Genomic DNA, 57,671 nt, shown 5'->3' with positions numbered 1-57,671 from the left:
TTCTCATTTGTTTTCCTCCTTTAAATACTTCCACTTTACAGCATATACACTCAATCTGGTGTATGACTGTCAACCTGCTGTTCCTACCAAATAAAATGATATGTAACCCATATAGCAGCAGAGGAATCCCCCTGCTACATATAATTAAATAGACAATTGATTAGATAATTTATACATGTTCATATTGATGGAGTGTTTCATATTTAATACCTCTGAAATGTCGTGGTCCACCACTACATTATTTTGAATGCCGACCATTCGTCCGCCTGCTCCCTCAATCAATAAATCAACTGCTCTGGCACCTAAACGACTGGCTAATACACGATCATATCCTGATGGAGAACCACCGCGTTGAATATGGCCAAGTACAGTAACACGTGTATCTCTCTTTGTTTCTTCCTCAATACGTTTACCGTACGCAACACCGCTGTCTACCCCTTCGGCTAGAATAATAATACTATGTTTCTTTCCTCGCTCTTGCCCCCGTTTTAATTTGGCTACCACACTTTCAAAACTCTCACGTTGTTCTGGAATAATAACTGTTTCTGCTCCATTTGCCAAACCTGCCCATAACGCAAGGTCGCCAGCGTCTCTCCCCATTACCTCAATCACATATGTACGCTCATGGGAAGTGGCGGTATCACGAATCTTGTCTACTGCATTTACAATCGTGTTTAATGCGGTATCGAACCCAATGGTATAATCAGTTCCCGCGATATCATTATCAATCGTTCCAGGCACTCCTATACACGGAAAGCCTTTTTGCGTTAATTTTTCTGCACCACGGAAGGAACCATCTCCACCGATAACGATTAATCCTTCTAGCCCGACTTTACGCATTTGTTCAATAGCACGTTGCTGGCCTTCATCGGTTTTGAACTCTTCTGATCTAGCAGAATATAATATCGTTCCACCTCGCTGAATGATATCTCCTACTGATCCAAGTTCCATTTGCTTAATGTTCCCTTCCATTAAGCCTTCATAACCATTGTATATCCCATACACTTCTAATTCATGGAAAATGGCTGCACGTACAACTGCTCGGATGGCTGCATTCATGCCTGGTGCATCGCCACCACTAGTTAGAACACCAATTTTTTTCAAAACAATCACCTCTTTAGTAATAGAAAACCTGTGTTACATTCATAACAAAGGAGGAAGGCCAAATTTTGCAGAATTTTTACCTCCGGTATCCTTTGCCTCCAGCAAAATAATGATGTCACATATTACACAGATATTAACAGTATAAACAAGTTCCACTAAGCTAATGCATCATCGATGAGTATGCTGACCTTAAGAGTCATTTTCTATGCTGCATATATATGATCATTTATTTTACTTCTGACTATTGCCATTATACATGAAAAAACAAGGAATCTCATCCCTCTACCACTTAATTTTAGCCTATTTGCCTCTACTTTAAAAGTTTTTTCCTACATAAATCTACATTATCTGTCGAATCGGTCAATGATCCCAACACCGGTGAAAACCCTATCAATATATATCTAGCAACGCTTAAAGGCCTGTCTTTTAAATGCATAGAAAGTATAATAGCAATACTATATCTACTCTCTGATCTGACGTAATATCGAGCAATAAAACAGGAGACCGATCCATTGATGGATCAGTCCCCCATTCTTTTTTTGATTTGTCCAATACTTTTATCTCAACCACTAGCTCATTATTATTTTACTGACTGTACATCTCCAATTTTCAGATACTTTTCCCAGCGCTTTTCTAGTAATGTCTCTGACGATTCTTTGTCTAATTCTTGCAAGGATTGATCCAATACTTTACTAATATTTAGCGCTTGGGTAACAACATCGCGATGTGCCCCACCTAATGGTTCCGGGATAACTTCATCGATGATTCCTAATTCTTTCAGATCAGGCGCGGTGATTTTTAAGGATGCGGCTGCGCGTTCTGATTGTCCAGCATCTTTCCATAAAATCGAAGCTGCCCCTTCTGGAGAGATAACCGAATAAGTCGAGTTCTCGAGCATATGAATGCGGTCTGTTACACCAATTCCGAGAGCACCGCCACTGCCGCCTTCACCAATGACAATCGAAATAGTCGGTACTTCCAGTCCAGACATCTCCATCAGGTTTCTTGCGATGGCCTCACTCTGTCCACGTTCTTCGGCTGCCTTTCCAGGATAAGCCCCCTTGGTATCAATAAAAGTAATGATCGGACGGTTAAATTTCTCTGCCTGTTTCATATGGCGAAGTGCCTTGCGATATCCTTCAGGGTGCGGACTGCCGAAATTACGTCTGATATTGTCCTTTGTATTCTTCCCTCTTTGCTGTCCAATAACTGTTACTGGCTGACCGCGATACTTGGCGATACCAGTGACTATCGCCTCGTCATCAGCAAATAGACGATCCCCATGGAATTCAATAAAATCAGTAAATAATTGCTCTATATAATCTAAAGAAGTAGGGCGATCGGCATAACGCGCGATTTGGACACGATCCCATGGTTTTAAGTTCCCATAGATATCATTTTCCAGTTTGGACAAACGTTGTTCCATTTTCTCAATTTCATCTGATAAATCAATATCAGTACCTTCTGTCATTGCTTTTAATTCTTCAATCTTTTCACGTAACTCAACTACTGGCTTCTCAAATTCAAGAGCCTGCTTCATCTGATTCACCCCCGAAGCCATGAATATCTAGAACAGTACTAAGCGTATCACGCATGTCTAATCTTGAAATAACTTTATCAACTTGTCCATGCTCTAATTGAAATTCTGCTGTTTGAAAATCTTTGGGCAATTTCTCACGAATGGTCTGTTCAATAATTCGACGGCCAGCAAAACCAATTAATGCACCAGGTTCTGCAAAATTGTAGTCCCCGATGGATGCAAAACTCGCAGACACACCGCCTGTAGTTGGATTGGTCATAACGGAGATTAATAGACCGCCATCTTTATTTAATCGTTGAATGGCCATCGATGTTTTGGCCATCTGCATCAGGCTGAGCACACCCTCCTGCATTCGTGCTCCACCTGAGGCAGCATAGATAATCATTGGCAGCTTTTCTTCACGGGCACGTTCTATCGCCCTGGCAATCTTTTCACCGACAACCGAACCCATACTGCCCATCCTGAATCCTGCATCCATCACCGCAATGGCTGCCTTACTTCGATGGATAATACCACTGCCAGTGACAACCGCCTCATTCAGGCCTGTTTTTCGTTTGTCACTTTCTAATTTTTCTGGATATTGCGGAAAATTTAATGGGTCTCCTGAGATTAAATCTTGGTCCCATTCTTCAAAGGTTCCCTCATTAAACAACGCGTTAATGCGTTCATGAGCAGATATCTGATGGTGATGTCCACAAGCAGGACATACATATAAATTTTTTTGAAATTCTTTTTGATAAATTATTTTTTTACAGCCAGCACATTTTTGCAAAAGTCCTTCTGGCACATCTTTTTTCGCTTGTTCCCCTGGTATGGAGGCTTGTTTCTTCCTGTTCCCAAACAAATCCTTTAACAATGGAGATTCCTCCTTCATCAATCACATCAATATATTAATATTATTCAGCTGACTGGTTGAACATTAGAAAAACAGAAAATCCACTTATTGCTGTTTCTCCTTTCCCATCTGATTCTCCGCTGGCAGTGATGTTAACCCTCGGTTCTTGTCTTATCGAAAAAGAAGAGACATATGTGTGTTTATTGTCAGAATAGCTGTCTTTCCAAACCAATCATCATAAACACCGAGCATATTACTAAGGCGGTGATTACTAGATCAAGCTTATTTCTTGCGTGCCTATTTACTATCACTGGAAGCTTATATTAATATGTATCCGCTCCATAAAAAGCAACCTTTCGTTTCTACTTAAAGGCGTGTGAATCCTGAGATTCACACGCTTGAACCACATATAAGCTTTGCATAAGATGCCCTATTAAATCTTTCATTCTGCTTATCAAAAGCCAGACCATATAACTATTACATTATATCAGATCAGCAAATGATGTAAAGAGAGATTCTAAGAGGAAGGGGATTTCACTACGACATTGTTTTCGCCAAAATACTGCTTCAACTGTTTAACCACCTGCCAACTACTATCAATATTATAGCTGTCTGCCAGTTTGTACAGCTGGCGTTCCTTCTCACGATAAAGATAAATAGCGGCTGCACCAGGAAACTGTTCTGCCAGTTGGTCTAGCTTATCTATCATCTCTTCTTTATTTTCTGTCACCTTAATATAAACCTGTTGCTGTTGAAATGGAGTATCTTCAAGGTGATACGGCTCGATCGAATCAATAATAAGCTGTTGCTTATCATTACGCTGTTCGGTTCTTCCTTCTACCAAAACAAAGCAGTCTTGTTCCAGCCAATCATTAACTTGACGAAATGTCGCTGGGAATAAGACGGCGTCCATCTCTGATAGTTCATCCGCTAACGTGGCAAAAGCCATAGACTCCCCTTTCTTCGTGCGAATCACTTTTAACCCTTGTACAACTGCAGCCAGTCTTACTTTCTTGTAACGATGTTGCAGCACACGTTGAATGTCAACATAACCGTAACTTCTCAGTGTTTGACGAGCCTCTGCCAATGGATGACGGGAAATAAAAAAGCCGAGTACTTCTTTTTCTGCCATCAATTTTTGCATAATTGGCATTTCGTCCAGTTCGACATACGCTACATCCAGCGCTACACCTAAGCCTGTCCCATCGCTGAATTCTTTAAATAATTCGCCCTGCTCCATCGCCTCATCTATACTTGCGATTAGGCTGGCACGATTGTTATGCAGTTCATCAAAAGCACCAGCCAGGATCAGGGTATAAATCATCGAGCGATTCACCTGTTTTAACGGAACTCGCAAACAGAAATCAAATAAGCTGGTAAAGGGTTTATCTTTTCGAGCCTCCAGCATGGCCTGTACAGCTTGATATCCAATCCCTTTCACCAGTGTTAACCCTAGGCGGATCGCTCCCTTTTCCAACTTTGTTCTGCCAATACTGTGATTGATGGATGGAGCCAGAATCGACAATCCCTTTTGACGTGCTTCACGCAAATAGACATACAGCTTGTCACTATTACCGTTATGAATATGAAGCATCTCATTGTAAAAGACCAATGGATAATTCGCCTTAAAATATGCCAATTGATACGTAATCATACTATAGGCCACAGCATGGCTGCGGTTAAAGCCATAATCAGAAAACCGCACAATCCAAGCGAATACTTCTTCTGCAACCGATTCAGTGTAGCCTTTCGCACGTGATCCGTTCAAAAATGCCTGCTTATTGCTCATTAATAGTTCTTTATCCTTTTTACTAACAGCCCTTCTTAACATATCTGCCTGACCATAAGTGAAACCAGCCATTTGGTGAACGATTTGAATAATTTGCTCTTGATAAACCAAAACACCATATGTCTTGGAAAGAATAGGCTTTAAATTGTCATGTAAATACGTAACCTTTTCTTGCTTATGCTTGCGTGCCACATAAGTAGGAATAAACGCCATTGGACCAGGGCGATACAAAGCATTTACCGCCACAATATCTTCAAATTCGGTTGGACGCAACTCCTTTAATACTTGTTGCATACCTTGTGACTCCAATTGAAAGATACCATTGGTTTCTCCTCTTTGCAGCAATTGAAACGTGTCTGGGTCATCTAAAGCTAATTCTTCTGTAATGATTTTCCGCTTATAAATCCTGGCTATTTGTTTGGTCATCCGTTCAATAATGGTTAAGTTTCGCAAGCCTAGAAAATCGAACTTTAACAACCCTACACGTTCTAACTCATTCATCGCAAATTGTGTCAATGTAATATCATGTTGTGACGGCATAGTAGCCGTATGTTTGGTCAGTTCGTCATCACTAATCACCACACCGGCGGCATGTGTAGAAAGATGCCTTGGCAGTCCCTCCAAGCAGTTGCATACCCGAAATAATTGCCGTAGTTTCTCTGAATTTGTGACATAATCCATTAATTCTTTGGATTGCTTGAGCATGGCTGCGATCGGCATGGTGCTGTCTTTCGGCAATAGACGTAAGATATAAACTTGGTCATTTTCCTCTATCGACAGCACTTTAAACAACTCTCGCAGTAGGGAGCGGGCGGCAAATGTTCCAAACGTGACAATTTGCGCCACATGCTGAGCTCCATATTTATCTGCCACGTAGCGAATCACGGTATCCCGTTTCTCATCTGAAAAGTCAATATCAATATCGGGCAGAGTAACACGTTCCGGATTCAAAAAACGTTCAAATAACAGACCGTATTGGATTGGATCTACCGTAGTAATCCCTAACAAATAAGCAACAATAGAACCAGCAGCTGATCCCCTTCCCGGGCCTACTAATATTTCCTGTTCTTTGGCATATTTGACAAAATCCCAAACAATTAAAAAATAATCGCTAAATCCCATTGACTGGATCACGGCTAATTCATGATTCAGTCTATTTGTTATTTCTTCTGTTACTGTTGTATATTTGCTGGATAAAGCCGATTGACAAATAGCTTTTAAATAGTTATCTGCTTGTTCATCATTTGGGAGCGGATATTTAGGGAGATACTTCTTGCCCAGCGGTAATTCCAATTGGCATTCCTGCGCAAGCCGGTTGGTAGTCTCTATAATTTCCGGCCATTGCTGGAAGACTGTCGTAAATTCCTCAGTACTAGGCAAAAATGTTCCGGTTGTCCCTTCCAGCAGCTCTCGGTTCCATTTGGCACCTTGTGACATAGCCTGTAAGCAGCTGTATGCAAATCGATCATGTTTATGCAGATAGCGCACATCTGCAAGTGCTACTTTTTGTATCTCTAATGCTTCTAACACCGCTTGTTCTGTAAGCAGAGAAGCAGAAATTCCTAAATAAACATGTTCCAGCACTTGCAGCCGCTCACTGTAATCCTGCCATTCTGAACTGGTAAACTGGTCAGCAGGGACGATCGTGATCAGTCCGTTAAGATAGGTTTGATAGGTTTCAAAATCAATCATTTGGCCGTGCTGGATATCTGAACTTAATTGGAGTAATTGTTGGTAACCTTCGTTATTCGCTGCCAATGAAATAATACGGACTGGCTGGCCCTCTATTTGTATGGTTGAAGTCATACCCAAAATCGGCTGTATCTGTTCACGCAGACAAGTCTGATAAAAAGAAATCAAACCATGTACGGTGTCTTCATCAGTAATAGCCAAATGAGTATAACCTTTTTGCTTTGCTTCCTTCACTAATGAAGGGATCTGTATCGTACTTTTCATTAAACTATAACCGGTAGTAATTTGTAATTGTGCCTGAAAAGCCATCCCTTCATCCCTCCATATTATCCAATCAAACGTTTTGGAACAACCTCTATGTATTGCGTGCAAAAAGTTTGATAAAAAGGACCATCATCGGTTAAGTTCGCAACATCGATACTAACACATCGTGTGCGTCGAAAGTTCAAGGCGGCGCAGCCTTTGAGCAAACGATCTTGCACGCAAAAAAGCACCTTTTTTTCAAGGAAATGGGCTTACACGTAGAAAAAGTGATTTTCTTTTTCAAGGGGACGACCTTGCACGCCGGAAAAGTGACCTTCCTTTCCAAGGAATGAATCGTATGCTTTTAATACGTGAATAACGGACTTGACAGGAAGTGTTGACTTCTGCTTTGTCCACATGATGTGGACGGTTTTGGTAGAAGTTCCCCTATTGCCAACGCAGAAATTCACCGTGTCATTTTTATTGGGCTTTTTGAACACCCTCTATTATAACAAACATTGGACATTCTGTAATTGGTTAAACATATCCCTTGCCAAGCTTTCATATAATAAGACAATAACAGTTCATAGTTGGAGGGGCTTGAATGGAAGAACGATTTATGGCAACCATAGTTCAATGCTACTTCATTGCATTCGGTGTGATCATAGGCGGTTCATTAATAGGAAGTATCGGGGCTTTTATTACCGGTGAAGCACCATTTGTACATATTATCCGCATTGCCAAAAGTCTGAGGATTTGGGCGATTGTCGCAGCTATAGGTGGTACCTTTGATGCGATCACTAATTTTGAAAGGGGTCTCTTTGATGGGTCCACGATTGACTTAGTCAAACAAGTTCTGTTAATAATTACAGCAATGGGTGGGGCACATACAGCGCTCTTAATTATCGAATGGCTAATCCAAGAGGAAATTGACTAATGCATATTCCTCCCTATTACAAACGCCCGGGCTGGCAGCGCTTTTTGGCAGGTATAGCATGTGGAACGATCATTGGTTACTTTATTTTTCTCTATATGTTTGGATCTTTTCAAGAACGCTGGATTGAAGAAAACCTGACACTGCGGACAAGGTATCAGGAGTTAAATCAGAATTATAAGACATTATTAGAAAACCACCGCGCCTTAGACCAACAAACCAAGGAAGGTGTCGGGATTAAAGAAATAAAGATTGATTTCCTTAATTTAGAACAATTAAGGATGGAGAATGACCGCCTGATGATTCATCAATTAGAAGAAGCGATAACGCTGGAAGCTGGACAAGCGATTGGCAAGAAAGTGCAAGATATGGACGAATCGATTGATTTCTTGATCGCTACGATTGAAAATAAAACTTTTCGCATCGATGATTTTCAATTCCAAGCAGAGATTTCCCGGATTATTATCAGCGAGACTTTATATTTATCGATTGAACTATCTATTGCTAATTAAGCAGAAAGCTCGTTGACATTAGACACAACGAGCTTTTGAAATAAGCGCTCGTATTCCCTGCTCTCCGTTTAGCAGGAACCGCTATGCTCACAGGGAAAACCGGGCGTCATCTGTCTTTATGACAATTGGCACACTTTCTCTAAGTCGGCTACCACTGCTTCTACCTCATTCCATTCATGGATCTTAGCACCAGCAGCAAGCGGATGCCCCCCACCTTCATACAAGGCAGCTACTTGATTAATAATCGGTCCTTTGGAACGAAGGCGGACACGAATAACATGTTCTTCTTCCACAAAGATCGCCCACGCCTTAATCCCATCAATATCACCTAATATACCGACAATGGAACTGGTCTCAGAAGGCATTACCTCAAACTTATCTAAGATTTCTTTTGTTAATTGAATGTAACTGACACCGACATCAGAAATCGTAATGTTTTGCAAAATATAGCCCTTTAGACGTGCAATATTGGCAGATGTCTTGTACATCTCTTCATAGATATAGGAACGATCAAAATCATAACCTACTAATTCTGAGGCATATTGAAAAGTACGCTCCGTTGTACTTGGAAAAAGGAACCTTCCAGTATCACCAACAATACCACAATAAATAAGAGAAGCCGCCTTATCCGTCATATGTATACCCTCGTCTTGCAACTCTTTGAAGAAATGATAAATCATTTCGCTGGTTGAGCTAGCTTGAACATCTACCCATTGAATATCACCATAAGCATCGACAACTGGATGGTGGTCAATTTTGATTAATTCCTTGCCTTTGTTATAGCGTTGATCAGAAATACGCTCTTGGTTCGCTGTATCACAGACAATAACTAACGCTTCTGTAAAGTCCTCATCTGCTATTTGCTCCATTTTAGCCAAAAAGGTTAATGACGCTTCCTCTTCGCCTACTACTAATACTTCTTTATCTGGATAGCTTGCTTTAATAATTTCAGCTAAACCATTTTGTGAACCATATGCATCAGGATCTGGACGAATATGACGATGAATAATGATGCGTGAATAAGTTTTTATTTTTTGGTGAATCTCTTGAACAATGGACATAGAAAAACTCCTTTATAAAAAATAAATTGGTTATGCTGGTAATTTTACAATATAAACGATAAAATGGTATAGGATTTTTATCATACGTTAGCATGATTGGAGGTTTAATTGGTATGATCGCATTTCCTATTGTCATTATACTATCAATTCTGTTGTATATTTATTATAAATTTTCAAATCTGCGTCAGCCAGATCCGCTAATACAAGAAATAAGCAACGCAAAGGCACGTATTGCCCTAGGTATCTTCATGATTGCCTTTGGTATCAATCAATACATATTCTATCAAACACAACTTGCCTTGTTTGTGACCATTGCTTTTCTTGCGATTGGAATCTTACAAGGATATGGCGGGGTGAAACGCTATCTCCATTATAAGGGGGAGCTTCACAAAAGGAAATAATTCTTTGGCAAGGAATTACATAAGCGCGAGGAAATTCTATCGTCACTTCAATATAGAGATTTTTGCGGACAATAACCACCATGTCCGCAAAAATCTATCGATCAATCAGCTGTGCCACAAGCATTGCCTTCCCTACTACTTTCTTCTCATGATAAGCTTCTACATCTACTTTCACAGATTTGCGGCCAATATCAACTATTGTTGGCAGGAAAGTTACCATGGTTTCCAACTGGATCGGCTTAATAAAATAAACATTGATATGCTCTAGCACCAAATCACCTTTTTTCATTTGGCGCAACATACGCCTGGCAGCCTCAATGACATAGGAAACAAATACTCCATATGATAATGTTCCAAATTGATTGGTCATTTGCGGTGTAATTTCTGCCCGGTACATCGTATGCTGTGATTCAGATGGCAGCTGTTCAAAATAATTAGAGATAATATCATCAATAGTTTCGCCAACCTGTGGCTGTTTCTGAACATGCTGCAATCCTTTCAACACATCTTGACGTGAAATTAATCCTAGTAATTGATGATGCTGATCAACGACTGGCATAATTTCAATACCTTCCCAAACCATCATATGGGCAGCATAAGCTAATGAGGTTTCCTTCATAACCGTTAACGGATTTTTCGTCATTACCTTATCAATAGGCATATCTCTGCTTTTTCCGATTACATCTTTAGATGTTACAATACCTACAACCTTATTATTGTCATCGAGAACAGGATAGCGGCTATGTGTAGTTTTTTGTTCCCACTGATGCCATTTCTCAACAAAATCCTTTGTTCTCAAGAAATAGGTTTCATCAACATTGGTGTAGATATCTCCCACCAGGATGATTTCTTTCTTAATCAACTGATCATAAATAGCGCGGTTAATCATCGCTGCCACGGTAAAGGTATCATAACTTGTCGAGATAATTGGCAGTTGTTTCTCATCTGCAAGCTGTTTCGTATAATCATCCGTATCAAAGCCACCTGTAATAAGCACTGCTGCTCCTTCTTTTAAAGCAAGCTGATGTGCTTCTGGGCGGTTTCCGACGATAAGCAGGGAGTCTTTCTCCGTATAACGCATCATGGCATCAAGCTCCATGGCACCGATGACAAATTTATTAAGTGTCTTATATAAGCCATCTCTGCCTCCCAGCACTTGCCCATCGACAATACTAACAATTTCAGCAAACGTTAGATTCTCAAAATTCTCTTTTTGCTTGCGTTCAATACGAATGGTTCCTACTCGCTCTATAGTGCTTACCAGCCCTTTATTTTCTGCTTCTTTGATGGCACGATAGGCTGTTCCTTCACTTACATTTAATTCCTTTGCAATTTGCCTCACTGATATCTTATTTCCTACAGAAAGAGACTCTATATAGGATAAAATTTGTTCGTGTTTTGTAGCCAATTGCCATTCACCAATCTTTCATCTGTACTAATATTTTTTTACCTAATTCTATTATACAGTTGTAGTAGTTATTATTCAATTTAATATTGTAATATTAATAAATACTCTATTTGAGAAGTTACCGATTAGAATCTGTTTTATTTTTTGATATAAAACTGTATTACTTTTTTACTGCTTGTTTATGAGAGGAATTGACTAAAAGTGGAATGGCTAAAGGGAAATTTCTAAAAAAAATGACTTCTGTTTCCTCAAAAATTACTACATCTGGTACACTTGGTTATTACTGTTTAACTAAATGCGACATCTATTTTTGAAGTAACTTCACCCTTCTATATCTTTTTTTAAAAACTGGAATATGTCTAGGTGTAACATATTCCAGTAATATACTGTTGCTCTATCTAATTATAATTCGATGCTTTCTCCAGGCTGCAGATGAACCCCTTTGCCTGTTTTAACCTGCTGGCTAAATGCAGCACCATCTTGTTCGATAAGCGGAAAAGTATTATAATGCATTGGAACCACCTGCTTCGCTTGGATCCAATCAGCTGCAAGGAGGGCATCTTCTGGTCCCATCGTAAAATTATCGCCAATTGGGAGGAAGGCCAAATCAATTTCATTTCTATCACCAATTAATTTGAGATCAGAAAATAAGCCCGTATCCCCTGCATGGTAAATGGTCTTATCTTCTGCATAAATTAATAACCCAGCTGGCATTCCACCATATACGTGTGTGCCATCCTCATCAACAAATAAGGAACCGTGGAAGGCCGGTGTTAGCTTCACTTTTCCAAAATCAAAGGTATGTGCCCCGCCAATATGCATAGGATGTGTTTTTAATCCTCTTGATTCTAAATACACAGCCAGCTCATTAGGAGCAACCACTAAACAACCGGTGCGCTTCGCAATACTGACGGTATCTCCGACATGATCATTATGACCATGTGTAAGCAGAATCACATCAGGATTCTGTTGATCAGCTTGTAGATCACTAGTTGAATTCCCTGTAATAAACGGGTCAATCAAGAGCGTATGGTTCACAGTTTCGATTTTGACACAAGATTGTCCATGAAAGGATACTTTCACTATCACTCACTCCTCTTATCGTTTTAATTTAAAATTGCCTTATCCTTTATGAATGGTCAACTAAGCTGTCACTGCAGCTATAAAAAACTCACTAGTGTCATTCCCTGATGGCATGTAAATAAAACATCTAATAAGGCACGTTATCATTGATTAAGACTCTTATGGTTTGGTTAGCAGATGATTAATAGTATTCCCATTCCTTTTCATAAAGTTGAATCAGAATTGGATTAATCAGCGTATTCTCTTCTAATTCTTCAGGGGGATCCCCTTCATCTTTACCAAACTGGGTTAAACTCTCCAAAACTCCTGCTGTAAGATACTCAGTCTCTACTTCGATGGCTGGCAGGTTGATCTCCTCTCTGCTGGCAAGGATAAATCCCCAATTACCAAAGCTTGGAATATCCACATGTAAATTCTCTACTTTCATCCCGGTAGAGGCGACCGTATGCGAAATGGTCCAGTACGCTTGTCTGGCAAAGAGCGGACTGGTCGCCTGAATCGAAACCGCACCACCAGGATTCAAGTGATTACGAACGAGCGAATAAAATTCTTTCGTATACAATTTATTGAGACTTTCATTATTTGGATCAGGTAAATCAATGATAATTACATCAAACCAATCGGCACCATCCTCCAAGTATTGAAAAGCATCTTGATGGACAATCTGCACGCGTTCATCCTGCAAAGAACCTTTATTAAGTTCCAATAAATACGGGTTCTGGTTGGCTAATTCAACGACTGCCGGATCTAAATCAACTAATGTGATCTGTTCGACTTGGTCATATTTCAATAACTCCCGGACGGCTAATCCGTCTCCTCCGCCCAGCACTAACACATTTCTCGGATTTGTTGCTATCCCCATCGCAGGATGAATGAGCACCTCATGGTAGCGATGTTCATCAATCGAGCTGAATTGCAAACCGCCATCTAAATAGAGACGCACATCTTCATTTTGTCGCGTGACAATAATTTTCTGATACTGACTTTCTTCGGAATGAATGATGGGGTCAGTATAAATCCGCTGTTCAAAATTTAATGCAATCGACTCGCCAAATAACAAGCCGACTACAAGTACAGAGCCAATCACACTGCCGACAACTCCATGAAGCCATTTTCTTTTGATTTCTTTGCGAAATAAATATAAAACAACAACCGCCACACACAAGTTTATTATTCCTACCAGAAAAGCTGTCTTCACCATGCCTAACTGCGGCCGTAATAAGAATACAAACAGCAGGCCGCCGATCAAACCACCCGCATAGTCAGAAAAAAGCACCCTTGCGGTACTTCGTTGCAAAGTCACACCGACCTCATTTGCCTTGCGAATTAATATCGGTAATTCCACCCCTGTTAGAGCACCAACAATCAATGTAATGGAATAGAGGAACAGCGCGTCTATGCCACTGCCAAAAAAAGCCGTCGCCGCAAACATCAAAAAGCTGGACATCCCGCCGATTAAGGCCACAAAGTATTCAATATAAATAAACGATAAAATTAATTTTTTAGTTACTTTTTCACTTAAACTAGCTCCAATCCCCATCCCTGTTAAAAACAAGGAAATTGTCAAAGTATATTGTTTGACGCCATCTCCAAGAATATAGGAACCAAGTGCACCAAAAAGGACCTCAAAGATAATACCGCAAATAGAGACAATCCCTGATGCCCAATAAATAAAGTTGCTTTGTTTCTGTTTAGATTCCATATTTGTTTCCTTCCCTGCTTGAATAACTAAAACAAAGACCATCCGCCAAGCCTTGTCAGCGAATAAGTCTTTGTTTTATGCCACATCTCTTATCTTCCTCTGTTATGTAATAGAGGAGCCAATCACAAATGCCAGTCCTACCGACACACCAAAAGAGATAATACCAACGGCTACGTTGTTCTCTTTTAATTGTTCTTCTACAGAGAATTTGCGGGTAACCCCTTCGAAAATCAGGTAGGCAACCATTTGCAGCACCACACCATAGGCCCCCCAGATCAATGTTTCCCAGATGCTGATACTATGATAGATAGCAAATGAAAGAATCACACAAATCCCTATAATCTTACCTGAAATAGATAGGGCAACGGCATGGTTAGCCTGTTTAATCTCTTCCCAATCCTTATACTGCCTTGTTAACCATTCAAAAATCGCTAATCCAATAATGACAATAACTATTGCTGCAATAAAGTAAATAAATGTTAGAATAAATGGCTCCATACTGACAATCTCCTTTTTTTGTTATTTTCCAGTTCCTGGACCACCACCGCGAAACGAGTTAATGCCGCGTTTCTTCGATGAATTGTCGTTTTGATAACTATTGGTGGTAGAGTAACCACCATAACAATCATTATTTCTGCAATAATTCTGTCTGTTATTCACCCAATTGTAACCAAACAAACTATCTAACATTCGGATAGTAAAATAAGTGGTAAGAAAATTAGGTGAGTAATTGTTTTTGACAAATTGTTCACTAGCTACCTCAATCAATATCGCCTCTGGAAGTTCTTCACTTTCTTTCAGGATCACAAACTGATCCTGATAGATCAAAATTTGTTGACCGTCCTTGAAATCACTTACCTCTGTTGCCGGTTTGACCTCGTCTAACAAAGCCGCTAGCTCTTCTACTTCAAATTGTAAAGTTCCATAAACATTGGCAACAGCTTCTTCTCCTGTTACCGTATCAACAAATGGAAAGTTATTGGAGATTAAGGCAGCAATATCTGCATCTCCCTCTGTATGTAATTGATCGATGATATCCTGTTTGGATTCTCGTACTTCTAATTCTGATTCTAACAGTGATTCTGATTCATCAAACAACGGCGCACCAAAAGAATTACCGGACTGACACCCCGCTAAAAGTATCACGAAGAAAAAGAATAAACCCATCGTTAGTTTTTTATACAAAAACAACTCACCTCCCAGTCTAAAGCCTATATATTTGCATGTTCAAAAAGCTCGATAAAAAGGACCCTTATCGGTTAAGTTCGCAACATTGTGTTGCAACACCGATACTAGCACATCCTTTACGTCGGCAGGCTAAAACCGTGACGTCCTGTACGTCGAAAGTTCAAGGCGGTGCAGTCTTTAGTAACGGACTTGCACAGGATGTGTTGACTTCTGCATTGTCCGCACGATGTGGACGATCTTAGTAGAAGCTCCTCTTCCTTTTAATACGTGAGTAACGGAAAAAGCAAGCCAACGCAGAAATTCACCGTGTCATTTTTATTGGACTTTTTGAACAACCTATATAACAGGTATTATGCAAGTTTATGTTTGCCTAACAAGGAGAAAGAACCTAATCAGGTTTAGGTTCTTTCTCATAAGCTGCTTGTATTACTCTTTGCCTAACTTTCTTTTTAATTCGGCTAATTCATCATCTACACCGTTCTTCTCCAAGACAGCGAACTCATCATCAAGTGTCTTGCTGGCTTGTGATAAATCTTCACTCGTATCTGCCTCTGCTTCATATTGCAGCACTTTTTCCTCCATACGCTCAAACCCACGTTTAGAGTCATCATTTCCAATCGAAGACATCGTACGGTTCATTTTGGTACGTGTTTTCGCAGTTTCCGCTCTTGCTTTCAAGCCGTCTTTCTTCAATTGCATTTGCTGATATTCTTTCTTCATTTCATCAAGTTTCTCACGAAGTTGATCTGCATCTTGTTTCGCACGCTCCCAAGATTCGCGAAGTGTATCGGCTTGATTAGCTTGCTCATTCTTGTCTTGTAAAGCTCTTCTGGCTAGATCGTCATTTCCTGCTTCAATAGCTTGTTCTGCTTGCTGCTGACGTTTTTCTACTAAAGCCTGCGCATCATCTGATTTGCGTTTGAGCATTTTCTCATTCGCGATTTGCTTCGCTACAGCTTGTTCTACCTCACGAATATCTGCTTCCATATCACGCATAAACTGATCCAGCATTTTAACGGGATCTTCGGCACGATCGATCATTGAGTTTAACTCCGAACTTACTACTGTTTTGATTCGTCTGAAAAATTGAAACATATTTCATTCCTCCTAATATTTTTATTTAAAGTGAACCTGCAATAATCTTAATCTCGTATGGCTGGATAGTGTACCCTATGCTAACTTCTACTTCGCTACCCCAATCCTCCACACTGATATTTGAGGTTTCACCTTGGTTACTATACTCTGCATAACGCATTTGCTGTCCGGTAAGCGGACTGCTCCTTCCCTCACCAGTTACTTGAGCCTGACCTTGCTCTTCTAGAAAATAGGCAGTTTGCTTATATTCCAGCTTTGGCGGAATTTGACTTGCCTCAGGAAGCTGGATCTTCTCATAAATCCCGAGCTCCAGCTCATCATCCATTTCCGCAGACAACCAAACTGACTTATTTTCGCCAAGCAGCTGGTAACTGTACCACTTATACTTACCTTCCCTATAAGTGATCTTCCCCACTACCTCATAATCAACAAGATCATATTCGAGAATATCACCAATTTGAATCGATAAGACATCTCGTTTTTTAATTTCTTTGGTTTGGTTGCTTTTTGAAAATAATCTGGACAAGAAACCCAAATGGTGCACCTCATTTCCTTTGTTAATAAGTAATACGAGCATAGATTTGAAAGGTTTCGTTTTTTGAAAAATTTTTTTATTTATTTTTTAGGGGCACGGAAATCAGTACACAGCTAAGCATTGGTTTATCGATTTTGATGAATGACGTCTAATCCCCCTGTCACTTCCACCACTGTACCGGTTACCATATCAGCTGCTTCTTCACAGAAGAACATCACCATTCTGGCAATATCTTCACCTGTTCCTGAACGGCCAATCGGTGTCTCTTTATTTGGCTGTGTTCTGCTGTCTGCAATAGTAGCTTCCTTCATTGCTCCGACAATATCTCCCGGACATACCATATTAGCCGTAATACCATGTTCAGCTTCTTCATAGGCAATTGATTTCGTTAAAGAAGCCAATCCTACCTTAGCAGCCGCAAAGGCAGTACGGTCAATCCAGCCTGCCCCTGTATTTGCACCTTGAAAGCCATAGTTAACAATTCTGCCAAACTGCTGCTTTCGCATAGCAGGAATGGTCAATTTCAATAGGTGAAAAACAGCATCCAAATTCCCTTTGATAATATAATCCCATTCTTGCTCAGTATAATCAACTAATTTCTTTCGTTCAAAAATAAATGGGCCAGCATTATTTATTAAATAATCAATAGTGCCAAAAGCGTTTACCGCCCTGTCTATAGCCGATTTTAACTCATTCTTTTTTGTTACATCTAATTGGATGATGTTTATTGCTGCCTCAGGATAATTTTCTAATAGTTCGTTGGCTTTCTCTTCATCTGAGAAATAAGTAACGGAAACGGCGTGACCTTTCTCAATAAACGCCTCAGTTACTTTTAATCCTAAACCTTTTGTTCCCGCTGTTATAAAGGCATGGCCCATGACTGCTCCTCCTTTAAGCTACTTTTGAATATAACAGGATGAAAAAACCACACTATCCTTCACTTCTTATGTTACATGACTGGTCGATTTTTTTCTATTAATGTGTGGCAAGAAATGTTTCTAAAAAATAAATTGGTGGTATAAATAAATATAGAGATAAAAAATCTCTATACTGTAAACGGATACATGTTATAATAAGTATATATGGTAAAGGGGGGATAAATGATGGCTTTTGAATATGATAGAGTGTTAGTGGCCGTAGACGGTTCGGAAGCTTCTGAGTTGGCCTTTAATAAAGCTGTAGATGTTGTATTAAGAAATAATGCCAAGTTATTTTTGGCTCATGTAATTGATACAAGAACAATTACTACCATTGCTCCAGAGGTATATGATCAAAGTTTGGCTTCACGATCTGAGAATTATGCCAAAACCTTACTAGAAGAATATAAAGAAAAAGCCTATAAACGAGGGGTACAGGATGTCACCACTCATGTTGAAATAGGCTCTCCAAAAATAAAAATACCGAAAGACCTCGCCAAGAAGTTTGAAGCAGACCTTATTATTTGCGGGGCAACCGGGATGAATGCTGTCGAACGTTTTCTGATCGGCAGTGTCTCTGAAAGCATTACCAGATATGCCAAATGTGATGTGCTTGTGATAAGAAGCTAACCATCCCCAGAAAGCAGGACTCACCATAGCTGTTAATATCCGTTATCCCTGTTTAGACTTATTTAGAATCTCTTTAAGTCTGAAAATAGCGGGTGACAAACGATTAACTCAGGATAAAAAAATAAAGAGCTGTCTAACAGCAGCTCTTTATTTTTTTATGTCACAATCAACTCACATAAAGGCGGTTTGTAAGAGGAAAAAAGTTTGTAAGAGGGAAAAAGGTGACAAATGAAGTCAATAATTTTATCCGGAAACAATAAGCGGATGTAAAACAAGCAATAGGAGCAATTAGCTTAATAGCAAATCCCAATGGTGTAGAAGCCTCCTTTTTTATTTATCAATTCAGAAACTAATTTTACTTCGTTTCAAAAGACACCGAAACAGCTATGGAAGAGGACTTGAAGCCACTTAGAAATTTTTCGAGTTATGATCAACCTCCTGATACAGGAGGTTGGCAAAAGAAAATTATTTTTACTGGTACAGAGATAGATCCGCAATTTGGCGGCCATCTGGAAGGGACACTTCGGTCAGCTGAACATGCAGTTTTAGATGAATCCATTCTAAAATACATGTAAATAACACGAAAAGATAGTTATAAGCTGAGGTTCCAAAAAGTCTAACTAACTGGTCGATAATTAATGCTATCAAATCATCTTCTTCCATTTCTCGACGGATTTTTGCTGGTATTCCGAGAAAGCCAAATAATGCACCACCAGCTGTTTGTGGAGAAGCATCATGGATTTCCTGCAGGAGGCCGGCCCAGCTTGTTACAAATCCAGAAAGCCCTAATTCTCTCCAAAATGGTCGATCATACATGACAACTATTTTAGCCTGTCCAGCCATCCAAGTAGGTTTGTTTAAAAGAGCTGTGACAAGATTCGTGGGAAGAGCAGGAGAAAATTCCATATGACGCGCTATAATTCGAGGCGGCAAGGCCAATATCACATTACGTGCAGAAACTTTTGTTCTCGTCCCATCAGCCAAACCTGTTTCCAATCTGACCATGCCACCTTTATCCTGTGTATGGCTCTTACCCGTGTTTTTAGTTTTTAATTCAATTGCCCCAAAAGGAATAGTTTCTGCTATGGCATCAATAAGAGATTGAACACCTCCAGCAAATCGCATTGACATAGCCCCAGCATTTTCAGGAAGTTACATAGCGTTCTGGTGTTTCGTTTTGGGAGCGTTCGATAAGCATCGCCCCTAGTCGTGTACTGGACAAATGATTCCACATTCAATTCATTAATAAGCTTGGCAATAGTCCCGTCATGTTGTGGCCAAAACCATGTTGGACCAAGATCAAAATTGCCACAATTAGGTCTGTTAGGATCAGACATGCTCAGGACTCTGCCGCCAATCCTGTCTCTAACCTCTAAAATTTACATTCTATTGCCTGTTACTCGATCGCATTCTCGTCATAAACCTTCTGGATCAATGAATGGATCAGTTGAGATACCAGCTCTTCCAGATGCTGCTTCTTTTTTTCTGCAGATAGATTACTCATTAGATATAGAGAAAGACACCCGATCAGAAAAACAGCGACAATCGTTCCTATTGCAGTTAGTTTCTCGCTAGTGCCATCTAAATGTTCCTCCATTCCAACGCTGTGCAAGTCTATCATACTCGTCTAATGTGAAAATTTGATAAAAGTGGGAAAGAGAGAGGATTTTTTGATTTAACTTCGTAAAAAACACGTGGTGGAGTTGCATTAATAATGGCTCCTGGAAATCAGCTAGTTCTGTTCTAACCTGTTGCGGCTTCAACACAAAAAGGCCTTTTCCCATGTGAAATTCACATAGAAAAAGGGCCAAACAGTAAGTCTTGCTGCGAGTACATCATCAAACAGGCGCTATTTTAAATCAATAGTTCGTTAATTTAAACGCATAACATCCCTGGCAATCATTACCTCTTCATTAGTTGGGATAATAATTACTTTAACTGGTGAGTGAGGATAGTTAACAAACGCTTCTTTTCCTCGAACATTGTTAAGGGTCTTGTCCCAATAAACGCCCATAAATTCCAAACCTTCTAAGACACGCTCACGAATGTTCACACTGTTCTCGCCCACACCTGCTGTAAAGATAATGGCATCCAGTCCATGCATACGAGCGGCATAAGAACCTAAATACTTGTGGATTCTTTCGGCAAATACTTGTAAAGCTAACTCTGCTCGGTCATCCCCTGCTTCGGCTTTTTCTTGAATATCACGCAAATCGCTGGAGAAACCAGAAAGTGCCAGCATACCGCTTTTCTTATTTAAGACACTCATTACCTCTTGCGCAGATTTACCAGTCTTGTCCATGATATAAGGAATCAAGGCAGGGTCGATATTACCTGATCTTGTCCCCATTGTTACACCAGCTAGCGGTGTAAAGCCCATTGATGTATCAATGGATTTCCCTTTTTCAATTGCGGCAATACTGGCGCCATTTCCCAAATGACAAGAAATAAGACGCAGATTCTCTAAAGGAACCCCCATCAATTCGGAAGCCCGTTGGGAAACATATTTGTGTGAAGTCCCATGAAATCCATATTTACGGATACCATATTTTTTATAGTATTCATAAGGTAAGCTGTATAAGAAGGATTGCTCTGGCATAGTTTGGTGGAACGCTGTATCAAACACAGCAACCTCTGGCACATTTGGAAGGGCCTTGCGGAATGCTCGAATACCTGTTAAATTTGCTGGGTTATGCAATGGAGCTAGTTCAGAAATATCTTCAATCCCTTGAATCACGTCATCTGTTATTAATACAGAATCATTGAATTTCTCACCGCCATGAACCACACGGTGTCCGACACCATCAATTTCATCCAAGCTTTTAATTACTCCTATTTCTGTCAGTTTGCCTAATAATAATTGTACGGCGACTGCATGGTCAGGAATATCAAGTGTTTCTTTTTGTTCATTTTCTCCATATTCTATTGTAAAAACAGAGTTATTGATCCCAATCCTCTCAATAAGCCCTTTTGCTAAAACCTTTTCTTCCGGCATTTCAATCAATTGAAATTTTAATGAAGAACTTCCTGCATTCACAGCTACAATTTTACGCAATATATTCAGTCCTTTCATGATCTTATCCTGCTATTTAAAAACATCTATATATCCATTTAAACACCGTCAGAATAAGTTTGCAACTGGAATATATCGTGGTAACGTTTGCTTGATTAAAATTGTAATATTCTGATTATTTGCTTATTTCCTTTTCGAACCAAGCGTCAATTTTTTCCAGGATGTTTTGTGTTTTACGAACCTCTTTGAAGGATGGAAGCTGAGCCATTAATGTTTGCTTTGGCGGCTTTGTACCTTCTCCTTGTTTCTGTAATACAAGGATACTCTTTGCTTGCTGTTCCGATGAAAACATGGATAATGGCAATTGCAGCAAAGCAAGAATATGGGCATGATCACGCAAAAATTTCTGTAACGGCTCACTTTGATCACTAGTAAATAAGAAATTCGGGATCAAAAAGATTAAATAACCTGTTTCTTTAGTATAAGTCATGCTTTGTTCAATAAACAAATGATGAGCATAAGAATGACCAGTTTCTGCCTGTAACACAAACTGACTGGCTTGTTGATCATTAGGATAATAACCGACTGGCAAATCAGACACCACTGCATCGACAGGTGCTAACAGCAAAGATGTTAAGCTGTCTTGATGAAAGAGTTCCAGCCCTATTCTTTGGACATTGGCGCTTTCCGTAGCAATCTGGATCAAAGTTGGATCAATTTCTGCCCCATATGCTATGGTAGCTGGCTCAATTTGATTAATTACAGCCGTTAGTAAGTTAGCCGCGCCCACTGCAGGGTCAAATAAACGGAACTGTTCTTTCTCTCCTAGCAGTTTTTCTAACAAATAACCAATAAACAGTGCCACAGAATCCGGTGTAGTTACATGTTGCTGCTGTGTCGAACCTTTCATTCCCTTTATAAGTGCCAGTTGAATTACCTTACGGATCGATTCTGCCTCTGCCTGTTGCTGCAGGAATGTTTCTTTCAATTGACGCAATGTTTCTTCTGTCTCAGGATTGGGCAATTCCAATTCTTCTTCTGTTTGAATTGCCCGTAATGCATAAATAATACTATCTAAATAGGTTTCACCCTCTGTTGACTCAATGGTAGTTATTAATTGGTCAAATTGTGAAAAAGTTTTCTCGATATCAAACGACATAGTTTCTCCCCCGCTCCTGTACTAATTGGAATAACTGTTCATATTATGCAGGCTAGTTATTCCCTTTGTCTACTAAGAAGCATTGTTTATCCCTTTTCTTTACGATCTTTTAACAGCTCTACCACCTGCTGAATCAAATCGGGATTTTTCTCTGCTTGTTTCGTGTGATGAATAGTATTATTTCCTTGTAAGGTTAAAAGTTCCACCTTTTCTTTACTGATAAGTAAAAAAGCAGTTGGTGTTACCGAAACACTTCCCCCTCCACCACCGCCAAATGGAATAATCGACTCTTGCTGATTATTTTGACTCTTTGGCAGAAATTCACTTCCTCCTGTCGCAAAACCATATTTAACGTGTGATAATGGAATTAAGGTTTTATCATTGGGCAATTCAATCGGTTTTCCAACCGCTGTATCTACTTCCATAAGTCCTTTTAAATGATCTGTAGTTAATGACATAAATCCTTCTAATGGATGTTGACTTTCATTTTGATTTTGATTATTGTCTCCCATTGGAAAACTCCTTTCGCCATTTATTTAGTTCCTTAATATTTTGCCTCAAACTCAACGATATCATGCATTCTCCTTCTGTTTGAAAAGCAGTCTGTTCAAAATCGGCCGCTACTTTATTGTCTGCTTGGTGCAGTGACCTTAGCCATTCAGTAACAACCTTCAAAAAGACATATAGATAAGCAGTTACAGCTGGGTCAGATGTCGATACCACCGTTTCCGACTGCACTTGTATATGTTTGGCATGCTGCCGGACATATTGGATCATTTGCAAAATCTTTCTGGCATGAATGGTGACATCACTTGGCAAACCATGAAAATCAACCCTTTTTGAATACAAAGGAATACGCATAGTATGACAACTAAGGTGCAAATATTGTTCCTCTTCCTGCCAGCACCAATAGACGTGAATTGACACAGCCAGTGTAAAATAAAGACAAAGTAAAATAATAAAAATGATTAAGAAAATGATTAAGCCAATCACCATGATGTTCACCTCTATCAATTATTATTTACGAAATAGGTAACTTCATTCTTTTATCCGTTAAAAAGAGATGGTTTCGATGGGATAGTCTGTGAAACCATGATAGAATAAGGGGAAGTGGTATTTTAACCAAGGAGGTAAGTTTATGGATAGCCGATCAAACATTTACTTTTTCCACAAAAATAATCAAGAAACATTAGACAAGCTAACACCTCTTGTTGAAGATCTAAAAAAACACGGATTCAATATTGTAGAAAAGGCTGACCAAGCGAACATTGTGATCAGCTTTGGCGGCGACGGGGAATTCCTTCAAGCAGTAAGAAAATCCGGATTCCGCCAAAATTGCGTCTACTTAGGCATAACCCATTCAGACGAATCTGGATTGTATTGTGATTTCGACATTGATAATTATGACCGCATGGTAAATTCAATGATGACAGATAATATTGAGGTCCGAGAATTCCCAATCATTGATGTTACCATTAACGACCAGACCTCTTTTCAATGTCTGAATGATGTCACTATTCGTTCTACCATTATAAAAACGATTGAGATCGATGTATTGATAGATGATCAGTATTTCGAGAGTTTCCGAGGTGATGGTTTAGTCGTTTCAACGCCTACAGGCAGTACAGGGTATAGTAAATCCACCGATGGAGCGGTAATCGATCCTAAAATTCCTTGTTTCCAAGTTAGTGAAGTAGCCTCACTGAACAATAATCGCTATCGTACATTGGGATCTTCTTTTATATTAAATGAAGATCGAAAATTGCGTCTAGAGGTTATTCAGGATGGAAATGATTACCCAATTGTCGGTTTAGATAATGAAGCCCATCCTATCCAGAATATTCATTCTGTTTCCGTTGAATTGAGTGATAAGCGGATTAAAACGGTAAAATTAAAAGATAATTCCTTCTGGGATCGTGTACAACGTACATTCTTATAAACACACAGAAGCATATCATATCATGGTTAAACCTACATGCAAATACCTAGTAACAAGTGAATTGTTAAATCTAAAGGCAATACTCATTTACTGGAGAAGAATAGGGGCTGTTGCAAAATGTAATATTTACATTTTGCAACAGCCCCTTCTTTTGTCGGTTGGAGTGTAACAGGGAATACTTTGCTTACTTGCTGCAACATCTCAGCCTCAAGTTATAAACAGTTAAAGCGAGATTGTTATCAATGGGAGCGTATGAACAGATAAAACCTTGTTTTTTATAGCGTTTAGAAAGTGAGCATTCTATTGTTACGCTCATTTTGCTTCTGACTATTTTTGATACATAACTTCCCCATCAACAATAGTTGCCTTCACTGCTATTTCATGAAAACGATCTGGCTCATGTGAAAATAAATCGTGTTCTAATACTGTGAAATCAGCGGTATAGCCTGATTTGATCATTCCCCGGTTTTCCTCGTGACTAATAACAAAGGCGCTTCCTTTCGTATATAAAGAGATTGCATCAAAGACCGAAAGCTGTTGATCTTTGCCATATATCTGTTGATCAATACGTGAGCGCCTTGTAACAGCCGCTTGAATACCTAACAGCGGATTTACCTCTTCAATGGGAGCATCTGAACCGCCGGCACATGCAATCCCTTGTGTAGTATAGGTTTGCCATGGGTAAGAATTCATTGCCCGTTCTGTTCCAAGGCGCTTGATAACCCATGGGAAATCGGAAACAACAAAAGATGGCTGAATATCCAGTACAACCGCCGTTTCCTTCAAACGTTCAATCAACTGGTTGTCCACCACTTGAGCATGGATAATACGATCTCTTAAGCCATTGGCAAGTGGATATTTAGCGATCAATTTCACAATCTCTTCGACGGCTTGATCACCAATGGCATGAACAGCAACTGGATGCTGATAGCTTCTTGCCTTTTGAAACAACTGCTCCAAATCAGCAGAAGTATGGATTGGAATTCCTACATTATCTGGATCATCTGCATACGGCTCCTTCAGCCACGCCGTTCTCCCACCCAAGGCGCCATCAGAAAAGAACTTCATCGCTCCTAATGTAGTAAACTCACCGCCATCTCCATATCGGTACCCCTTCTGAACCATCTCATCAAATACTTGGTGGTGTACCAATAAATGGGCTCTGAATTTATACTTGGTTGGTAAAATGGCTTGATACGCCTCTAACGTACGTTTAAATCCGCCATAATAAAACAAATCCTCACTGTGTCCTCCAACCAAACCGAGACGTAATAAATCTTCAATCGCTACTTGAATCGTTTGTTTTAGTCTTTTTTCTGATTCTTCAGGCACAGTTTCTTTTACCAATTCTTGTGCCTGATCTAACAAATAGCCTGTAGGGTCACCTTGTTTATCACAGACGATTTTTCCGCCCTGGGGATCTGGGGTTCTTTTCGTAATCCCAGCAAGTTCCAATGCCTTAGAATTCACAATAATAGCATGGCGGCACACACGTGTTAACATCATAGGGTGTTCCGCTGAAATGGCGTCTAACTCGTTTTTATCAATAATTCGGCTCTCTTCCCATTGATTTTCGTTCCAGCCTTCGGCAATCAGCCATTCCCCCGGATCTAGTGTAGTAATTTTCTGTTTAATGGCTTCTAACACAGCTTCAGCCGATAACATCTGAGATAGATCCAGGTGCAGTAATTTCTCACCATGCCCCATAATATGTAAATGACTGTCTACAAAACCAGGATACATCACGGCTCCCTCTAAGTCAAAGACCTCTGTAATCTGTTCTTGGTATGCAGTCTTTAAGCCTGCTTCTGTTCCTGTCTCGACAATATATCCGGCTTCTGTATATACTGCCTCCACTTTTGTATCTGCTGTCTCCATTGTATAGATTGTGCCACCTACAAATAGCGTTCCCATTCTATCACCCAATCTGTCTTCATATTATATTTAAAGATAGCAAAAAGCTCAACAGAATAAAAGTACAAGATATCAAAAGAACAATGATTCAGTAGAAATTTGTCGAAAGATGATGCAGTAGACAAATAAAAAAGGATAGTGCCACGAACACTATCCTGCGTACTATTATTTTGGTTGTCCACCTAATTGTTGTTCAGCCATTTGCACAAGGCGTTTTGTGATTTCTCCACCTACTGAACCATTTGCACGAGAAGTTGTATCAGCACCTAAATTAACACCGAATTCTTGTGCAATTTCATATTTCATTTGATCAAGTGCTTGACTTACACCAGGTACTACTAAGTTATTAGAGTTGTTGTTTGCCATTGTCTTTCACCTCCTCTTGACTACACTACTATCATGCGCGGATTGAGGTGAAAACATACAACTTTTTTATTGGTAGTTATTGGTGACAAATCCATTCCCTAGAACAGATCATCCAACTCTTGCTGCTGCTCATTTTTCGCTTCTATTGTAACGGTCTCTATCAATGGTAATATCGTTTCTAGTTCTTTTTCTACATTTATTTTCACTTCAAATTGTTCTACTTTTTCTAATCTTGGTTTTGTTTTTGGTTGTTTTGGTACAAATACCGTACAGCAATCCTCATAAGGTCGAATCGAAATGTTATACATGTCCACTTGTTCTGAAATAGCGATAATTTCTTTTTTATCCATTGTAACTAAGGGACGGACTACTGGATAATTGGTCACTGCATTAATGGCATGCATACTCTCCATTGTCTGACTGGCGACTTGCCCTAAGCTTTCTCCCGTTACAATCGATAAGATACCGCGCCGTTTTGCCACCGCTTCTGCAATTCGCATCATCATCCGACGCATCACTGTCATCGAATATCCATGAGGGATTTCACGATGAATCGTTTGTTGTAAAACAGTAAATGGCACCAAATGAATACGGATCGGACGCCCATAAAAGGCTAACTTCTCAGCTAAATCTAATACTTTTTCTTTGGCACGCTCACTCGTATAAGGCGGCGAATGGAAATGAATGGCTTCTAACTCTACTCCGCGTTTCATTGCCAAATAACCGGCAACTGGGCTGTCAATCCCACCTGAAAGCAGCAACAAAGACTTACCTGAGGAACCAACCGGCAAACCGCCTGCCCCATCCACTTTTTCTGATGTTAAAAAAGTAGCCTCCTGCCGGATATCAATAGTTATTTCTAAATCTGGCTGATGGACGTCCACCGTGATGCCTTCGGTATTGACTAATAAATGACTACCTAATATTTGATTAAACTGTTGTGAACCAATCGGAAAATCTTTATTGGATCGTTTTGTCGTTACCTTAAATGTCTGTATCTTTTCAGATTCCTTTAATAATTTCAGGGCAGCTTCCTTTATAGCTTCTTCTTCATTGGCTACCTTCAAGGCTACACTCATATTATGAATACCAAAGATGCTTTGACAGCGTTCCATAATAGCCTTCGGATCTTCACCATTTAATACGATATACATTCGGTCTCTCGTCTTATTTAGTTTTATATTGGGAAATGAACGCAATGCCTTGCGCATATTATCAGCTAATTGATTAATAAAATATTTTCGGTTTTGCCCTTTTAAAGTTAGCTCTCCATAACGGATCACAATATGATCATACTGCATCTTTTTCTACCTCATTATCTGTTGTAAATTTGTAATTACTGCGTCTAATTGTTCACAAAAAGTCGCTATATCTGCTGTTGTCGTATCATAAGACATACTTACACGCAGTCCTGCCGCAGAAATTCCCGGTTCTTTGCCGCAAGCAGCTAATACGGCACTCTCATCCGCACTTTTGGAGGAACAGGCCGATTTGGTAGAAATCATAATCCCTTGTTCTTCTAAAGCATGGATGACTACTTCCGGTTTCAGACCGGGCACAGAGAAATTAACGATATGTGGCGCCCGATGCTGATCAGGAGTATTAACAACTACAGCAGGGTTTTCTTTTAAATGACGGAGCAGTTTTTCTTGTCGTTCCATCAACTGATCCCGTCCCTTTTTCTGAGCTTCCTGTATTAGTCTCATCGCCTTTACCAGCGAAACAATCCCTGCCAAATTCTCGGTACCTGAGCGTAAACGCCGTTCCTGACCGCCTCCATTTGCTAAAGCAAACAGCCTAATTCCATTCTTTACATATAAAAGTCCTGTTCCTTTCAATCCATGGATCTTGTGACCGGAAATAGTGCATAAATCAATTTGTGCGTCTTTGATCGATAATGGCTCTTTACCAAAACCTTGTACATAATCCACATGAAAAAATACCTTCGGATACTCACGAAGGATCGCACCAATTTGCTTAATCGGCTGGATCGAGCCGATTTCGTTATTGACATGCATAATGGTTACTAAGATCGTATCTTCTCTTACATTTGCTTTCAACTGATTTATATCTATAATACCTGCCCCATTAACGTCTAGATAACTTACTTCAAATCCCAATCGCTCAAGGCTTTGACAAGCTTCTAATACAGATGGATGTTCTACTTTAGATGTAATAATGTGTCTGCCTCTTGTCTGGTGTTCCAACGCAATTCCCTTGATTGCCATGTTGTTGCCTTCGGTTCCTCCAGAAGTAAAGACAACTTCATGAGGCTCCACATTCAATAAATCGGCAGCCTGTTCTCTAGCCCTTCGCAATAGCCTTTCTGCTTCCATACCTAGTCCATGTATAGATGATGGATTGCCAAAGAATTGACTAGACACCTTCATAAAGCTCTCCAGTACTTCTGGTCTTGGTTGTGTGGTCGCACTATTATCTAAATATATCATTTCATATCCCTCTTTTTATGGTGTCACTTGGTACTAGTATTCATTATTTAGTCCTTCTTTATGATATGCATTCGTTAAGTATAACGAGATAACCCCCTGCTGATGTAGGTCAGATCATTCTTTTCTTACACTGGCATATCTTATCATATTTCTTCCTTTGTGAAAATGGATCAAGCCGAAATACTGCCGATTTCTTTCATTTCTCTTCACAATAGAAAAGATATTCCTGTTCAGACTACAGGAATATCTTTATGTGCAATGAATTCATCCTATTTCGCTATATAACAATGATGATCCAGTTTCTTACATCAAATGAAGTAGCAGGTTCTTCATCTAGGGAAGAATCAACCGAACGAAATCCAGACCTATTTCTCCACTGTATTCCGGCTTTGTTCCATTTCCTTTTGTTTAGTTCGCCAAATGCTGGATATTCTTGTCTAACTCTTCGATTTTTTTCATTGCATTATCGTCTACCTGTTCTAAGGCTTTTACAGCTGTTTCTAAAGCAGCTTCATATTTGTACTGCCGAAATAACTTCTCAGCTTCATTTAACTGCTGGGCTAATTCTTTATGACTACGGCGATAACGGTTGCCATATTGAATCGTTAATTCCACTAATCGTGCTTGGTCTAATAATAAGTTGGTTTGGTCAGTAAAATAATTAACTGATTTTCGGGTATCCTCAATAGCTTGTTGAATTTTATTGATATCTAGTGGGTGTTTATCTAACTGAGTAAGTACAAGATCGGATTTCCCTGCTGCTTCCTCTAAAGCATTGATAATATAGGAAGGAATTCCTGGGATATTACTCTTTTCCAGCTTCTTACTTGTCTTGGTCAACTGTTGCTTTAATGCAGAAATATCTTCCTTGGCTTCAAGTTCATCTTTGCGCAGATCCTTAATCTGTAATTGAAATTCCTCTTGTTCCTGATTAAGTTTCTCAAGATCTTGTGACAATTCTTCCAGTTTTTCCTGGATTTCTATATGTTTGATATCCTCATTGTCCAAGTTTTTGTCCATTTGTTCCATATCATTTTCTGCTTTAGCCAGCTTTTTCTCTACATTACGCATTAACTCCAAATCAGATGACTCGATATAATAACTTTGTTGTAATTCTTTGATTTGATCTGTTGATGCTACAATATGCCGCTTGATCTCTTGCAAAATATCTTGTTGTTTTGGAAGCATGTTTTCGACATTTGCTTTTGCCTTCACTTCTTGTTCTAAAGCTTCAGAAATATCTTGGAGACGTTGAACGACATTGTCTAACACCTCTCTATTTCCATCTGTTTCTGCCTTGTTAAGCTGTGAAACCACTTGCTGTAACTGCTCCTCAAATTCCTTTAATTCGGAATGGAAACCAAATGACTTCACTCGGCAGCCTTCTTCTTCTAACTCTTCTAACTGACGAGCTAATGACTTTATTTGAGCCGGTATTCCCTTCTTCGCCTCACGATACAAATCAGGAAACTCGCTCATTTTCTTTTCAATCGTTTCCACTTCTTCTTTTAAATCTTCCATTACTTGCTGAGCTTCGATGTAGTTACCTTCTGTTGTTAATTGTGCTGCTTTGGAAAGTTCAGCTTCCATTTCCGTTATGGCTTGATCAAAAATCGATTCTGCTAGGCTGAATTGACTTCTATTATGTAAAAGCTGCTTCTTTAATTTCTTTATTTCAGGCTCCAATTCGCTCATCTGGTTACGGACAAACTTTTCAGAACCTAATAAATCTTCCAGCTCATCCAGCATTTCTTCAATTTTCACTTCAATATCCTGTAAAACTCGTTCGACCTGTCTTAAATTTTCCTGTGCCAGACCAATCCGGAACTTGTCGGCTGCCTCCTCGGCATCCAGCATATATTCCTCTAGATTAGGTAATTCTTTTCCAACGATGGTATCCCAGTTATCTCTCCAGGCTTCAAACTTTTCTTGTGTTTCTCCAGATAAGTTTAATTTCTTTACTTTCGCTAACTCTTCCGTTACATTCCGGTTCATTATATCTAACTTCCATGCCTCTAATCGATCCACATTATCATAGACCTTCTTTCGAAAGATCAAACCTACAATAAGTAATACGATAATAATAAGGATCGCACCAATCACAACTTCAACCATTGAAACTCCTCCTTCAAACCCAACCAAAAACACAAAAATATGTCATCTACATCCATTGATATTATTACTAGTTATGATACCATGTTTCAAGACCTTTTGCTAAATTATTTACTATTTTTTTGATTATTTTATCGAAACTTGTATTAGACTGTCCCAAACTAGATATTTGTCAAGCATTTCATTGTGGTGTATGATAAGACAAATTCAGTTGAAATGGGATGGGAGTGAGCAATATGTTTCAAACAGAAAATTATAACGGAACAAAGGAAAAGGACTATCCAATCGTAGTCAAACAATTAGCGGCACTACTAGATGGGGAGACAGATATCATTGCAAATTTATCCAATGCCTCTGCCTTATTAAATCAATTCTTGGATGATGTCAACTGGGTCGGCTTCTATTTGTGGAAAGATGATGAATTAGTCTTGGGTCCTTTTCAGGGACTTCCGGCCTGTGTACGAATTAAAAGCGGAAAAGGGGTGTGCGGGACTGCCGTTTCAGAGCAACAAACACAACTTGTCGCAGATGTACATCAATTCCCTGGCCATATCGCTTGTGATGCTGCCAGTCAATCCGAGATTGTCGTACCTATTATAAAAGATGGGGAGATTTTTGGGGTATTAGACATCGACAGTCCAAGCAAAAACCGCTTTGATGAAGTCGACCAAAAATATCTGGAGCAATTTGTAAAAACACTAGAAAAATTTATTTAAGTGCAGGCAAACATTCCTTGCTGAAAAAAGCTTGGAATGTTTTTTCATGAATTTGCAGCAATTGGTTGACTTTCCTCGTTCCACATCATATAATGAACTTTGTGTAAAAAAGGTAGCCTATGTGAACCGCCGGCTTGCTAGTTTGTTCCTTAACACTATAGTTAAGGTGCATCGTGTAACTCTCTGCTACTAGGGCGAGGATGCATGAAAACAAAATGGGAGCTTGGAATAGGAACACACTGTCTTATTTATGCAAATTCATATATAAAGGAGAAGATGCACTATGGCTCGCTATACAGGTTCTGTATGGAAAAAGTCTCGTCGTCTTGGTATCTCATTAACAGGTACTGGTAAGGAGTTAGACAAACGCCCTTACGCACCAGGTCAACATGGACCTAATCAACGTCGTAAACTATCTGAATATGGTTTACAGTTACAAGAAAAGCAAAAACTTCGTTTCATGTACGGAGTAACGGAACGTCAATTCCGTAACTTATTTGACAAAGCTAGCAAAATCAAAGGTATCCATGGTGAGAACTTCATGATTCTTCTTGAGTCTCGTCTTGATAACCTTGTTTACCGTTTAGGCCTTGCTAGAACTCGCCGTCAAGCACGTCAATTAGTAAATCACGGTCACATTACAGTAGACGGAAGTCGTGTTGACATTCCTTCTTACCAAGTAAAGCCCGGTCAAGTAATTGGTGTACGTGAAAAATCACAAAAATTAGACATCATCGCTGATGCAGTGGAAGCTAATACTTTCACACCAGAATATGTATCATTTGATGGTGACAAATTAGAAGGTACTTTCGTTCGCTTACCAGAGCGTTCTGAATTACCAGCTGAGATCAACGAAGCACTTATTGTTGAGTTCTACTCTCGTTAATCGAGATGAACGAACTGAAAAAGCCTTAGAAACATATCAATGTTTCAAGGCTTTTTTTTACGTATTTTAGCAATATAATAAAGAAGAATGGAACCTATTTTTGGCTTAACCATACAGCGTGAGCAGGACGTAACTGTTAACGAGTAATACTAACCATTTTGGATTTGCTTAATATTTGGATTCTGAAACTAGAGCACTATATCAAGAAAAATAGACGAAAACGGAAAAAGCGAACAAAATCAATTGATAAAGGTGAAAACAATCAAATTTTGTTCGCTTTTCCATGTATCTTTTTTTTACACTAAAGACAAGATCATGTTTAACACTAGAAATAATAAAATTAATGTTGGTATTCGAACCAGTTATGTAAACGATATTGCTTACTCCCGTAGCACCAAGTTCGGCTGTGATACCTCTGCCAGCGCCTCGAGTTCTACCAACACCCTTAGCTACTTTCCCTGCTAGAGTTTTATAATTTGCTATCTTCCCTCCTTTAATCATTAACCTTTTTAAAATTTAAATAATGGTCTCTTGTAGTCTTATCAAACTTTTCTATAGCATATCTTAAGGTGATTCTAGGCATAGTGCTAGCGTGTTTATTCAAGAAAGATTTCAGCTGATCCTCATCTTTTTTACCAGCTTCACGAATCAAACCTCCAACAGCCTTGTTAATCAACTCCTCAGGATCATTTACCAGTATTTCAGCGATGGCAAAAGTGTCCTCTGTATTACCAGCCTTGATAAAACTCAGTGTACATACTATAGCTGTCCTTCTTTCCCAAATATTAGGTGATTTCGCCATTTCATATAGCTGATCTTTCGATTTATCAAGCAAATACGAGCCTATAACAGAAGGAGCAGCACGATCGACGAAATCCCAATTGTTGATTCGGTCATGTCTTCGTATATACAGTTCGTACAATGCTTGTTTATGATCATCAGTTTGTTTTTTGGCCTTAGCTTGAAAATCCATAATGCTTACTGCTCCCATTCTCACCTCATAATAATTACTTTCTAGAAGCCGTTCAATTTCTGTCAAAGGCATATCTATAAATTTTTTTGCAGTTTGGAAGACTGTACGCATTTTCAGACCTAAACATTCTGTATTTTCATCCGAATCTTTAAAAAACTTTTTCATTTTTTCTATTTCTGCTTCATTTTGATGCTGCTTCAATTCCTGAATAAAACCATCAGCGGTATGATTTGTCATTTGGTTAACCTCTTTTCATCTAATAATAAAGTTTTAAGCCCCAGTAAAAGGTTGACTACTTACTTTCCATTTTTGCTTGATTCCCTCAGGCTGTTTGTTTTTTTGCAAGAATACGCCAATAAAAAAGAGGCGAAATGTTATAAAAACGTCCCTCTGACGTGCTGCCTGCCATCCTACGTTGACTCTGTATAAAGGGCATTCTAGTCTTTAAATAACTTTTAAATCACCTCACAATCAAAATTTCGTATCCATTCATAATTATTATAACAGTAGTTTGAGGGTAAAATTTCTTTTATATTGCTAAATCACAGATCAAATAAAACATTTTCGATCTCTTTAACTGAACTGTAAAACAGTGATAGAAAAATATTAAAATGATTCCGTTGCAGCTTTGTAAAACACCTTGCAAACTTGGATCTTCGCAGAAAAATACAAGCATTCATTTTTGAAAAAGACTGATTTTCTTTCACTTAAGCTCTTCCATTAAAGTATCATTGACTTAAGCCTCTAAATATTTTTTTCAGTTTACCTGTAAAATCCAAATACTTGTACGTGACATTGGCACTATCTACGGAAGCATATTCTGTAATTCAGAAAAGTTAAGTATGCTCAGTGTAACAGAGATGATCAACAATATGAACGCTGGTATGGATATACTGTACGAATCTTTTACTCTGATATGTACGATGACTCCAATCAACATAGTAATTGCAAACCATAGTCCTGCGATGACCACAACCCACGGTAACCAAAAACCAATAATCAATCCCACAACACCAACTACCTCTACCCAACCGGTTACTACCCGAAACCACTGAGGAAGTTTTAGATGCTTAAAAATGGTAACCTGTTGTTCATGCCCCAATATTTTTTGTATGCCAACACTTACAAATATAGCAATCAGTATAAACTGCAGAACAAAAGAAATAACCAAAATCATCCCTCCATACATTTAATTTTTGAATCTTATTTAGTAATATTAGCAAATTATATCTCTCCGGTTTTTTCCGCTGTAACAATAGAAAGAAAGATACTAAGACTTCCTAACAGACACAGCACCACAAGAACTAGGTTAAAATTAAGGTTTAACATTGATGAGAGGTATGATGATTGCATCGTAACAATAGCAACAATTACAGTTGGAACTGTCGCTCTTTTCCAAACTCCCAAATAAAAGAGCGGAATAAAACTAATCAAGGTAATCATCAATGAGCGAAAAATCATCTGACTAAAAAAAGTGATGATATCTGAAAATGTCGGATCACCGTTTATAATTGAATGGACTTGATCATAAAAATAAGTGACAATGCCTGTTAATAAATAAGAGGCCATAGTAAGGAGAAATACAAACATCGCAATAAAAAGTATTTTCGCTGCAAACAGTTTTTTTCGGCTGAACGGATAACTAAAGGATAAAGAAATCGTTTTATTTTTATATTCATCAATAAAAACTTGGTTGATTAAAGAGGCTCCAAATAAGATAAATCCCATTTGAATGAAGAAATTCAGCTCAATAACTGCAGCATAACTCTGACCAAAATCATAGTTAAGGACCTCTATAAAGAAAATGGGTAAAAACATTATTATAAGTGGATAGACTATCACTTCCCCTATCACCGATTTTTGTTTTAGCTTTTTCCACTCTAATCGCATTAATTTAATCATCGCCATTACCTCCATTTATTTGTTGGTAAAAATAATCTTCCAATGAATTGGAATGTTTCTTTATTTCTTCAATTTCAATATCATGAAGAATAAGTGTTTTTGAAATTTCGTTTGGAGTAAAGGCCGTATCATAAATGCGAATTTTACGATCCTGAATGATCTTCATATTCGAAAGGTTGAGGTCGTTTTCAAGTAAATAAACAGCCTGCTTAACATCTGTCACCACAAGCTCGATATAATCAGAACGTTCATTTCGAATATCTGCCAAAGTGATCTCATTTAATAATTTTCCATGATGAATCACACCAACTCTGTCAACAATTTGCTCTAATTCTCCTAATATGTGACTTGAAATAACAAAAGTCATCCCATATTCCTTATTAAGCATTCCAATTAAATGACGCATATCTTTAATCCCAATTGGATCTAGGCCATTTGTCGGTTCGTCTAAAACGATTAGTTCAGGTTTTGTGATAATCGCTCTCGCAATCCCAAGCCGCTGCTTCATTCCAAGCGAAAAATCTTTTACAGTTTTTTCTTCAATTCCTTTTAAATTTACCAGTTGTAACGCTTGTTTCATCTCATGTTCGTCAAAAAACCCTAAATACTCACAATGCAGCTTTAAGTTTTCAAATGCAGTTAAATGTTCAAAAAAGACCGGATATTCAATAATACTGCCCACTCTTGCCAATACGGATTTTGTTTGTTCCGCCAATCTCTTATTCAAAATTAAAATTTCTCCCTTAGTAGGTCTTGTTATACCCGTAAGCATCTTCAAAATGGTTGTTTTACCTGCCCCATTTGAACCGAGTAATCCATAAATTTCACCTTTTTTAATATGAATGCTTATATCGGATATAAGTTCTTTCTCTTTAATTTTTTTCGTTAAACGATTCATTTGAACGATATATTCCATGATTTAGCCCCTCCTTAACTATATCTTATTGTAATAATTGAAATTAATTTTTTTCTTTCTCATTCCTTACAAATTTCTTAAGTTTGCGTTAACTACAAAAAAGAGGCTGTTCCTGATGAACACCTCTTTGGAAGTCTCTAATACGTTATTCTCTTAAAAATACATGTAAACACTGTTTTTTTATACGGTTGGCTGATTAGTTTAATCTTACCATTCATTGCTTCAGTTAAACGTTTAGTAATACTTAAGCCAAGGCCGCTCCCTTGAAATTCTGGATTTCTTGCATCATCCATCGTATACAATCTTTCGAATACACGATCTTGATGTGGTTCTGCAATCCCTTTACCTTCATCCCAAATATCAATAGCAATATTCTCACCTACTTCTCGAATCGTTAAGCCAATTACACCACCGTCACTTCCATAATGAATCGCATTTGAAATTAAATTGCTCAAAATACGATTCAACGAGTTCTCATTACCTAGAATAAAATAATCCTGTTCTGGAATGTCTACCTCTACACGGAGACCTTTTTCTTGTAACAAGTGATAAAACTCCAATACATTCTTCCGGCAAATTTCGTTGACTGATAATCGACTGATTGGAAAATCATCGTCACCTGACTCTAGCTTAGCAAGGTCAAAAAATTTGTTCATCAATCCGATGACATTTAGTATTTTTTCATGAAGGCGCGTCATTATCTCATATCGCTCTTCTTCCGAAATTGTCTTATCCTTGTTTAACTTCTCTATGTACACAAGAATAACGGTTAGTGGTGTTTTTAAATCATGCGACATATTGGAGAGCATTTTTTTCATACTTGCTTTTGTTCTGACGTTATCAGCAACCACCTTTTGGTTATGACTTAAAAGACGATTCACTTGAATAAGCATTTGCTGAATAGATGGCCGATTCGTTTGCATTAACACTTTATTAGCTGATTCCTGTTCGATAATATTAGATAATTTATCATGCATCTCGTTGAGTTCACGTTTTAATTTTTGCATGGACATATATTTCCATCCGATGACGAGTAGCAAAAAAATAATTATTACTATTAGAAAAAAACTCATACCTTACTCCCCTAATTTATAGCCAATCCCCCAAATTGTCCGTATATATTGCGGATTTGATGGATCTTTTTCAATCTTTTCTCGCAACCTTCGAATATGAACATTAATGGCATTCTCATTATCAAAGTAATCCTCTTCCCATATTAATTGATATATTTGCTCTTTCGTAAAAACTCTGCTATGATTCTGCATAAAAAGCTTTAAAATATGGAATTCCTTTGACGTGAGTCGGATACTTTTCTCGTTTAATTTTGCTGAAAACGTATCCAAGTCAAGCGTCAGTGCTTTAAATTGAATGATATGTGAAGAAGATTCCCTTGCTTCAGGAAGATACTGCGTAGCCCTGCGAATAGCAGCATGAATCCTTGCCGTTAATTCAACAATGGAAAATGGTTTGCTGATATAATCATCCGCACCTAAACCAAGACCTAACGTTTTATCAACATCACTTTCTTTGGCTGAAATAATCAGTACTGGAACAAAGCTTCTCTCTCTCATTCTCTTTAACAACTCTATTCCATTCAGCCTTGGGAGCATTAAATCGAGTAATACAAGGTCAACTGGCGTATTTTCAAAGAGTGTAAGTGCCTCTTCACCGTCAAAAGCTGTCAGCACTGTAAAATTTTCCTGTTCTAAGTGCCCTTTAACCACTTCACTTATTTCCATGTCATCTTCTACAATCAATATCTTCCTTTGCATAATCAAACATCCATTCTTTTATGATTAAAACTACACGATACTTTAGCGAAAAGTACAAGGAGACACGCTTCTTACTATAAGCAATTAAATCATTCTATCCTAAAAAGTTTGGTTATTCTGTATGTTCTCTTCTCTAATAATTGGTCTGATTGCATAATATACTTTCTCTAGAAAAACGTCCTTTTAGATTATCATATCTAAAGAGATTAAACTTCGCAACTTTATTTTCAGCTTATAGGAGTTGCATGTGAATGAATACCTAGATAATGTAGAATAGAGATATAGATACGTTTGGCTGTAAAAATCAAAAAAGTTAATGAATTCACAAAAATTATGGGAGGAGTTTCATGATTGAATATGAAAAGATACATTTAGATGCCGGAAATCGAAGAGACAAAGAAAAAGTTTTAGAAATACTGCATCCAGATTTTTATGAATTTGGACAATCTGGTACAATTATTACTAGGCAAGATCTCGAACAGACAGAACTATCTCCTGATAACTTTTCCATCAGAAATTATCAGGTGCATCGGTTATCGGCCGATTCTAAATTATGTACTTATCAATTAGAAAACACTAGTACCAACAACCTGTCCAACAGAAGTTCTCTTTGGGTATTACATCAGAATCAATGGAAATTACTTTTCCATCAAGGTACGAGGGCTGAACAGCCAGCAGATATGCCTTGATTAACAAAGTTTTTTTCGACTAAACGCCATAAAACTAAACCGTTGAACAAAGGAGGATTTTAAGATGAATCAATACTACAGTGAGCGTGCTAAAGAATATGAGAATGTCTACTATCGTGAAGATCCTATTCGACAGCAGGAACAATCAGCCATCCAGACAAAAATGAAACAATTATTTAACAGCAAAGATACCTTAGAGATTGCTTGTGGTACTGGCTATTGGTCACAATTTGTGTATCAGGAGGTTCAACATCTGACAGCGATGGATGCCTCATTGGAAGTACTTGACATGGCAAAAGCAAAAAATCTGCCTGCAAATAAAGTTACCTTCCTTCAAGGGGACGCCTTTCAGCTCGATACAATTCCCGGTCAATTTGAGGCCGCCTATGCTAATTTTTGGTTTTCACATATCCCAAAGGACCGAATCGATGACTTTCTGCAGCAGTTTCATTTAAAATTACAAATCGGTTCTCCAGTCTTTATGGCTGATAATATATTTATTCCTTCTATCGGCGGTACACTAATGGAGAAGGAAGATGATGAAAATACCTATAAACGCAGAACCCTGCAAGATGGCAGTGAATATGAAGTCATTAAAAATTATTATAATGCAGACGAATTGCATGACCTTTTCGAGCGTTATGCCTATGATATAGATATTCATTTCGGGCAGTGTTTTTGGTGGATTAGTTATAAAGTAAAATCGCACTAAAAAGAAGCCGCATTCTCTATGATAAAATGCGGGCATTTCTTACATATTCTTTTGAACACACACTAATAATCGCTACCTCAAATCCTCTTTCCTTTTATAACGGACAGCTATAATAGAAAATACAAATAGGAAAATAATTGCTACACTAACTACATGAACGACATCATTGATCTGATCAAAATCTTTTATATCGACAATCGTGTTTACTAATAAGTAGGCAGACAAATTGGTATCACTAACAAGCGATTCTAGTGCACCAGCAACCATACCAAAAACATTCAACGACAGAATAATTCCAATTACTATACTGGGAATGGCCTGTTTGATCATCATAACAGCGCATAACACCACAATGGCAAAGGCCCAATGAAGTAAGAACTGGCCAATTAACAGTTTCACAAAGTATCCTGAATCGCCAATAGCTGCCTGCTGGAAAAATAACGATCTGCCGATCAGGTCCGCAATCAACATAACGATGAACATAAATAATGTGAATATGCCTAGAATGAGGATTTTTGAAAGAACAGAATTTCTTCGTGCGTTATTCATGGAAATATAATTTTTATAAAAACCAGAGTTATATTCACTCATGTAAAAATATACACTGAATACTGCAATATACATCAATATCCATGAGGGCGTTTGGGCCAGCATCATTTGGATGAATTCGCTCTCATTCATACGTCTGATTAGTATTTCTCCTGCTTCCACAGGTTGTTCATACTGTTTCAGCATAAATATGCCAAACATTTGAAAGGCGATAAATACAAGTAAAAATACATACATGATTTTATTCGTTAAAAAACGGGTAAGGTCCATCTTGAGCAGATTAATCATCGGCGCCACCACTGCTTCCTGTCCGTTCTAAAAAATATTGTTCCAAACTCTGTTTATGCTTTGCAATAGAGTGAACAAATATTTTATTTTCAGCCAATGATTGTATTATTTGCTGAGTCTCAATATCTGTCTCATACACATAGATAGTATGATCATCAATCACCTTATATCTCTGAATTCCCAGATGATTTTCTAAAATAAGCACTGTCATTTTCGGATCATCTACTTCTAATTCAATCCGGTCTTCACATTGAAGCAGCAGTTCTTCTTTAGAAATTATTTCGATAATTTTGCCATGATGAAGAATAGCATATGTTGTCGCTACCTTTGATAACTCTTCTAGAATATGACTGGAAATAATAAGGGTGATTCCTGTTTTATTCAATTCCAATATTAACTGCCTAATCTCAGAAATACCTTGTGGGTCCAAACCATTGATTGGTTCATCCAAAATTAAAACATCTGGACTGCCGATTAATGCCATGGCAATCCCAAGCCGTTGTTTCATTCCCATGGAGTAGTTTTTGACCTTGGTTTTATTTGATTTATCCAATCCAACAAGCTCTAACAGCTGCTCAATATGTTTTTTGCGATTCTTGATCCCATAGGAAATAGCTATCAAATCAAGGTTCTTATAGGCAGAATAATGCGGAAATATTCCTGCCTCCTCAATAAGCAGACCCATCCGCTCAAAATAAGGATGATTTTCTCTCATTGTATGATCAAATAAATGAATTTCCCCTGACGAGGGATAGATGAGCCCTCCAATCATCTTTAATAAGGTGGATTTTCCTGCCCCATTGGGACCGATCAGACCGAATATGTCACCTTTGCGAATGTTGAAATTCACATTATTCACTGCCACGTTTGATTTAAATTGTTTGGACAGCTGTTTCACTTCAATAATTGCATTAGACATCTTGACTAACCTCCCCTCTACAATACGTGTTCAAAAAGGACGGTAAAAAAGACCATCATCGGTTAAGTTCGCAACATTATGTTGCAACACCGATACTAGCACATCCTGTACGTCGAAAGTTCAAGGCGGCGCAGCTTTGAGCAGATGGTCTTGCACGCAGAAAAAGTGACCTTCTTTTTCAAGGAAACGGTCTTGCACGCCGGAAAAGTGACCTTCTTTTCCAAGGAACGTATGCTTTTAATACGTGAGTAGCGGACTTGCACAGGATGTGTTGACTTCTGCGTTACCCACACGATGTGGGTGCTCTTAGTAGAAGTTCCACTATTGCCAACGCAGAAATTCGATGCGTCATTTTTATTGGACTTTTTGAACATCCTCTTACAATAAGGTTAAGAAAAACAAACTAATATAACGTCAAGAAAAGGTTAAGAAAGTTCAAAGAAATCATTACTTGCTCAGCCTAAAACCAATTCCCCACACGGTATCAATATAGTTTTCTTTGTCATATTGTCTAATTTTATGGCGAATATTACTGATGTGAACCGTGATCGTCTTATCTTCTCCCATGTATATCTCATCCCAGGCCAGTTCATATAAATCCTGTTTGGTAAACACACGCGTTGGATTTTTTACCAACAGCTCTATTATTTTGTATTCTTGTCTGGTAAGATTCAGCACCGTCTGATGGATCATAACGCTCCGGGTCTCACTGTCGAAAACCAAATTTTTATGCCGATAGGAAGCATGAAGTTCACTTTTGGCGTTTCTTTTTATGTGTACGTTCACTCTAGCCAGCAATTCCTCCACCTCAAACGGTTTGGTGACATAATCGTCCGCCCCCAAATCAAATAAGTGTAATTTATGATCCAGCTTCTCCTTGGCAGACAATACAATAACTGGTGTATCATACATTAATTTCGTTCTTAATTCATCCATAAAAGCCTCTCCTGATAAACCCGGAAGCATTAGATCTAAGATAATAAGGTCATATAGTTGACGATGAACATGCATTTTCCCCTCACTGCCGGAAAAGGCTTGTGTGCATAAGAAATTCTCTTTTTGAAGTACATCATAGATAATGTTGTTAATATGCTCATCATCCTCGATAATTAGAACGTGAGGCTGGTTCATCTCCATTTCCCCCTTCCGTTTTGGTAAAGACGACACTAAGACAAAATTGGTTATTCATTAATTCTGCATAAACAGAACCATTCATTTTCTCTATCAAGGATTTTACAATCGACAGACCTAATCCAGAGGAAGGCTTGCTGCGTGATGGGTCATCTTTGTAGAAACGGGTAAATATCTGATTGAAGTTGATTAGCTCGTTCTGTTTGAGCAAATTGCTAAAGTGTAATACCACTTCTTGCTGCTTTTCTTCATAACGAATCGTTAACCCACCCTCACCATGCAAAAAATAATTTCTCAAAATATTCTCATACACTCTTTCTAACGCACTTTCATTCCCTATTATATAAACTGGAGATTCCGGGAGATCGAGGTGAGGCTCTGTGCCATTTTTGGCAAACTCATCGATAAAAAAGAACAGACGTCTTTTCAACATATTTATCAAATCCATCGATTTCAGCTTCAGCTGATAATCCATATGTTGCAATTTGGTATACAGAAATAACTCATCCACCAGTGTGATAATCTGTTTTATTCTAGTCTGAGCCATGGTGACATAGTGTGTTGTTTCTTTTATATTTTCGGAGCGCTTAGCCAGTTGTAAATAACCGTCAAGTGATGTAAGAGGGGTGCGTATATCATGTGACAGACTTACAATTGTTTCATTTATTTCTTCATTTTTCCTAATGAACGCTTGATTCTGTTCTCTCTGATTACGAAGCAGTGTGTTGCAAACATCAATTAATTGATAAATCTCCTTTGGTTTGATTTGTGTTTGAATAAATTTGAAAGAATGATGCTTGGAAATAAAAGATAGTTGCTCCCCTATATCCTTCACCTGGCTTTTATAATACATGAAGTAAATAGTTTGAAGCATAAATATAACCGATACCAGTATTAAAGCGATAAGCATTTTTTTCACTTCCCTTCCCTATTACTTCAACGGCTGTAAAAGACTGTAAGGAATACTGTGTTGGTTTAACGCCGTACCTGATTTTGATACAAGAAACCAATGGTAAACGGATCTGCTAGATTTCACGAATTTGGAGGTCCATTTTTTCATTGTCTTTTCTAGGCATGAAAGACCAGTGGTTATGCATATATCTTATCATTTACTTGCTTCCTTTTATATGGCCCAATGTGATGGAATATTTTTAGGAATCTACTTACTATACTTCTCTACAAACCAGACAGGCTTCTTCATCGTAAAATTTTGATGATCTTCCATAACCAGTTCCAGACGTTCCAGCATACTATCCAATTGCTGCGGGGCCATTTGAACTGACCATACGATAGAAGAAATAATCGTCATCGCTACATACAAGGCATACACATCCCAAAAGTTTTCAGGAATTTCTTTATTAAAATACCCCCTGATTTGCCCGATGGAAAATGGAATACTGATATCTCTTGCAAACAAGGCAACCTTAACAAAATCATGCCATGGATCGCCCCAATCAAAACCGTTAAAGTCTACTGCACCATGATACCTGTTTTGATATACGATAATATTTTCGAGATGAAAATCATCATGCTGAAAACGATTTGGGCGATTATTCACTAAGTGCTGATGCTTTTCAATAAATTGAATTACTTTCTCATCGTTATTCAAATGAAGCGCCCCTGCAAGATATTGCTGCAAATATCTCTTGTGCTTAGCCAAACAACGCCTATCCCAGGGTTCCATATCAGCTGGGGCTTCCAATTGATGCATACGCCATAAGTCCTGACCAGCTTGATAACCAATTTGATACTGCTCCTCTTTGGTCAACAGGGGCAGAATACGCTTAGCATCCTTGCCGGGGATAAAATGAACAATGCTATAGCTTTGTATCTCCGCTCTACTGATCACCCCTGTCTCTACCGGCTTTGGTGCATGGACACCATAACGAATCAGCTGCTGGAGTAACTGCAATTCTTCTTCTCTCCGTGATAAGTCCGTAAAATCGCCAACTCTTACTAGGTAAGATTGTCCTGATTGTTTTTTAGCGATATACTTTTTATCTTTTGAAAAACCTTTCTCGATCCGTTCTAATTGGGTTATATCTTCTAAGAAACCTATTTCAGTTTGCAGCCACTTCATCTTCATCTTAACCTCCCCACCTGTACATTCTGTTATAAACATATTTCCCCTTATTTTAAAATAACTTTGTAATTTTTTCACTCGTTATCATAAGAAAAATCAAGATAAGCATTTGATTCTTTACCCTTAAAGCTAAGATAGATATGTCCGTTACGAGAAGCCGCAACGATTGCCTTGCTCTATATATCGTCTACCTAGGTTATTTCTGAAATAGCTAATAATGACTGGTGTTGGATATATTTTCTTACCTTTTTAAAAAAGAAAAGTCTGACCAAATAGGCTGAGCTTTTCCATCGTTGGAAACACCGAGATGAGCCCTGTTTTTCAAGTTTATATACAAGCTATCGTTTTCATGTTAAAATCAATTCATTATTTTAGATGGGAGGATTCCGTTATGAGATTCCTTGATTTTACTAAGATAACAGGAGAAGAAATAGATCTTATCCTTCACAAAACAGTACCTGGTAATGTAGAAATGGACTGGGTCCCTACTTATCATTTTGACATTACCTTGCACAATCAAACAGAACGAATTGGCGAGATTGATATCCGCATCGGTTATAATCAACAACTGTATTATGGTGGTCAAATTGGCTATCAAGTAGATGAGGCCTACAGAGGCCATCATTATGCCGCTAAAGCCGTGAGATTAATTCAACAGGTTGCCGAGGCTCATCAAATGGAAGAACTTATTATTACTTGTAACCCAGATAACTTTGCTTCCAGAAAAACTTGTGAATACGCGGGAGCTGAATTAAAAGAGATTGTCGATCTGCCTCCTGATAACGATATGTATCAACGCGGCGAAAAGCAGAAATGCATTTATAAGATCAGCCTTTTATAAATGAACCTTCCTCTCTCCCAAACCGTTAGTCTGCTTGACTGTAAATGCGAATTAGTACGTTATCTAGCTATTTTGTACGCTATGCCAGATTGCAGCCATGCAGATGAAGAATCGAGTGACATTCCACTTCTAAATCAAGAAAATGGAGCCTGTTTCATCATAAACTTGATTAATTGCAACTTGTAAAAAAATACAATTGTGGTAGGAGTATTAGGATTACGTAAAAACTTGAAAATGAATTTGACATTGTACGCTACAGTGCAAAAAACACCTACACGATGGTATAGGTGTTTTCTCTGTCTTATCGGTTAACTTTGTTTCTGTACTCTTTTCACCACTTGAAATAAACCGGCCTCTTTGGCTGCCTGGAAAGCACTAACTACAAACGGACCAAAGATTAGCCCTAATACGCCAAAAAAGACAAAACCGAAATACATGGATAATACAGTAGGGAGTGCTGCCAAGCCCATCTGATCCCCAAGCACCTTTGGTTCTGTAATTCGTCGAATAACCAGCAATCCAATGGTAAGGATAATCAATTGAACACCAGTAGCCATTTCTCCGATTAACATCATAATCAAAGCCCATGGTACAAGCACTAACGCAGGACCAACATATAACGGAATAATATCAACGACCCAGATAATAATCGTCATAATTAAGGCGACCCGCGGAGAAATAAACAATAAGCTGACATAGGTAAGCACAAAGATCATAATACTTAACACAAACTGTGCTTTCCAATATCCCCAGAAGACTACTCGTAAGCGCTGGAAGAAATCTTTCAGCTTTTCCGACACTTCATCACTGAAGAGCTTATAAAATGATTGGAAAAGACGAGGTAAATCCAGACTAATGAGGAAATATGTAATCAGATAAACTAAGATCACAAAAATTAAGTTCGGAATCGATTGTACCCACGATCCGAGTAAAGTTACTAGCCCTTCCACAACGTCATACAGTGTATTCAGCAAACGCTCAGATTGCCGCTCTAATTCAGAGATAATCGCATTTCTTTGTGGAAGATCTGCAATCATATCGTTAAAATTAGCAATAATCTCATTAATGAATAATTGAATCTCTGTCCCATAACGCGGCAGCTGGAAACTAAAGTCAATAATTCGATTAATAATACTAGTTAAAGTTATGTACACGAGCAAACTGCTTACGACCACAAAAGTAGTAAATACGATGGTAACGGACCAAATACGCTTCTTCGTTTTTAAGTAGCGCTGTAACAATTTCACCAATGGCTCAAATATTACTGCCGTTAAAAACGCGAGCAAAATTGGTGAAAAGGCTGAAAAATAGAAATAGACAAATACACCTATTGCTACTACTAATAAACCGATAAATATTTTTTTTAGTATACGTTGATTAAACAATAGCGCTCCTCCTGAATGATCTTGTTTTTTGACTCCTAATTCTATACTAATGATAAATGCTATTATTGTAAATAATAATGCGGACAAAATCATCCATACAGAGACAAAAAAAGAAAAGCATGGATAAATTCATTTATTTCCTGTTTCCAACCAATATATTCTTCTTCTTACCCAAAAGAGTACCCGTCATAAAATGACAAGTACTCTTTTGGGTTATTTTTGTTCATCTTCTGCCCCCCACCAAGACACGTTCTTAAGGTTTTTGACATTTTTATAATGAAAGACAGGGTCTTTCCCCGCCTTTTTTTGTTTGACATAATCTTGTAAGACATCCATGGCAACCTTACTTAATAACAGAATTGCTGTTAAGTTGACCACAGCCATCATTGCCATAAAGGTATCGGCCATATCCCAAACTATTTGGATAGAAGCCAAGGAACCAAACAGAACCATAGCAAGGACAAATACTCGATATGCTTGTAACCACAGCTTGTTTGCGGATAAGTAGCTGATATTGGTCTCTCCATAATAGTAGTTGCCTATTACAGAACTAAATGCAAATAAGAACAAGGTAATTGCTAAAAAGATACTGCCCCATTCTCCTACATGTGCACTCAGGGCAATTTGGGTTAACTGAATACCATCTTCAGAAGCGGTTGCAAAATTATCATATAGAATAACGATAAAGGCAGTAATACTACAGATAACCAGTGTATCGAAGAATACAGCGAGTGACTGCACTAAGCCTTGCTTGGCAGGATGACTTACACCTGCTGTTGCCGCAGCATTTGGTGCACTACCCATACCTGCTTCATTAGAGAACAACCCACGGCGAATCCCATGCATCATAGCAGCTCCCATGCCACCACCGAAGAATTCCTCGATACCAAATGCATTTCGAATAATCGTCATAAATACATGGGGTACTTCTGTTATGTTTATGATGACGACATACAATCCCACTAATATATAAATAATCGCCATGATTGGGACAATAATTCCTGCAATGGTAGCAATTCGCTGAATTCCTCCGAAAATAATCAACCCTGTCAGTACGACTAAACCAATTCCTGTCCATACCTCATTTATTTGAAAAGCTTGATCCATAGCAGCCGAAATAGTATTGGCCTGCACGGCGTTAAAAATAAAGCCAAACGATACCGTAATTAAGATAGAAAATAATATCCCCATCCATCTCTGCCCTAACGCCCGTTCCATATAATAAGCAGGTCCTCCTCTAAATCCTTCCTTATCGGGTACTTTATACACTTGTGCAAGTGTACTTTCAATGAAAGCTGAGGCCATACCTAACAGAGCAATCAACCACATCCAAAATACTGCCCCAGGGCCACCGACAGCAACTGCTATAGCTACACCTGCCAAATTGGCAGTACCTACCCGTGAGGCTACCGTAATACTAAAGGCTTGAAAGGCTTTTGTCCCTTTTCTTCCATCTTTCTCCACCGATTGTTCTGTAATTACTCGAAACATATTGCCAAATAATCGGAATTGGACGAATTTAGATCTAAAGGTGAAGTATAATCCTACTCCTACCAAGAGATAAATCAAGACGTAATCCCATAAAATAGCATTCGTCCATGAAATAATCCCTTCTAATGCCTGCTCTATAACTCCCACTACAAATTCTCCTTTCGTGTATCCTCTGGTGGAACTCATTCCCGTAGCTTCAAAGTATTACTATTTTGAAAAAGCCTAAATGGAAATTGCCAGAAGCTAACACCTGATATATCTGTTATATGTAGCTGATATACCCGAAATAACAAAAATTAATCTTCCTTAGTACACCTGCACCAAATATTTTCTTCTTACGAAAAGGTGGTTGCATATCCACACTTCCACCAAACTAAAACTCCAGCGCATTAAATCGCTGGAGTTGTTCTATATTTATTGTCCGTTTTCTAACCAATTGATTTCGTCTTTGGTCAAGTTAATCTCTGATCCTTCTAAACAGGAGAGCAACTCCTTGTCATTCTGGGCACCAATTAAGGCACCGGTAGGGAAAGGCTGGTTCAATACATATGCCAACGCAATTTGAATGGCAGTTACCCCTTTTTCACCAGCGAGCTGTTCGGCACGGTCAAGGCGGTCCCAGTTGGCCTCACTGTAAAACACACGTACGAGATCTTCATTACTGCGGTCTTCTTTGGAAAATCTTCCAGTAAAGAAACCGCGTGCTTGGGAGGACCAAGACAACACTGGTAATTGGGAAGTTTCATGCCACGCTATATCCTTCTGGTCCATAGACACACATCCTGGCCAAAATGGTTCATTTGCTTTCGCCAAACTTAAATTGGGGCTGCTGAATGAAAAGCCTACTAATCCATTCGCTTCGGCATACTCATTTGCTTCTTGTAGGCGTTCTATCGTCCAGTTCGAACCGCCGATCGCCTTAATTCTGCCTGCCTCTATATGCTCATTTAAGGCGTCAATAATAACCTCTACAGGTGTGTTTGGGTCATCCCGGTGCAAACCGTATAGATCGATGTAGTCCGTACCTAACCGCTCCAAGCTGGTAAACAAGTCATGTTTAATAGCTTCTCGGTTTACACGCGGCCCATGTTGGTCATGGTGTGCCCCTTTTGTAAAAATAACGACATCTTCTCGGTTATTGCGTTCTTTTAGCCACATACCTAGAGCTACTTCACTTTCTCCACCACAATAAATATGAGCCGTATCAATCGTGTTTCCGCCAATTTCTACATAGCGGTCTAAAACTTGGCAAACCTTATCAAATACACTCGGAGTAAAGTAATCAGAGCCTTGAATTAAAGTAGTCACGGGTTTATCTAAACCCTTGATTTGAATTGTTTTCATTATGAAATCATCCTTTCTTTATTTCCACTCGTTTATGTTCTTCCGCTGACTGCAGACAAGCATCTACTGCTTGCATATTCCGGATGGAATCACTCATTGGATAAGGCAGTTCAGCCTCTCCATCTATAGCTGCTGCTACCGCATCTGCCTGCAAGGCATATTGATTCACATAAGGAACAGTAATTTCCTTTTTTCCTTCATTGGTGTGCAGAAAAAAATGATCTTGCTTATTTTGCTGAACAACAAAAGCAGACGGCACTTCGATTTTGCCATCAGTTCCTAGGATTTCTAATTCATTGCGGAAAGCCGCCCACATCCCACAATCAAACGTGAGTGCTACGCCATGATCAAATTCCAAGATGCCTGAAGCCATCATATCGACATCCCCATGTTCCTCAGAAAACAAAGCATGTACGGTCGCAGCCTGAGGTTCTTCCCCCAGAATCATCCTTGCAGCACTAATCGGGTAAACACCGACATCATAGATAGAACCTCCACCCCATTCCTTGCGGTAGCGTACATTGTGTTGATCTTTGGCATTGTTAAAGGTAAAGGTACTATGTATGCCGCGAATATCACCGATTTGTCCTGATTCGATTATTTCTCGTATCATTTGATAACGTGGATGATAACGGTACATATAAGCCTCTGCCAGAACGACGCCATATTTTTCACTAGCTTGCGCCATTTCTTCCGCTTCTTTCACATTTAGAGCAATTGGTTTCTCACAGAGAACATGTTTCCCCGCTTCCATTGCTTTGATCGACCATTCCTTATGCAAATGATTAGGAAGTGGTACATACACCGCATCAATTGTTGGATCTGCTAACAATTCTTCATAACTGCCATATGCGTGTGGGATATCTAATTCTTGTGCTGTTTGCTGAGCATTCTCCAGATTACGGCTGGCAATTGCGTATGCTTCACCTGTCTTGGAAGCTTTAATACCAGGGATAACTGAGTTCCTTGCTATATTTGCAGTACTAATAATTCCCCATTTTACGTTCATATTGAAACCCCTTTCTATAACTTTATTGTTATTATAATGGATTCCTATTAAAATAAAAATAAAATCTTTTTGTTATCAAATAACATTATTTTGTTATCGAGGTGGTAAATATGTATCGACATGTATTATTAACTACATTAAAAAAATCAGAATATATGATACTTCCTGAATCAGTTGGTTGGTATGAAAAAGTAGATGATCATGAGGTGTATCGCGCAGCCGGGTCTTGGGATAATTTCAGTATTCATCTCGTTATATCTGGTACCGGTTATATTGAAATGAACGGGGAGCAGACTAAACTGCAAAAAGGAGATGCCTTCCTCTATTTTCCGCAGCAGGAACAGCGGTATTACAGCAGTCAAGACGATCCATGGAGTCTTCGCTGGGTACATTTTTATGGCAGTACACTGCATACATTTTTATCAGAAATTGGTTTTGGCAGATTTATTTTGTGGAAATTGGCTGATTTGGATCCTTTAATCACTATCCATCAACAGTTATTACAAGAAATAGAGGAGCATAGCTTTCTAGAACTTACGACTTTATCCAGCCTGACCTATTCTTTCGTTACTATGTTCACTCATAATGCCGTGCCGCGCAAAGCAGATTCCTTTCAAGAAAGAGATGAGCGGATTCAATCCTTGCTGCCTCGTATGAAAGAAGAAGCAACCCAGCCATTTGATTTAGAATACTGGGCTGAACAAGCAGGAGTTAGTTCTTATTATTTTTGCAAACTGTTTAAACGGGTCACTCAGCTAACTCCGGTTGCCTTTATCACTTTATGTCGTCTGCAATGGAGTAAACAATTATTATTAGAAGAACGCCAGCTGACGGTTAAGGAAATTGCAGAAAAATCAGGTTATCCTAATACTAGTTACTTTAATAAAGTGTTTCTTGCCAATGAAGGCATGACACCAACCGAGTATCGGCATGTCCATTTTTAATAAAGACTGAGTATATATGATTATCCATTGAAAATAACTTGAACAGTTGAAACATTGCATATGCTATAGACATAAAAATTTGTAGATACTTCGATCGACTTTTTGACAAAGAAAGCAGCGAGTGTTTCAACGTATGGCTGATATCATGGCAAGGCAACCGCTGCGGCTGACCGTTTCGCTATGTTATGATTCTACAACGTTTGGGAATCTTAACATGTTAGAACACCCTCTGCTATTTCATCAAGAAATGATAAATAGATAATGGACACTTGGACAGTGGTAGGATATGGGTTGTGTAACTAGAGATAGTTGACCATAACGTTGCTTCATTGATTGTAGGTATAAGAGTGAAAAGAACCTTAATGGTGATGTTATCCATTTTCCTTCATAGAATGCTGCGATCAGAAGTAATGGATAAGCTACCCTAGGCACCATCCAGCCATGATGCTATTTCTTGCATGAAGTGTAGAACTATTTTCAAGCGCAGGCCAACTACGAAGACTCCTATGGGGAACAGGACGAGCTGAAGATCCACTAAAAAAGCGGTTTTCTTTTTTAGTTAGCTGAGGCCGTCCCCATGGAAAGCGAAGTAGTTGGCCGGAGCGAATCTTCGCACCCTTCTTTAGTCAAAATGATGACAAGGCAAAAGCAATAATAGACAAAAAGCTGTCACAAAATGCACCATTTACATTTTGCGACAGCTCCTTTTTTCTTAACTATTAGAATCGAATCAAGAAATATTTCTTCTTCCCTCTGCGAATGATCGTAAAGGTTTCTTCAATGCGATCTTGTTCGGTTAATTGGTGACTGACTTCTTGATTACGTTCTCCGTTGATGTAAACAGCGCCATTTTGAATATCTTCCCGTGCTTGACGTTTAGATGGGCTGATTCCTGCCTCTACCAGCAGGTCAACTAAGCTGATTTCTTTGTTATCGATTTTTACAGAAGGTACGTCTTTAAAGCCTTGCTCAATTTCGGCAGCGTTTAAAGCAGTTAATTCCCCGCTAAATAAAGCATCGGTGATTTTCTGTGCCTGTTTTAAAGCCTCATCCCCATGAATAAGCCTTGTCATTTCTTCTGCTAAACGCTTATGCGGTCCTCGCTTTTCCGGCGCTTCCGCCAATTCATTCTCTAATGCTTGGACTTCTTCAAAATCGATAAATGTAAAGTATTTGATAAACCGGATTACATCACGGTCATCTGTATTAATCCAGAATTGATAGAATTCATAAGGACTTGTTTTGTCTGGATCTAACCATACTGCACCACCTGCTGTCTTGCCAAACTTAGTTCCATCACTCTTTGTAATTAATGGTACAGTCAGGCCGAATACTTCTGCCTCTTCTGCTTGATCTTCAAATCGTTTTCGGCGGATCAATTCCATCCCTGCTGTAATGTTTCCCCACTGATCACTTCCGCCAATTTGCAGGGTACAATGCTCTTGTTCATATAAATTTAAGAAGTCAAACGATTGTAACATCATATAACTGAACTCGGTAAATGAAATCCCATTTTCCAAGCGAGACTCTACGGAATCCTTTGCCAACATATAATTCACACTAAAATGCTTCCCAATATCCCGCAGAAACTCAATAAACGTTATCGAAGACAGCCAATCGGCATTATTTCGGGCAATAGCACTGTTTTCTCCTTGATCAAAGTTCAGGATACCGGCCAGCTGTTTCTTAATTGCTTCACTGTATCCTTGAACAATCTCAGGGGTATTTAAAGATCGTTCCGTAGATCGGCCGCTCGGATCACCAATCATCCCTGTACCTCCGCCAATTAATGCAATCGGACGATGACCAGCCATCTGGAATCGTTTCAACATTAAAATTGGCATCAAGTGACCAATGTGCAAGCTGTCTGCCGTTGGATCATATCCACAATATAGTGTCACCACGTTTTCCTCTAAATGTTTGCGCAGACCTTCATCATCTGTTGTTTGTTGAATCAGGCCACGCTGCTGCAGCTCGTCTAAAATATGCATCACTACCACTCCTTTTCCTCAAAAATATGGCAAACAAAAAAGTTCAGTTCTACGTCATTGGCAGACTCACGATCAACACAAAAAACCCCTCCCTCACATCTAAGGGACGAGTTGTTATCGCGGTACCACCCTTGTTGTTATTCCCAATCGAATAACCACTTAAGCAAATAACGATGTAACCACACCGTCTTCATTCTCATGAAGAAGCTCCAGTACGTAATTCATGAATAAACTGTTTACTGACTTCCACCAACCGTCAGCTCTCTGAATAAAGGGAGTTCATCACTACTGCAAACTTTCTCAGCCATTTCTGTAATTTAATTATTATATCATTATTAACACAGATGTAATAGAAATGCAATAAAAAGTTGATTTTTTTCGGTCAAAAAAATTAGCAGATTATGCTATAATATATGGTGGAATATTGGGGAGGTTTGTAAATGAATATCAAAGAAATCATTCATAAATGTTGGAAATCTATAAAAGATTTGTGGGATAAACAACTGATCCAAAGATTTTCAAGAATTAGTTATCATATCGTATGGAATATTATCTTATTCTTTATTACGGTTGGAATTGTAGGTGGTTTCTTTGCCTTTGGCATAGGTGCAGGATATTTCGCCTCTCTCGTCGCTACTACTGATATTCAAACAGAGGATGAAATGACCAAGGCCGTTTATAACTATGAAGAAACCTCTGAGCTCTATTTTGCGGATGAAGTTTTTCTGTCAGAAGTAAGTGCTGATATACTCCGAGATGAAATATCTCTGGATGATGTCAGTGAATATGTACAACAAGGGTTAATTGCGACAGAAGACGAATACTTTGAAGAGCATCATGGGGTTGTTCCTAAAGCAATTATGCGTGCCATGTTTCAAGAAGTGACCAATGCCTCCACACAAACAGGCGGCAGTACATTAACACAACAGATCATCAAAAACCAACTGTTGACTAACGAAGTTTCGTTTGAAAGAAAAGCAAAAGAGATTTTATTAGCCTTGCGCTTAGAACAATTCTTTGAGAAGGATGAAATCTTAGAAGCTTATTTGAATATTGTCCCTTTTGGCAGAAATTCGTCTGGACAAAATATCGCCGGTATCGAAACAGCGGCAGAAGGCATATTTGGTGTGAAAGCTTCTGAACTGAATATACCTCAATCTGCCTTTCTAGCTGGACTGCCACAAAGCCCCTCTTCCTACACTCCATTCGTAAATGGCGGTGGATTAAAGGATGAAGAAGGCTTACAACCTGGCTTAAACCGAATGAAATCAGTGCTGAACAATATGCTGGATGCTGGCTATATTACAGAAGAAGAGTATCAGGAAGCACTAGACTATGATCTGGTCGCTGACTTTAAAGCGCCTGAGAAATCTGTGAAAGAGAATTACCCTTATCTTATGCAAGAACTGCAAGAACGAGCGATTGATATTTTAGTAGAGGTACTGGCAGAACAAGATGGCTATACTAAGGAAGACCTGGAATTAAGTCCAGTACTGCAAGAAGAATATCAAATCAGGGCAAGCCGTGAAATTGGCAGCAATGGATATAAAATACACTCTACCATTGATAAAGAAATCTACGATGCCTTTCAAGAAGTAACGAAAAATTATCAAAACTATGGCAGTGATAAATTGGCAAGAAACATCAATAATAACCAACCAATTATGATCGAAGATTCGGAAACAGGAGAAAAAGTTCAATTAGGGCAGCAGCCAGAACAAGTTGGCAGTATTTTAATCGAGAATAAAACCGGCAAAATTTTAAGCTTTGTAGGCGGGCGTGATTTTGATATTTCCCAGCGTAATCATGCAACAGCTGTTTCGCGTCAAAACGGAAGTACAATGAAACCGTTGGTTGCCTATGGTCCTGGTATTGAAAAAGGGGTCATCCAGCCGGGCTCTGTTATTGCAGATGTACAGGTGAACTATCCTGGTGGTTATAGCCCGAATAATTTTTCTCGAAGTTTTTATGGCTTAACCCCTGTTCGAGAAGCCTTATATCGATCACATAACGCAACAGCCGTTTCCGTTTTTGATGATATCAAGGGCCCTGATATTGTGACAGACTATCTTTGGAAAATGGGGTTTACAAATATGGAAGAGGAACAAGGCAGCTATTCTTCCTTACCCCTTGGATCAGTCAATGTAACTATTGAAGAAAACACCAATGCTTATGCAACATTTGGTAACTCTGGTAATTTTAAAGAGGCTTATATGATTGAGAAAATCGAAACAAAAGATGGGGACATTGTCTTTGAACATGAATCAGAAGAGGTGCCAGTATTTAATCCGAAGACAAATTATCTTGTTCTTGACATGATGCGTGACGTATTGACACAGGGAACTGCAACAGTAGCCAGGTCTAATTTGGCCAACAAAAATGTCGATTGGGCTGGAAAAACAGGGACATCTAACGATTTCCGTGATTCTTGGTTTGTAGCTACTAATCCAAATGTTACCTTAGGCACCTGGATTGGTTATGACTATAATCAGCAGTTAGATGACGGCTATAGCAGTCGAAATAATATCTTGTGGGCTCACTATGTCAATGCCGCTACAGAGGCTAATCCAGAAATCATGGCTCCTTCTGAAAAATTCAAACAGCCGGACGGTATTGTCAATAAGTCATATTGTGAGGTATCTGGATTATCTCCATCTGGTATCTGCAAAGATTTAGGTTTGGTACAATCAGACATCTATGATGAAGACCATGTGCCGGAAAGAAAGGATTATAGTTTAGTCAGAGGAAATAGTTCCTCCGGGGATTCAAGCAATAAATTAAATGGTAATAAAAGTTCTATTTTCTTTAACCCAGAATGGCTCGAGGATATGGGATATGATGACTTGCCTAATATCAGACAGTTAACTAGCCGTAAGACAGGAGCTTGGGAAAAAATTCTATACCCGGGATTGGATGCAGCGGTCCATAAGAAAGATGAGCAAGACGAGGATGAGGAGGAGGAGAATGCGCTTGGTGCACCTAGTGATCTGCAGCAAAATGGGGAAGCTTTAACTTGGAAAGCTTCCAGCAGTTCTGATGTAATAGGTTATCGCATGTATCGATCCACCAATCCGAACAGTGATGACTTTTCACATATTGGATCTGTTACCAAGACATCGTATAATATACCTGACAGCTTTGGCATCTACTATGTACGAGCAGTAGACTCTGGCGGCAATGAATCTCCCCCTAGCAATCGGGTGACAGTAGGCTCTATCTCACCAAGATCATCAGATAATGAGGAAGAACAAGAAGAAAATGAGGAAGCTGAACAGGATAATAATGAAGAAGACAATTAATTTCTGAGCACATGAGGACTAGCCTCATGTGCTTACATTCAAGAACCGAATCCTGACAGACACTTCTTGCTTCTTCGAATCTTCAAAATAAAAGCAAAACGAGGGATGATCCTTTGAACTGCACCCTGTCAAGTAGACAGTGAAAAAACAAAAATCTATGCAACAGTCTGGTACCGATATTCCAACGGTGCCAGGCTGTTTAATTTCTC

Annotated in this window: 54 protein-coding genes and 1 other annotated feature (1 of these 55 running past the window's edge); of the genes, 12 read left to right on the top strand and 42 right to left on the bottom strand. The window is 38.8% G+C overall.

Features of this window, described 5'->3' with window-relative positions:
- The 5 genes from pyk to dnaE form a co-directional block, all read right to left on the bottom strand.
- Nucleotides 1-7 carry the start of a pyruvate kinase gene (pyk, locus tag JOD18_RS09565; protein ID WP_204668772.1) on the bottom strand. Its footprint begins 1,754 nt before the window's first position, so the window shows 7 of its 1,761 coding nt (coding positions 1-7); its start codon is at nucleotides 5-7; the stop codon falls past the left edge of the window.
- 137 nt (nucleotides 8-144) lie between these two features.
- Nucleotides 145-1,104, bottom strand: a complete 960-nt coding sequence (gene pfkA / locus JOD18_RS09560) for a 6-phosphofructokinase (protein WP_204668771.1) — start codon at nucleotides 1,102-1,104, stop codon at nucleotides 145-147.
- 580 nt (nucleotides 1,105-1,684) lie between these two features.
- A complete protein-coding gene (gene accA / locus JOD18_RS09555; RefSeq protein WP_204668769.1) occupies nucleotides 1,685-2,644 on the bottom strand; it encodes an acetyl-CoA carboxylase carboxyl transferase subunit alpha in 960 nt (319 codons plus the stop codon).
- Nucleotides 2,628-3,500 (bottom strand): acetyl-CoA carboxylase, carboxyltransferase subunit beta, encoded by an 873-nt coding sequence (gene accD / locus JOD18_RS09550; RefSeq protein ID WP_204668767.1) that lies wholly within the window; start codon nucleotides 3,498-3,500, stop codon nucleotides 2,628-2,630. Before accD ends, accA begins: the two co-directional genes overlap by 17 nt.
- Before the next feature lie 496 nt (nucleotides 3,501-3,996).
- The gene (gene dnaE, locus JOD18_RS09545) at nucleotides 3,997-7,269 is read right to left on the bottom strand and encodes a DNA polymerase III subunit alpha (RefSeq protein WP_204668765.1); all 3,273 of its coding nucleotides are present in this window, start codon (nucleotides 7,267-7,269) and stop codon (nucleotides 3,997-3,999) included.
- Nucleotides 7,270-7,807: 538 nt separating this feature from the next.
- On the opposite strand from dnaE, the gene ytrH reads away from it, so the two are divergent.
- Both ytrH and ytrI read left to right on the top strand, forming a co-directional pair.
- Complete coding sequence (gene ytrH, locus JOD18_RS09540; protein ID WP_204668763.1) at nucleotides 7,808-8,140, top strand: sporulation membrane protein YtrH; 333 nt, start codon at nucleotides 7,808-7,810, stop codon at nucleotides 8,138-8,140.
- Nucleotides 8,140-8,649, top strand: a complete 510-nt coding sequence (gene ytrI / locus JOD18_RS09535; protein ID WP_204668761.1) for a sporulation membrane protein YtrI — start codon at nucleotides 8,140-8,142, stop codon at nucleotides 8,647-8,649. The genes ytrH and ytrI overlap by 1 nt, the downstream gene beginning before the upstream one ends.
- A 116-nt stretch (nucleotides 8,650-8,765) precedes the next feature.
- Here the strand turns inward: ytrI and JOD18_RS09530 are convergent, their stop codons facing one another.
- Nucleotides 8,766-9,710, bottom strand: a complete 945-nt coding sequence (locus tag JOD18_RS09530; RefSeq protein WP_204668760.1) for a DHH family phosphoesterase — start codon at nucleotides 9,708-9,710, stop codon at nucleotides 8,766-8,768.
- Between the two features lie 113 nt (nucleotides 9,711-9,823).
- On the opposite strand from JOD18_RS09530, the gene JOD18_RS09525 reads away from it, so the two are divergent.
- Nucleotides 9,824-10,111 (top strand): YtpI family protein, encoded by a 288-nt coding sequence (locus JOD18_RS09525; RefSeq protein WP_204668758.1) that lies wholly within the window; start codon nucleotides 9,824-9,826, stop codon nucleotides 10,109-10,111.
- 94 nt (nucleotides 10,112-10,205) lie between these two features.
- Here the strand turns inward: JOD18_RS09525 and JOD18_RS09520 are convergent, their stop codons facing one another.
- The 8 genes from JOD18_RS09520 to JOD18_RS09485 all read right to left on the bottom strand — a co-directional run bounded on the left by JOD18_RS09520 (nucleotide 10,206) and on the right by JOD18_RS09485 (nucleotide 18,000).
- A complete protein-coding gene (locus tag JOD18_RS09520) occupies nucleotides 10,206-11,519 on the bottom strand; it encodes a DRTGG domain-containing protein (protein ID WP_204668756.1) in 1,314 nt (437 codons plus the stop codon).
- A 402-nt stretch (nucleotides 11,520-11,921) separates the two neighbouring features.
- A complete protein-coding gene (locus JOD18_RS09515) occupies nucleotides 11,922-12,602 on the bottom strand; it encodes a metal-dependent hydrolase (RefSeq protein WP_204668754.1) in 681 nt (226 codons plus the stop codon).
- Between the two features lie 181 nt (nucleotides 12,603-12,783).
- A complete protein-coding gene (locus tag JOD18_RS09510) occupies nucleotides 12,784-14,304 on the bottom strand; it encodes a polyamine aminopropyltransferase (protein ID WP_204668752.1) in 1,521 nt (506 codons plus the stop codon).
- Between the two features lie 102 nt (nucleotides 14,305-14,406).
- A complete protein-coding gene (locus JOD18_RS09505) occupies nucleotides 14,407-14,802 on the bottom strand; it encodes a DUF350 domain-containing protein (RefSeq protein ID WP_204668750.1) in 396 nt (131 codons plus the stop codon).
- Between the two features lie 21 nt (nucleotides 14,803-14,823).
- A complete protein-coding gene (locus tag JOD18_RS09500; RefSeq protein WP_239588031.1) occupies nucleotides 14,824-15,489 on the bottom strand; it encodes a DUF4247 domain-containing protein in 666 nt (221 codons plus the stop codon).
- Nucleotides 15,490-15,918: 429 nt separating this feature from the next.
- Complete coding sequence (locus JOD18_RS09495) at nucleotides 15,919-16,587, bottom strand: PspA/IM30 family protein (protein ID WP_204668748.1); 669 nt, start codon at nucleotides 16,585-16,587, stop codon at nucleotides 15,919-15,921.
- Nucleotides 16,588-16,612: 25 nt separating this feature from the next.
- Nucleotides 16,613-17,131 (bottom strand): DUF4178 domain-containing protein, encoded by a 519-nt coding sequence (locus tag JOD18_RS09490; protein ID WP_338029517.1) that lies wholly within the window; start codon nucleotides 17,129-17,131, stop codon nucleotides 16,613-16,615.
- Between the two features lie 116 nt (nucleotides 17,132-17,247).
- Nucleotides 17,248-18,000, bottom strand: coding sequence for an SDR family oxidoreductase (locus JOD18_RS09485; protein ID WP_204668745.1), 753 nt, complete (start codon nucleotides 17,998-18,000; stop codon nucleotides 17,248-17,250).
- Nucleotides 18,001-18,225: 225 nt separating this feature from the next.
- Here JOD18_RS09485 and JOD18_RS09480 point away from each other — a divergent pair, with 225 nt between their 5' ends.
- Complete coding sequence (locus JOD18_RS09480) at nucleotides 18,226-18,669, top strand: universal stress protein (protein WP_204668743.1); 444 nt, start codon at nucleotides 18,226-18,228, stop codon at nucleotides 18,667-18,669.
- A gap of 471 nt (nucleotides 18,670-19,140) precedes the next feature.
- Here the strand turns inward: JOD18_RS09480 and JOD18_RS09475 are convergent, their stop codons facing one another.
- The 7 genes from JOD18_RS09475 to JOD18_RS09450 form a co-directional block, all read right to left on the bottom strand.
- On the bottom strand, nucleotides 19,141-19,794 hold the full coding sequence (locus JOD18_RS09475) for an FAD-dependent oxidoreductase (protein WP_239588030.1): 654 nt from the start codon (nucleotides 19,792-19,794) through the stop codon (nucleotides 19,141-19,143).
- Nucleotides 19,752-20,006, bottom strand: coding sequence for a hypothetical protein (locus tag JOD18_RS24780; protein ID WP_338029513.1), 255 nt, complete (start codon nucleotides 20,004-20,006; stop codon nucleotides 19,752-19,754). The genes JOD18_RS09475 and JOD18_RS24780 overlap by 43 nt, the downstream gene beginning before the upstream one ends.
- A 59-nt stretch (nucleotides 20,007-20,065) precedes the next feature.
- Nucleotides 20,066-20,281, bottom strand: a complete 216-nt coding sequence (locus tag JOD18_RS09470) for a hypothetical protein (protein WP_204668742.1) — start codon at nucleotides 20,279-20,281, stop codon at nucleotides 20,066-20,068.
- A 258-nt stretch (nucleotides 20,282-20,539) separates the two neighbouring features.
- Entirely contained in the window at nucleotides 20,540-21,724 is a 1,185-nt protein-coding gene (locus JOD18_RS09465) for an acetate kinase (protein ID WP_204668867.1), read from the bottom strand.
- 133 nt (nucleotides 21,725-21,857) lie between these two features.
- On the bottom strand, nucleotides 21,858-22,841 hold the full coding sequence (locus JOD18_RS09460) for a class I SAM-dependent methyltransferase (RefSeq protein ID WP_204668740.1): 984 nt from the start codon (nucleotides 22,839-22,841) through the stop codon (nucleotides 21,858-21,860).
- A gap of 86 nt (nucleotides 22,842-22,927) precedes the next feature.
- Entirely contained in the window at nucleotides 22,928-23,353 is a 426-nt protein-coding gene (locus JOD18_RS09455) for a spore germination protein GerW family protein (RefSeq protein ID WP_204668738.1), read from the bottom strand.
- The gene (locus JOD18_RS09450; RefSeq protein ID WP_204668736.1) at nucleotides 23,340-23,837 is read right to left on the bottom strand and encodes a hypothetical protein; all 498 of its coding nucleotides are present in this window, start codon (nucleotides 23,835-23,837) and stop codon (nucleotides 23,340-23,342) included. The genes JOD18_RS09455 and JOD18_RS09450 overlap by 14 nt, the downstream gene beginning before the upstream one ends.
- A 142-nt stretch (nucleotides 23,838-23,979) precedes the next feature.
- On the opposite strand from JOD18_RS09450, the gene JOD18_RS09445 reads away from it, so the two are divergent.
- Nucleotides 23,980-24,780, top strand: a complete 801-nt coding sequence (locus JOD18_RS09445; RefSeq protein ID WP_204668735.1) for an NAD kinase — start codon at nucleotides 23,980-23,982, stop codon at nucleotides 24,778-24,780.
- Between the two features lie 327 nt (nucleotides 24,781-25,107).
- Here JOD18_RS09445 and JOD18_RS09440 read toward each other — a convergent pair whose 3' ends face one another.
- The 5 genes from JOD18_RS09440 to JOD18_RS09420 form a co-directional block, all read right to left on the bottom strand.
- On the bottom strand, nucleotides 25,108-26,694 hold the full coding sequence (locus tag JOD18_RS09440; protein WP_204668733.1) for an amidohydrolase: 1,587 nt from the start codon (nucleotides 26,692-26,694) through the stop codon (nucleotides 25,108-25,110).
- A 165-nt stretch (nucleotides 26,695-26,859) separates the two neighbouring features.
- Entirely contained in the window at nucleotides 26,860-27,060 is a 201-nt protein-coding gene (locus JOD18_RS09435) for an alpha/beta-type small acid-soluble spore protein (RefSeq protein WP_204668731.1), read from the bottom strand.
- Between the two features lie 98 nt (nucleotides 27,061-27,158).
- Nucleotides 27,159-28,361, bottom strand: a complete 1,203-nt coding sequence (gene thiI / locus JOD18_RS09430; protein WP_204668729.1) for a tRNA uracil 4-sulfurtransferase ThiI — start codon at nucleotides 28,359-28,361, stop codon at nucleotides 27,159-27,161.
- 6 nt (nucleotides 28,362-28,367) lie between these two features.
- Nucleotides 28,368-29,510, bottom strand: a complete 1,143-nt coding sequence (locus JOD18_RS09425) for a cysteine desulfurase family protein (RefSeq protein ID WP_204668728.1) — start codon at nucleotides 29,508-29,510, stop codon at nucleotides 28,368-28,370.
- 408 nt (nucleotides 29,511-29,918) lie between these two features.
- On the bottom strand, nucleotides 29,919-31,625 hold the full coding sequence (locus tag JOD18_RS09420) for a septation ring formation regulator EzrA (protein WP_204668726.1): 1,707 nt from the start codon (nucleotides 31,623-31,625) through the stop codon (nucleotides 29,919-29,921).
- A 233-nt stretch (nucleotides 31,626-31,858) separates the two neighbouring features.
- On the opposite strand from JOD18_RS09420, the gene JOD18_RS09415 reads away from it, so the two are divergent.
- Both JOD18_RS09415 and rpsD read left to right on the top strand, forming a co-directional pair.
- A complete protein-coding gene (locus JOD18_RS09415) occupies nucleotides 31,859-32,338 on the top strand; it encodes a GAF domain-containing protein (RefSeq protein ID WP_204668724.1) in 480 nt (159 codons plus the stop codon).
- 283 nt (nucleotides 32,339-32,621) lie between these two features.
- Nucleotides 32,622-33,224 carry a 30S ribosomal protein S4 gene (gene rpsD / locus JOD18_RS09410; protein WP_204668722.1) on the top strand — a complete coding sequence of 201 codons (603 nt, stop codon included), beginning with the start codon at nucleotides 32,622-32,624 and terminating at the stop codon, nucleotides 33,222-33,224.
- Between the two features lie 493 nt (nucleotides 33,225-33,717).
- Here rpsD and JOD18_RS09405 read toward each other — a convergent pair whose 3' ends face one another.
- The 6 genes from JOD18_RS09405 to JOD18_RS09380 all read right to left on the bottom strand — a co-directional run bounded on the left by JOD18_RS09405 (nucleotide 33,718) and on the right by JOD18_RS09380 (nucleotide 38,787).
- Nucleotides 33,718-34,434 carry a DNA alkylation repair protein gene (locus JOD18_RS09405; RefSeq protein WP_204668721.1) on the bottom strand — a complete coding sequence of 239 codons (717 nt, stop codon included), beginning with the start codon at nucleotides 34,432-34,434 and terminating at the stop codon, nucleotides 33,718-33,720.
- A gap of 568 nt (nucleotides 34,435-35,002) precedes the next feature.
- A complete protein-coding gene (locus tag JOD18_RS09400; RefSeq protein WP_204668719.1) occupies nucleotides 35,003-35,386 on the bottom strand; it encodes a DoxX family protein in 384 nt (127 codons plus the stop codon).
- A gap of 35 nt (nucleotides 35,387-35,421) precedes the next feature.
- Nucleotides 35,422-36,099: an ABC transporter permease gene (locus JOD18_RS09395; RefSeq protein ID WP_204668717.1), complete on the bottom strand. Its 678-nt coding sequence runs from the start codon at nucleotides 36,097-36,099 to the stop codon at nucleotides 35,422-35,424.
- Entirely contained in the window at nucleotides 36,092-37,015 is a 924-nt protein-coding gene (locus JOD18_RS09390; protein WP_204668715.1) for an ATP-binding cassette domain-containing protein, read from the bottom strand. The genes JOD18_RS09395 and JOD18_RS09390 overlap by 8 nt, the downstream gene beginning before the upstream one ends.
- Nucleotides 37,016-37,152: 137 nt before the next feature.
- The gene (locus JOD18_RS09385; protein WP_204668713.1) at nucleotides 37,153-38,088 is read right to left on the bottom strand and encodes a sensor histidine kinase; all 936 of its coding nucleotides are present in this window, start codon (nucleotides 38,086-38,088) and stop codon (nucleotides 37,153-37,155) included.
- A gap of 3 nt (nucleotides 38,089-38,091) precedes the next feature.
- The gene (locus tag JOD18_RS09380; RefSeq protein WP_275582981.1) at nucleotides 38,092-38,787 is read right to left on the bottom strand and encodes a response regulator transcription factor; all 696 of its coding nucleotides are present in this window, start codon (nucleotides 38,785-38,787) and stop codon (nucleotides 38,092-38,094) included.
- Between the two features lie 347 nt (nucleotides 38,788-39,134).
- On the opposite strand from JOD18_RS09380, the gene JOD18_RS09375 reads away from it, so the two are divergent.
- A complete protein-coding gene (locus tag JOD18_RS09375) occupies nucleotides 39,135-39,476 on the top strand; it encodes a nuclear transport factor 2 family protein (protein ID WP_204668712.1) in 342 nt (113 codons plus the stop codon).
- A 64-nt stretch (nucleotides 39,477-39,540) separates the two neighbouring features.
- A complete protein-coding gene (locus JOD18_RS09370; RefSeq protein WP_204668711.1) occupies nucleotides 39,541-40,188 on the top strand; it encodes a class I SAM-dependent methyltransferase in 648 nt (215 codons plus the stop codon).
- Between the two features lie 72 nt (nucleotides 40,189-40,260).
- Here JOD18_RS09370 and JOD18_RS09365 read toward each other — a convergent pair whose 3' ends face one another.
- From JOD18_RS09365 to JOD18_RS09345, 5 genes are all read right to left on the bottom strand, one after another.
- Nucleotides 40,261-41,025, bottom strand: a complete 765-nt coding sequence (locus tag JOD18_RS09365; RefSeq protein ID WP_204668709.1) for an ABC-2 family transporter permease — start codon at nucleotides 41,023-41,025, stop codon at nucleotides 40,261-40,263.
- Entirely contained in the window at nucleotides 41,018-41,944 is a 927-nt protein-coding gene (locus tag JOD18_RS09360; RefSeq protein ID WP_204668707.1) for an ABC transporter ATP-binding protein, read from the bottom strand. The genes JOD18_RS09365 and JOD18_RS09360 overlap by 8 nt, the downstream gene beginning before the upstream one ends.
- A gap of 447 nt (nucleotides 41,945-42,391) precedes the next feature.
- Nucleotides 42,392-43,075 carry a response regulator transcription factor gene (locus JOD18_RS09355; protein ID WP_239588029.1) on the bottom strand — a complete coding sequence of 228 codons (684 nt, stop codon included), beginning with the start codon at nucleotides 43,073-43,075 and terminating at the stop codon, nucleotides 42,392-42,394.
- Nucleotides 43,041-43,985: a sensor histidine kinase gene (locus JOD18_RS09350; RefSeq protein WP_204668704.1), complete on the bottom strand. Its 945-nt coding sequence runs from the start codon at nucleotides 43,983-43,985 to the stop codon at nucleotides 43,041-43,043. The genes JOD18_RS09355 and JOD18_RS09350 overlap by 35 nt, the downstream gene beginning before the upstream one ends.
- Before the next feature lie 249 nt (nucleotides 43,986-44,234).
- The gene (locus JOD18_RS09345) at nucleotides 44,235-45,161 is read right to left on the bottom strand and encodes an aminoglycoside phosphotransferase family protein (protein ID WP_420827792.1); all 927 of its coding nucleotides are present in this window, start codon (nucleotides 45,159-45,161) and stop codon (nucleotides 44,235-44,237) included.
- A gap of 388 nt (nucleotides 45,162-45,549) precedes the next feature.
- On the opposite strand from JOD18_RS09345, the gene JOD18_RS09340 reads away from it, so the two are divergent.
- A complete protein-coding gene (locus tag JOD18_RS09340; RefSeq protein WP_239588028.1) occupies nucleotides 45,550-45,999 on the top strand; it encodes a GNAT family N-acetyltransferase in 450 nt (149 codons plus the stop codon).
- 308 nt (nucleotides 46,000-46,307) lie between these two features.
- Here the strand turns inward: JOD18_RS09340 and ytvI are convergent, their stop codons facing one another.
- The 4 genes from ytvI to JOD18_RS09320 all read right to left on the bottom strand — a co-directional run bounded on the left by ytvI (nucleotide 46,308) and on the right by JOD18_RS09320 (nucleotide 51,228).
- A complete protein-coding gene (gene ytvI / locus JOD18_RS09335; RefSeq protein ID WP_204668700.1) occupies nucleotides 46,308-47,384 on the bottom strand; it encodes a sporulation integral membrane protein YtvI in 1,077 nt (358 codons plus the stop codon).
- 213 nt (nucleotides 47,385-47,597) lie between these two features.
- Complete coding sequence (locus JOD18_RS09330) at nucleotides 47,598-49,013, bottom strand: alanine/glycine:cation symporter family protein (protein ID WP_338029516.1); 1,416 nt, start codon at nucleotides 49,011-49,013, stop codon at nucleotides 47,598-47,600.
- Nucleotides 49,014-49,289: 276 nt separating this feature from the next.
- On the bottom strand, nucleotides 49,290-50,219 hold the full coding sequence (locus JOD18_RS09325; RefSeq protein ID WP_204668697.1) for an aldo/keto reductase: 930 nt from the start codon (nucleotides 50,217-50,219) through the stop codon (nucleotides 49,290-49,292).
- Between the two features lie 7 nt (nucleotides 50,220-50,226).
- Nucleotides 50,227-51,228, bottom strand: coding sequence for a Gfo/Idh/MocA family protein (locus JOD18_RS09320; RefSeq protein WP_204668695.1), 1,002 nt, complete (start codon nucleotides 51,226-51,228; stop codon nucleotides 50,227-50,229).
- Nucleotides 51,229-51,338: 110 nt separating this feature from the next.
- Between JOD18_RS09320 and JOD18_RS09315 the strand changes: the two genes are divergently transcribed.
- On the top strand, nucleotides 51,339-52,172 hold the full coding sequence (locus tag JOD18_RS09315; RefSeq protein ID WP_204668694.1) for an AraC family transcriptional regulator: 834 nt from the start codon (nucleotides 51,339-51,341) through the stop codon (nucleotides 52,170-52,172).
- A gap of 719 nt (nucleotides 52,173-52,891) precedes the next feature.
- Here the strand turns inward: JOD18_RS09315 and tyrS are convergent.
- Entirely contained in the window at nucleotides 52,892-54,163 is a 1,272-nt protein-coding gene (gene tyrS / locus JOD18_RS09310) for a tyrosine--tRNA ligase (protein WP_204668693.1), read from the bottom strand.
- A gap of 99 nt (nucleotides 54,164-54,262) precedes the next feature.
- Nucleotides 54,263-54,474 (bottom strand) — a binding site (T-box leader).
- A 129-nt stretch (nucleotides 54,475-54,603) separates the two neighbouring features.
- Here tyrS and JOD18_RS09305 point away from each other — a divergent pair.
- A complete protein-coding gene (locus tag JOD18_RS09305) occupies nucleotides 54,604-57,462 on the top strand; it encodes a transglycosylase domain-containing protein (RefSeq protein ID WP_204668691.1) in 2,859 nt (952 codons plus the stop codon).
- Nucleotides 57,463-57,671 lie beyond the last annotated feature (209 nt).

It is taken from the genome of Gracilibacillus alcaliphilus (assembly GCF_016909015.1).
Classification (GTDB): domain Bacteria; phylum Bacillota; class Bacilli; order Bacillales; family Amphibacillaceae; genus Gracilibacillus; species Gracilibacillus alcaliphilus.
This window is presented reverse-complemented; position numbering and strand designations above follow the sequence as displayed.

Coding starts and splice junctions, on each gene's coding strand:
- accA (WP_204668769.1), bottom strand. CDS start 2,644: ATGAAGCAGGCTCTTGAATTTGAGAAGCCAGTAGTTGAGTTACGTGAA.
- dnaE (WP_204668765.1), bottom strand. CDS start 7,269: ATGGCTTTTCAGGCACAATTACAAATTACTACCGGTTATAGTTTAATG.
- ytrH (WP_204668763.1), top strand. CDS start 7,808: ATGGAAGAACGATTTATGGCAACCATAGTTCAATGCTACTTCATTGCA.
- ytrI (WP_204668761.1), top strand. CDS start 8,140: ATGCATATTCCTCCCTATTACAAACGCCCGGGCTGGCAGCGCTTTTTG.
- JOD18_RS09530 (WP_204668760.1), bottom strand. CDS start 9,710: ATGTCCATTGTTCAAGAGATTCACCAAAAAATAAAAACTTATTCACGC.
- JOD18_RS09525 (WP_204668758.1), top strand. CDS start 9,824: ATGATCGCATTTCCTATTGTCATTATACTATCAATTCTGTTGTATATT.
- JOD18_RS09510 (WP_204668752.1), bottom strand. CDS start 14,304: ATGGAATCTAAACAGAAACAAAGCAACTTTATTTATTGGGCATCAGGG.
- JOD18_RS09505 (WP_204668750.1), bottom strand. CDS start 14,802: ATGGAGCCATTTATTCTAACATTTATTTACTTTATTGCAGCAATAGTT.
- JOD18_RS09495 (WP_204668748.1), bottom strand. CDS start 16,587: ATGTTTCAATTTTTCAGACGAATCAAAACAGTAGTAAGTTCGGAGTTA.
- JOD18_RS09485 (WP_204668745.1), bottom strand. CDS start 18,000: ATGGGCCATGCCTTTATAACAGCGGGAACAAAAGGTTTAGGATTAAAA.
- JOD18_RS09480 (WP_204668743.1), top strand. CDS start 18,226: ATGGCTTTTGAATATGATAGAGTGTTAGTGGCCGTAGACGGTTCGGAA.
- JOD18_RS09475 (WP_239588030.1), bottom strand. CDS start 19,794: ATGCGATTTGCTGGAGGTGTTCAATCTCTTATTGATGCCATAGCAGAA.
- JOD18_RS24780 (WP_338029513.1), bottom strand. CDS start 20,006: ATGTCTGATCCTAACAGACCTAATTGTGGCAATTTTGATCTTGGTCCA.
- JOD18_RS09460 (WP_204668740.1), bottom strand. CDS start 22,841: ATGTCGTTTGATATCGAGAAAACTTTTTCACAATTTGACCAATTAATA.
- JOD18_RS09455 (WP_204668738.1), bottom strand. CDS start 23,353: ATGGGAGACAATAATCAAAATCAAAATGAAAGTCAACATCCATTAGAA.
- JOD18_RS09450 (WP_204668736.1), bottom strand. CDS start 23,837: ATGGTGATTGGCTTAATCATTTTCTTAATCATTTTTATTATTTTACTT.
- JOD18_RS09445 (WP_204668735.1), top strand. CDS start 23,980: ATGGATAGCCGATCAAACATTTACTTTTTCCACAAAAATAATCAAGAA.
- JOD18_RS09440 (WP_204668733.1), bottom strand. CDS start 26,694: ATGGGAACGCTATTTGTAGGTGGCACAATCTATACAATGGAGACAGCA.
- JOD18_RS09435 (WP_204668731.1), bottom strand. CDS start 27,060: ATGGCAAACAACAACTCTAATAACTTAGTAGTACCTGGTGTAAGTCAA.
- thiI (WP_204668729.1), bottom strand. CDS start 28,361: ATGCAGTATGATCATATTGTGATCCGTTATGGAGAGCTAACTTTAAAA.
- JOD18_RS09425 (WP_204668728.1), bottom strand. CDS start 29,510: ATGATATATTTAGATAATAGTGCGACCACACAACCAAGACCAGAAGTA.
- JOD18_RS09420 (WP_204668726.1), bottom strand. CDS start 31,625: ATGGTTGAAGTTGTGATTGGTGCGATCCTTATTATTATCGTATTACTT.
- JOD18_RS09415 (WP_204668724.1), top strand. CDS start 31,859: ATGTTTCAAACAGAAAATTATAACGGAACAAAGGAAAAGGACTATCCA.
- rpsD (WP_204668722.1), top strand. CDS start 32,622: ATGGCTCGCTATACAGGTTCTGTATGGAAAAAGTCTCGTCGTCTTGGT.
- JOD18_RS09405 (WP_204668721.1), bottom strand. CDS start 34,434: ATGACAAATCATACCGCTGATGGTTTTATTCAGGAATTGAAGCAGCAT.
- JOD18_RS09400 (WP_204668719.1), bottom strand. CDS start 35,386: ATGTATGGAGGGATGATTTTGGTTATTTCTTTTGTTCTGCAGTTTATA.
- JOD18_RS09395 (WP_204668717.1), bottom strand. CDS start 36,099: ATGATTAAATTAATGCGATTAGAGTGGAAAAAGCTAAAACAAAAATCG.
- JOD18_RS09390 (WP_204668715.1), bottom strand. CDS start 37,015: ATGGAATATATCGTTCAAATGAATCGTTTAACGAAAAAAATTAAAGAG.
- JOD18_RS09385 (WP_204668713.1), bottom strand. CDS start 38,088: ATGAGTTTTTTTCTAATAGTAATAATTATTTTTTTGCTACTCGTCATC.
- JOD18_RS09380 (WP_275582981.1), bottom strand. CDS start 38,787: ATGCAAAGGAAGATATTGATTGTAGAAGATGACATGGAAATAAGTGAA.
- JOD18_RS09375 (WP_204668712.1), top strand. CDS start 39,135: ATGATTGAATATGAAAAGATACATTTAGATGCCGGAAATCGAAGAGAC.
- JOD18_RS09370 (WP_204668711.1), top strand. CDS start 39,541: ATGAATCAATACTACAGTGAGCGTGCTAAAGAATATGAGAATGTCTAC.
- JOD18_RS09365 (WP_204668709.1), bottom strand. CDS start 41,025: ATGATTAATCTGCTCAAGATGGACCTTACCCGTTTTTTAACGAATAAA.
- JOD18_RS09360 (WP_204668707.1), bottom strand. CDS start 41,944: ATGTCTAATGCAATTATTGAAGTGAAACAGCTGTCCAAACAATTTAAA.
- JOD18_RS09355 (WP_239588029.1), bottom strand. CDS start 43,075: ATGAACCAGCCTCACGTTCTAATTATCGAGGATGATGAGCATATTAAC.
- JOD18_RS09350 (WP_204668704.1), bottom strand. CDS start 43,985: ATGCTTATCGCTTTAATACTGGTATCGGTTATATTTATGCTTCAAACT.
- JOD18_RS09345 (WP_420827792.1), bottom strand. CDS start 45,161: ATGAAGATGAAGTGGCTGCAAACTGAAATAGGTTTCTTAGAAGATATA.
- JOD18_RS09340 (WP_239588028.1), top strand. CDS start 45,550: ATGAGATTCCTTGATTTTACTAAGATAACAGGAGAAGAAATAGATCTT.
- JOD18_RS09325 (WP_204668697.1), bottom strand. CDS start 50,219: ATGAAAACAATTCAAATCAAGGGTTTAGATAAACCCGTGACTACTTTA.
- JOD18_RS09320 (WP_204668695.1), bottom strand. CDS start 51,228: ATGAACGTAAAATGGGGAATTATTAGTACTGCAAATATAGCAAGGAAC.
- JOD18_RS09315 (WP_204668694.1), top strand. CDS start 51,339: ATGTATCGACATGTATTATTAACTACATTAAAAAAATCAGAATATATG.
- tyrS (WP_204668693.1), bottom strand. CDS start 54,163: ATGCATATTTTAGACGAGCTGCAGCAGCGTGGCCTGATTCAACAAACA.
- JOD18_RS09305 (WP_204668691.1), top strand. CDS start 54,604: ATGAATATCAAAGAAATCATTCATAAATGTTGGAAATCTATAAAAGAT.